This window comes from Priestia aryabhattai B8W22, assembly GCF_000956595.1.
Classification (GTDB): domain Bacteria; phylum Bacillota; class Bacilli; order Bacillales; family Bacillaceae_H; genus Priestia; species Priestia aryabhattai.
In genome coordinates this window covers 56,091-111,962 of sequence record NZ_JYOO01000004.1, presented here as the reverse complement: position 1 = coordinate 111,962, position 55,872 = coordinate 56,091, and the positions used below count along the sequence as shown (strand labels likewise).

General features: G+C 36.9%; 70 protein-coding genes (2 of these 70 running past the window's edge). 48 read left to right on the top strand and 22 right to left on the bottom strand.

The features are described 5' to 3' along the window. The 7 genes from N178_RS04600 to N178_RS04570 all read left to right on the top strand — a co-directional run. Positions 1-609 carry the 3' portion of an ABC transporter ATP-binding protein gene (locus N178_RS04600; protein ID WP_045290851.1) on the top strand. The gene continues 117 nt to the left of window position 1, outside the view, so only the last 609 of its 726 coding nucleotides appear in the window; its start codon lies off the left edge, out of view; its stop codon occupies positions 607-609. Next, the gene (locus tag N178_RS04595; RefSeq protein ID WP_045290849.1) at positions 606-1,433 is read left to right on the top strand and encodes an ABC transporter permease; all 828 of its coding nucleotides are present in this window, start codon (positions 606-608) and stop codon (positions 1,431-1,433) included. The genes N178_RS04600 and N178_RS04595 overlap by 4 nt, the downstream gene beginning before the upstream one ends. A 13-nt stretch (positions 1,434-1,446) precedes the next feature. Next, on the top strand, positions 1,447-2,220 hold the full coding sequence (locus N178_RS04590; protein WP_045290847.1) for an ABC transporter permease: 774 nt from the start codon (positions 1,447-1,449) through the stop codon (positions 2,218-2,220). A 7-nt stretch (positions 2,221-2,227) separates the two neighbouring features. After that, the gene (locus N178_RS04585) at positions 2,228-2,905 is read left to right on the top strand and encodes a response regulator transcription factor (protein WP_045290846.1); all 678 of its coding nucleotides are present in this window, start codon (positions 2,228-2,230) and stop codon (positions 2,903-2,905) included. Continuing rightward, positions 2,893-4,356, top strand: a complete 1,464-nt coding sequence (locus tag N178_RS04580) for a sensor histidine kinase (RefSeq protein ID WP_045290844.1) — start codon at positions 2,893-2,895, stop codon at positions 4,354-4,356. The genes N178_RS04585 and N178_RS04580 overlap by 13 nt, the downstream gene beginning before the upstream one ends. A 655-nt stretch (positions 4,357-5,011) precedes the next feature. Next, positions 5,012-5,734 (top strand): FxLYD domain-containing protein, encoded by a 723-nt coding sequence (locus N178_RS04575; RefSeq protein WP_045290842.1) that lies wholly within the window; start codon positions 5,012-5,014, stop codon positions 5,732-5,734. Positions 5,735-5,797: 63 nt separating this feature from the next. Beyond that, positions 5,798-6,124: an antibiotic biosynthesis monooxygenase family protein gene (locus tag N178_RS04570; protein WP_045290840.1), complete on the top strand. Its 327-nt coding sequence runs from the start codon at positions 5,798-5,800 to the stop codon at positions 6,122-6,124. A gap of 433 nt (positions 6,125-6,557) precedes the next feature. Here the strand turns inward: N178_RS04570 and N178_RS04565 are convergent, their stop codons facing one another. Further along, positions 6,558-6,860, bottom strand: coding sequence for a hypothetical protein (locus N178_RS04565; protein ID WP_045290838.1), 303 nt, complete (start codon positions 6,858-6,860; stop codon positions 6,558-6,560). A 233-nt stretch (positions 6,861-7,093) separates the two neighbouring features. On the opposite strand from N178_RS04565, the gene N178_RS04560 reads away from it, so the two are divergent. Together N178_RS04560 and N178_RS04555 are read left to right on the top strand one after the other, a co-directional pair. Next, positions 7,094-8,152, top strand: coding sequence for a hypothetical protein (locus N178_RS04560; protein WP_045290836.1), 1,059 nt, complete (start codon positions 7,094-7,096; stop codon positions 8,150-8,152). A 47-nt stretch (positions 8,153-8,199) separates the two neighbouring features. After that, a complete protein-coding gene (locus N178_RS04555; RefSeq protein ID WP_045290834.1) occupies positions 8,200-8,565 on the top strand; it encodes a cupin domain-containing protein in 366 nt (121 codons plus the stop codon). Between the two features lie 25 nt (positions 8,566-8,590). On the opposite strand, the gene N178_RS04550 is transcribed toward N178_RS04555, so the two are convergent. Next, a complete protein-coding gene (locus N178_RS04550) occupies positions 8,591-9,364 on the bottom strand; it encodes a Cof-type HAD-IIB family hydrolase (RefSeq protein ID WP_045290832.1) in 774 nt (257 codons plus the stop codon). 14 nt (positions 9,365-9,378) lie between these two features. Further along, complete coding sequence (locus N178_RS26905; RefSeq protein ID WP_169746654.1) at positions 9,379-9,549, bottom strand: hypothetical protein; 171 nt, start codon at positions 9,547-9,549, stop codon at positions 9,379-9,381. A 106-nt stretch (positions 9,550-9,655) separates the two neighbouring features. Between N178_RS26905 and N178_RS04545 the strand changes: the two genes are divergently transcribed. Continuing rightward, positions 9,656-10,153, top strand: a complete 498-nt coding sequence (locus N178_RS04545; RefSeq protein ID WP_045291061.1) for a hypothetical protein — start codon at positions 9,656-9,658, stop codon at positions 10,151-10,153. A 62-nt stretch (positions 10,154-10,215) separates the two neighbouring features. On the opposite strand, the gene N178_RS04540 is transcribed toward N178_RS04545, so the two are convergent. Next, positions 10,216-10,416, bottom strand: coding sequence for a hypothetical protein (locus N178_RS04540; RefSeq protein ID WP_045290830.1), 201 nt, complete (start codon positions 10,414-10,416; stop codon positions 10,216-10,218). A 169-nt stretch (positions 10,417-10,585) separates the two neighbouring features. Here N178_RS04540 and N178_RS04535 point away from each other — a divergent pair, with 169 nt between their 5' ends. Together N178_RS04535 and N178_RS04530 are read left to right on the top strand one after the other, a co-directional pair. Continuing rightward, positions 10,586-10,993, top strand: coding sequence for a DUF1878 family protein (locus tag N178_RS04535; protein ID WP_045290828.1), 408 nt, complete (start codon positions 10,586-10,588; stop codon positions 10,991-10,993). A 57-nt stretch (positions 10,994-11,050) separates the two neighbouring features. Next, positions 11,051-11,308: a hypothetical protein gene (locus N178_RS04530; RefSeq protein ID WP_045290826.1), complete on the top strand. Its 258-nt coding sequence runs from the start codon at positions 11,051-11,053 to the stop codon at positions 11,306-11,308. 93 nt (positions 11,309-11,401) lie between these two features. Here N178_RS04530 and N178_RS04525 read toward each other — a convergent pair whose 3' ends face one another. Both N178_RS04525 and N178_RS04520 read right to left on the bottom strand, forming a co-directional pair. Further along, positions 11,402-11,587, bottom strand: coding sequence for a hypothetical protein (locus tag N178_RS04525; protein WP_045290825.1), 186 nt, complete (start codon positions 11,585-11,587; stop codon positions 11,402-11,404). A gap of 511 nt (positions 11,588-12,098) precedes the next feature. Next, positions 12,099-12,380 (bottom strand): DUF4190 domain-containing protein, encoded by a 282-nt coding sequence (locus tag N178_RS04520; RefSeq protein WP_045290823.1) that lies wholly within the window; start codon positions 12,378-12,380, stop codon positions 12,099-12,101. Between the two features lie 292 nt (positions 12,381-12,672). Between N178_RS04520 and N178_RS04515 the strand changes: the two genes are divergently transcribed. The 7 genes from N178_RS04515 to N178_RS04485 all read left to right on the top strand — a co-directional run bounded on the left by N178_RS04515 (position 12,673) and on the right by N178_RS04485 (position 17,047). After that, a complete protein-coding gene (locus tag N178_RS04515; RefSeq protein ID WP_045290822.1) occupies positions 12,673-12,963 on the top strand; it encodes a hypothetical protein in 291 nt (96 codons plus the stop codon). 21 nt (positions 12,964-12,984) lie between these two features. After that, positions 12,985-13,749 carry a membrane protein insertase YidC gene (gene yidC, locus N178_RS04510; RefSeq protein WP_045290821.1) on the top strand — a complete coding sequence of 255 codons (765 nt, stop codon included), beginning with the start codon at positions 12,985-12,987 and terminating at the stop codon, positions 13,747-13,749. A gap of 56 nt (positions 13,750-13,805) precedes the next feature. Next, entirely contained in the window at positions 13,806-14,045 is a 240-nt protein-coding gene (locus N178_RS04505; protein ID WP_045290819.1) for a hypothetical protein, read from the top strand. A 292-nt stretch (positions 14,046-14,337) separates the two neighbouring features. Further along, on the top strand, positions 14,338-15,189 hold the full coding sequence (locus tag N178_RS04500) for an ABC transporter ATP-binding protein (RefSeq protein WP_045290817.1): 852 nt from the start codon (positions 14,338-14,340) through the stop codon (positions 15,187-15,189). Positions 15,190-15,201: 12 nt separating this feature from the next. After that, complete coding sequence (locus N178_RS04495) at positions 15,202-15,843, top strand: ABC-2 transporter permease (protein ID WP_045290815.1); 642 nt, start codon at positions 15,202-15,204, stop codon at positions 15,841-15,843. Between the two features lie 239 nt (positions 15,844-16,082). Next, entirely contained in the window at positions 16,083-16,388 is a 306-nt protein-coding gene (locus N178_RS04490; RefSeq protein ID WP_045290813.1) for a hypothetical protein, read from the top strand. Between the two features lie 449 nt (positions 16,389-16,837). Further along, positions 16,838-17,047, top strand: coding sequence for a hypothetical protein (locus N178_RS04485; protein ID WP_045290810.1), 210 nt, complete (start codon positions 16,838-16,840; stop codon positions 17,045-17,047). Positions 17,048-17,610: 563 nt separating this feature from the next. On the opposite strand, the gene N178_RS04480 is transcribed toward N178_RS04485, so the two are convergent. Continuing rightward, on the bottom strand, positions 17,611-18,657 hold the full coding sequence (locus tag N178_RS04480; RefSeq protein ID WP_045290808.1) for a 2,3-butanediol dehydrogenase: 1,047 nt from the start codon (positions 18,655-18,657) through the stop codon (positions 17,611-17,613). A 127-nt stretch (positions 18,658-18,784) separates the two neighbouring features. Between N178_RS04480 and N178_RS27775 the strand changes: the two genes are divergently transcribed. The 5 genes from N178_RS27775 (at position 18,785) to N178_RS04470 (ending at position 22,379) form a co-directional block, all read left to right on the top strand. Further along, positions 18,785-19,276: a LysR family transcriptional regulator gene (locus N178_RS27775; protein WP_052942372.1), complete on the top strand. Its 492-nt coding sequence runs from the start codon at positions 18,785-18,787 to the stop codon at positions 19,274-19,276. 8 nt (positions 19,277-19,284) lie between these two features. Further along, positions 19,285-19,683: a type 2 periplasmic-binding domain-containing protein gene (locus N178_RS27770; protein WP_152640835.1), complete on the top strand. Its 399-nt coding sequence runs from the start codon at positions 19,285-19,287 to the stop codon at positions 19,681-19,683. Between the two features lie 212 nt (positions 19,684-19,895). Next, the gene (locus N178_RS27430) at positions 19,896-20,042 is read left to right on the top strand and encodes a hypothetical protein (protein WP_237758403.1); all 147 of its coding nucleotides are present in this window, start codon (positions 19,896-19,898) and stop codon (positions 20,040-20,042) included. Between the two features lie 429 nt (positions 20,043-20,471). Next, positions 20,472-20,609, top strand: a complete 138-nt coding sequence (locus tag N178_RS26900; protein ID WP_169746653.1) for a hypothetical protein — start codon at positions 20,472-20,474, stop codon at positions 20,607-20,609. A gap of 507 nt (positions 20,610-21,116) precedes the next feature. Then, positions 21,117-22,379: a SulP family inorganic anion transporter gene (locus N178_RS04470; protein WP_045290806.1), complete on the top strand. Its 1,263-nt coding sequence runs from the start codon at positions 21,117-21,119 to the stop codon at positions 22,377-22,379. Between the two features lie 89 nt (positions 22,380-22,468). Here N178_RS04470 and N178_RS04465 read toward each other — a convergent pair whose 3' ends face one another. Then, a complete protein-coding gene (locus tag N178_RS04465; protein ID WP_045290803.1) occupies positions 22,469-23,413 on the bottom strand; it encodes a phosphotriesterase family protein in 945 nt (314 codons plus the stop codon). A gap of 215 nt (positions 23,414-23,628) precedes the next feature. After that, positions 23,629-24,135, bottom strand: a complete 507-nt coding sequence (locus tag N178_RS04460) for a CcdC protein domain-containing protein (RefSeq protein ID WP_045290801.1) — start codon at positions 24,133-24,135, stop codon at positions 23,629-23,631. A 255-nt stretch (positions 24,136-24,390) separates the two neighbouring features. Here N178_RS04460 and N178_RS04455 point away from each other — a divergent pair, with 255 nt between their 5' ends. From N178_RS04455 to N178_RS04425, 7 genes are all read left to right on the top strand, one after another. Continuing rightward, on the top strand, positions 24,391-24,837 hold the full coding sequence (locus N178_RS04455; protein ID WP_272946316.1) for a helix-turn-helix domain-containing protein: 447 nt from the start codon (positions 24,391-24,393) through the stop codon (positions 24,835-24,837). Positions 24,838-24,881: 44 nt separating this feature from the next. Continuing rightward, entirely contained in the window at positions 24,882-25,109 is a 228-nt protein-coding gene (locus N178_RS04450) for a hypothetical protein (RefSeq protein WP_045290797.1), read from the top strand. A gap of 158 nt (positions 25,110-25,267) precedes the next feature. Then, positions 25,268-26,008, top strand: a complete 741-nt coding sequence (locus N178_RS25720) for a CPBP family intramembrane glutamic endopeptidase (protein ID WP_045290796.1) — start codon at positions 25,268-25,270, stop codon at positions 26,006-26,008. A gap of 418 nt (positions 26,009-26,426) precedes the next feature. Next, entirely contained in the window at positions 26,427-27,203 is a 777-nt protein-coding gene (locus N178_RS04440; protein WP_045290794.1) for an SDR family NAD(P)-dependent oxidoreductase, read from the top strand. 172 nt (positions 27,204-27,375) lie between these two features. After that, positions 27,376-28,005 carry an NAD(P)-dependent oxidoreductase gene (locus tag N178_RS04435; RefSeq protein WP_152640834.1) on the top strand — a complete coding sequence of 210 codons (630 nt, stop codon included), beginning with the start codon at positions 27,376-27,378 and terminating at the stop codon, positions 28,003-28,005. Between the two features lie 61 nt (positions 28,006-28,066). After that, a complete protein-coding gene (locus N178_RS04430; RefSeq protein ID WP_045290792.1) occupies positions 28,067-28,348 on the top strand; it encodes a hypothetical protein in 282 nt (93 codons plus the stop codon). Positions 28,349-28,384: 36 nt separating this feature from the next. Further along, on the top strand, positions 28,385-28,675 hold the full coding sequence (locus N178_RS04425) for a hypothetical protein (protein ID WP_045290790.1): 291 nt from the start codon (positions 28,385-28,387) through the stop codon (positions 28,673-28,675). A 177-nt stretch (positions 28,676-28,852) separates the two neighbouring features. On the opposite strand, the gene N178_RS04420 is transcribed toward N178_RS04425, so the two are convergent. Together N178_RS04420 and N178_RS04415 are read right to left on the bottom strand one after the other, a co-directional pair. Continuing rightward, a complete protein-coding gene (locus N178_RS04420; protein ID WP_045290788.1) occupies positions 28,853-30,382 on the bottom strand; it encodes an MDR family MFS transporter in 1,530 nt (509 codons plus the stop codon). Between the two features lie 60 nt (positions 30,383-30,442). Beyond that, complete coding sequence (locus tag N178_RS04415) at positions 30,443-31,114, bottom strand: MarR family winged helix-turn-helix transcriptional regulator (RefSeq protein ID WP_045290786.1); 672 nt, start codon at positions 31,112-31,114, stop codon at positions 30,443-30,445. A 539-nt stretch (positions 31,115-31,653) separates the two neighbouring features. On the opposite strand from N178_RS04415, the gene N178_RS04410 reads away from it, so the two are divergent. From N178_RS04410 to N178_RS26895, 4 genes are all read left to right on the top strand, one after another. Further along, the gene (locus N178_RS04410) at positions 31,654-32,868 is read left to right on the top strand and encodes a threonine synthase (protein WP_045290785.1); all 1,215 of its coding nucleotides are present in this window, start codon (positions 31,654-31,656) and stop codon (positions 32,866-32,868) included. 908 nt (positions 32,869-33,776) lie between these two features. Next, on the top strand, positions 33,777-35,180 hold the full coding sequence (locus tag N178_RS04405) for an MFS transporter (protein ID WP_033580232.1): 1,404 nt from the start codon (positions 33,777-33,779) through the stop codon (positions 35,178-35,180). Between the two features lie 290 nt (positions 35,181-35,470). After that, positions 35,471-35,674 (top strand): cold-shock protein, encoded by a 204-nt coding sequence (locus N178_RS04400; RefSeq protein WP_014459099.1) that lies wholly within the window; start codon positions 35,471-35,473, stop codon positions 35,672-35,674. Between the two features lie 297 nt (positions 35,675-35,971). Further along, positions 35,972-36,145, top strand: a complete 174-nt coding sequence (locus N178_RS26895; RefSeq protein WP_169746652.1) for a hypothetical protein — start codon at positions 35,972-35,974, stop codon at positions 36,143-36,145. A gap of 197 nt (positions 36,146-36,342) precedes the next feature. Here N178_RS26895 and N178_RS04395 read toward each other — a convergent pair whose 3' ends face one another. Next, positions 36,343-36,543 carry a cold-shock protein gene (locus N178_RS04395; RefSeq protein ID WP_025908891.1) on the bottom strand — a complete coding sequence of 67 codons (201 nt, stop codon included), beginning with the start codon at positions 36,541-36,543 and terminating at the stop codon, positions 36,343-36,345. A 290-nt stretch (positions 36,544-36,833) separates the two neighbouring features. Between N178_RS04395 and N178_RS04390 the strand changes: the two genes are divergently transcribed. Next, positions 36,834-37,709 (top strand): YitT family protein, encoded by an 876-nt coding sequence (locus N178_RS04390; RefSeq protein WP_013058095.1) that lies wholly within the window; start codon positions 36,834-36,836, stop codon positions 37,707-37,709. 916 nt (positions 37,710-38,625) lie between these two features. Beyond that, the gene (fbp, locus tag N178_RS04380; protein WP_045290780.1) at positions 38,626-40,554 is read left to right on the top strand and encodes a fructose-1,6-bisphosphatase; all 1,929 of its coding nucleotides are present in this window, start codon (positions 38,626-38,628) and stop codon (positions 40,552-40,554) included. A 55-nt stretch (positions 40,555-40,609) separates the two neighbouring features. Here the strand turns inward: fbp and N178_RS04375 are convergent, their stop codons facing one another. Next, positions 40,610-41,317, bottom strand: coding sequence for a M48 family metallopeptidase (locus N178_RS04375; RefSeq protein WP_045290778.1), 708 nt, complete (start codon positions 41,315-41,317; stop codon positions 40,610-40,612). A 1-nt stretch (position 41,318) separates the two neighbouring features. Next, entirely contained in the window at positions 41,319-41,822 is a 504-nt protein-coding gene (locus N178_RS04370) for a YehS family protein (RefSeq protein ID WP_034268493.1), read from the bottom strand. A 422-nt stretch (positions 41,823-42,244) separates the two neighbouring features. Between N178_RS04370 and N178_RS04365 the strand changes: the two genes are divergently transcribed. The 3 genes from N178_RS04365 (at position 42,245) to phaZ (ending at position 44,159) form a co-directional block, all read left to right on the top strand. Next, complete coding sequence (locus tag N178_RS04365; RefSeq protein WP_045291057.1) at positions 42,245-42,775, top strand: ECF transporter S component; 531 nt, start codon at positions 42,245-42,247, stop codon at positions 42,773-42,775. A gap of 89 nt (positions 42,776-42,864) precedes the next feature. Then, a complete protein-coding gene (locus N178_RS04360) occupies positions 42,865-43,056 on the top strand; it encodes a hypothetical protein (protein WP_013058089.1) in 192 nt (63 codons plus the stop codon). Positions 43,057-43,262: 206 nt separating this feature from the next. Next, a complete protein-coding gene (gene phaZ / locus N178_RS04355; RefSeq protein ID WP_045290772.1) occupies positions 43,263-44,159 on the top strand; it encodes an intracellular short-chain-length polyhydroxyalkanoate depolymerase in 897 nt (298 codons plus the stop codon). A gap of 220 nt (positions 44,160-44,379) precedes the next feature. Here phaZ and N178_RS04350 read toward each other — a convergent pair whose 3' ends face one another. Next, entirely contained in the window at positions 44,380-44,946 is a 567-nt protein-coding gene (locus tag N178_RS04350) for a CBO0543 family protein (protein ID WP_045290770.1), read from the bottom strand. Between the two features lie 226 nt (positions 44,947-45,172). Here N178_RS04350 and N178_RS04345 point away from each other — a divergent pair, with 226 nt between their 5' ends. The 4 genes from N178_RS04345 to N178_RS04330 all read left to right on the top strand — a co-directional run bounded on the left by N178_RS04345 (position 45,173) and on the right by N178_RS04330 (position 48,006). Next, positions 45,173-45,442, top strand: a complete 270-nt coding sequence (locus N178_RS04345; RefSeq protein WP_045290768.1) for a hypothetical protein — start codon at positions 45,173-45,175, stop codon at positions 45,440-45,442. 101 nt (positions 45,443-45,543) lie between these two features. Further along, a complete protein-coding gene (locus N178_RS04340) occupies positions 45,544-45,921 on the top strand; it encodes a hypothetical protein (RefSeq protein ID WP_045290766.1) in 378 nt (125 codons plus the stop codon). Between the two features lie 273 nt (positions 45,922-46,194). Further along, on the top strand, positions 46,195-46,818 hold the full coding sequence (locus tag N178_RS04335) for an FMN-binding negative transcriptional regulator (protein ID WP_045290764.1): 624 nt from the start codon (positions 46,195-46,197) through the stop codon (positions 46,816-46,818). Positions 46,819-47,028: 210 nt separating this feature from the next. Then, the gene (locus tag N178_RS04330; protein WP_045290762.1) at positions 47,029-48,006 is read left to right on the top strand and encodes a ring-cleaving dioxygenase; all 978 of its coding nucleotides are present in this window, start codon (positions 47,029-47,031) and stop codon (positions 48,004-48,006) included. Positions 48,007-48,063: 57 nt separating this feature from the next. Here N178_RS04330 and N178_RS27300 read toward each other — a convergent pair whose 3' ends face one another. From N178_RS27300 to N178_RS04310, 4 genes are all read right to left on the bottom strand, one after another. Further along, positions 48,064-48,267, bottom strand: a complete 204-nt coding sequence (locus N178_RS27300; RefSeq protein WP_372454474.1) for a YjcZ family sporulation protein — start codon at positions 48,265-48,267, stop codon at positions 48,064-48,066. 293 nt (positions 48,268-48,560) lie between these two features. Continuing rightward, entirely contained in the window at positions 48,561-49,454 is an 894-nt protein-coding gene (locus N178_RS04320; protein ID WP_045290758.1) for a tyrosinase family protein, read from the bottom strand. A gap of 240 nt (positions 49,455-49,694) precedes the next feature. Further along, entirely contained in the window at positions 49,695-50,207 is a 513-nt protein-coding gene (locus N178_RS04315) for a hypothetical protein (protein ID WP_045290757.1), read from the bottom strand. Positions 50,208-50,211: 4 nt separating this feature from the next. Beyond that, positions 50,212-50,421, bottom strand: a complete 210-nt coding sequence (locus tag N178_RS04310; RefSeq protein ID WP_045291055.1) for a hypothetical protein — start codon at positions 50,419-50,421, stop codon at positions 50,212-50,214. Positions 50,422-50,619: 198 nt separating this feature from the next. Here N178_RS04310 and N178_RS04305 point away from each other — a divergent pair, with 198 nt between their 5' ends. Then, the gene (locus tag N178_RS04305; RefSeq protein ID WP_045290755.1) at positions 50,620-51,159 is read left to right on the top strand and encodes a GNAT family N-acetyltransferase; all 540 of its coding nucleotides are present in this window, start codon (positions 50,620-50,622) and stop codon (positions 51,157-51,159) included. 61 nt (positions 51,160-51,220) lie between these two features. Here the strand turns inward: N178_RS04305 and N178_RS04300 are convergent, their stop codons facing one another. From N178_RS04300 to N178_RS04290, 3 genes are all read right to left on the bottom strand, one after another. Next, positions 51,221-51,856, bottom strand: coding sequence for an FMN-dependent NADH-azoreductase (locus tag N178_RS04300; protein WP_045290752.1), 636 nt, complete (start codon positions 51,854-51,856; stop codon positions 51,221-51,223). Positions 51,857-52,343: 487 nt separating this feature from the next. Next, positions 52,344-52,979 carry an FMN-dependent NADH-azoreductase gene (locus N178_RS04295; protein ID WP_045290750.1) on the bottom strand — a complete coding sequence of 212 codons (636 nt, stop codon included), beginning with the start codon at positions 52,977-52,979 and terminating at the stop codon, positions 52,344-52,346. A gap of 30 nt (positions 52,980-53,009) precedes the next feature. After that, positions 53,010-53,327 (bottom strand): winged helix-turn-helix transcriptional regulator, encoded by a 318-nt coding sequence (locus tag N178_RS04290; RefSeq protein ID WP_013058076.1) that lies wholly within the window; start codon positions 53,325-53,327, stop codon positions 53,010-53,012. 205 nt (positions 53,328-53,532) lie between these two features. Here N178_RS04290 and N178_RS04285 point away from each other — a divergent pair, with 205 nt between their 5' ends. From N178_RS04285 to N178_RS04275, 3 genes are all read left to right on the top strand, one after another. Then, positions 53,533-53,775, top strand: coding sequence for a spore germination protein (locus N178_RS04285; RefSeq protein ID WP_045290747.1), 243 nt, complete (start codon positions 53,533-53,535; stop codon positions 53,773-53,775). A gap of 218 nt (positions 53,776-53,993) precedes the next feature. Then, entirely contained in the window at positions 53,994-55,733 is a 1,740-nt protein-coding gene (locus N178_RS04280) for a glycosyltransferase family 2 protein (RefSeq protein WP_237758401.1), read from the top strand. Positions 55,734-55,860: 127 nt separating this feature from the next. Continuing rightward, positions 55,861-55,872, top strand: the start of a protein-coding gene (locus tag N178_RS04275) for a polysaccharide deacetylase family protein (protein ID WP_045290745.1). 609 nt of this gene lie beyond the right edge of the window; the window shows 12 of its 621 coding nt (coding positions 1-12); the start codon lies at positions 55,861-55,863; the stop codon falls past the right edge of the window.

The following is a 55,872-nucleotide window of genomic DNA, read 5'->3' as shown; positions in this document are numbered from 1 at the left end:
AACGGAGCAGGTAAAACGACGTTAATTCGTTTATTGACGGGGTTGATTAAACCAACCGGAGGAGAAGTTTTTATTAATAATAAACATATTGTTTCGCAAAGAAAAGAAGCGTTGCAAAACGTTGGTGCAATTGTGGAGTCGCCCATCTTTTTTCCTTATATGACGGGAAAAGAAAACCTGACAAATTTAGCTCGACTGCATTCATTTCATACAAAGCAAGAAAGGCAGCAAAAAGTAAAAGAAGTGCTTGATATTGTGGGATTAACCGGCAGAGAAAACGATAAAGTTCGAACGTATTCTCTTGGGATGAAGCAAAGGCTCGGAATTGCTCAAGCGCTTTTAGGCGACCCGGAATTATTAATATTAGATGAGCCGGCCAACGGCTTAGATCCAATGGGCGTACGTGAACTGCGCGAGCTGCTTTTTACGTTAAAACGCGACTATAACAAAACGATTCTGATTTCTAGTCATTTGCTGGATGAATTACAGCGAGTATGTGATCAAATTGTTGTAATGAGAGAAGGAGAGTTAATGTGGGACGGCGCTCTGGACCAGCTAGCATCCGGTAAAAATCTTGAAGATGCGTTTGTAGAGCTGGTGTCACAATGAAGGAGCTGCTAGTAGCGGAGTGGGAAAGACTTTGGAAACGAAAAGTGGCGTGGCTGACCTTTCTATTAGTGCCTGTGGTACTGTTAGTTGCTTCTTCTTACCTCAAAAAACAAAATAGAGCACTCACAGTCGATTTACCGCAGTATACGTTTGCCGGAAACTTTCCTGTCCTGAGCTTAGCTGAAATGTTATTTACCGTTTTTAATGCCATGTTCTTAGTTTTTATTACGCTCGTTGTTACCGGAGAGTACCGATCAGGACAGCTGCGAATGGTCATGATCCGCTCTTATTCATTTAAAGAAATTATCATCGCAAAAGCCATAGTGCTTCTGCTGTTTAATTTACTGTTTTTTATTACGTATTTTTGTATGAGCTATATGATAGGCTTTTTGCTGTTTGAACACCCGCAAAGCTACTTTGTGTTTTATCACAGTCATGCTTTCAACATAAAAGAAGCGCTAGTATATAATCTTTCATTCTATGGATATGCCTATTTAACAACTATTGCGATATGCTGTGTGCTGTTTTTTATCTCTGTTATCAGCAAAACAGCCACTACGGCTGTTGGAATAGGGGTTGCTTTTATACTGATTTCCTTTTCATATCCGAATTTATTAACAGGGTTTAGGCAGTGGATGAGTGAAGAGCTTTTTGGACAGCTGTTTTTTACTTCCGTACCGATGATTCAATGGCAGGGGATTACAGTCATGATGGCAGAAAAACCGCAGTTTGTAGGCTGGAATCTGGGTATCTTAGGTTTTTATATTCTATTTTTTAGCGGTTTAACGTATGTAGCGATTCGAAAAAAAGAATCATTTTTATAAAAGGAGAGAAGCGATGATGACAGGACTTTTTATCAGTGAATTAGAGCGAACGTTTAAACGAAAAAAAACAGCGGCTGTATTGGCCGTGTACGTAGGGTTACTTGCTTTTAGTTGGTTCATTTTCTTTCAAAGGGGGGGCATTTCGTTTTTTGATGCGGCTCATGACGTGAAAATTGACTCTTTAAATTCAGCGCCTTTGTTTCTCCGAGACCTATCCTTTGTGATTACGTTTATTGTCATTCCTATGTTTGTGGCAGATAGCTTCAACGGTGAGTACACATCGGGAGCTCTGCGCATGGTACTAATTCGGCCCCACCAGCGTGTGAAGCTGTTTTTTGTAAAGTGGGCGGTTCAATGTTTACTAGTTTTTCTTATTTTGTGTATTACGTGGGTATGGGGGACGTGCCTTGGAAAAATAGCTATGCCTCATGTGAATGAAACGACGTTTTTAGGGGGACATACATTAGGGACTCTAGGGGCGTTGATGTATTCGCTAAAATTTTACGGCATTTGTTTTTGCATCTTTATAGCGGTTATTAGTATCGGGAGTATCCTGAGCGTTCTTATGCCTAATTCTATTTTATCTTACATCTCAACTATTGGTGCTTTAATTGGAAGTGTGTATGTGTCAGATAAACTAAGCTTCTTTTTCTCCGTAACCGATTCTGTTTTTCATGAACTAAGTAAGTCAAACTCTGAATTTTTAGTAAACCTATTATTTCCAATTTTGATTATTAGTCTTATAATAAACCTATTCGTATGGAAAAAGAAAGAATGGGTAGGGTGAGCTGGAGATGAATCAAACAATTTTACTAGTGGACGACGAAAAAGACATTATTTCATTTATGAAAGATGCGCTGCAAGATGAAGGATATGAGGTGGTGTTTGCTTACGAAGGGCAACAAGCGTTAAAAAAGTTAAAAATAAATCCAGATTTAATTGTGCTGGATGTAATGATGCCAGGCATGGATGGCTTTGCACTTTGTGAAATGATTCGAAAAAGCATATCATGCCCCATTATCTTTTTGAGCGCCAAACAAACGGAGCAGGATCGGGTAAAAGGACTATTAGTCGGTGGAGATGATTATTTAGTTAAGCCTTTTAGCATGAAAGAACTAAAAGCCCGGATTTACGCCCATCTGCGCCGAGAGCAGAGAATTAGCAGCAATTCCTATAACAGGCTTCACTTTGGAGAGTTAACCATTGATTTAAATGGGTATCAAATTTTACATAACAATGAAGTAATTCCGTTTACTTCGAGAGAATTTGAGATCATTCATTTCCTCGCTCTTCATCCAGGTCAGGTGTTTACACGTGAGCAGTTGTACGAAAAAGTGTGGGGCTACGACGCGGAAGGAGATTCATCTACGATTACAGAACATGTGAAAAAAATTAGAGCAAAACTATTAAAATATGACGAAACACCTTATATCTCAACCGTTTGGGGCATTGGCTACAAATGGGTAAAATAAAAAAATGGATGAACCGGGCGACGTTAAAAGCGCAGTTTGTTTTATCTTTTCATTTGATTTTGCTGTATAGCCTGCTTGCGACGCTTTTAACGTGGGGAATCGTTATTGCAGTAAACTGGTTTCTTATGCCTGGAGCACTGAATCCCGCAAATTATTATGAAAAACAAATTCCCGATATTCTTCAGTTCGTCAAAGAAAAAGAAGATGCGCTCCTTTCTAAAGATGCTAAAAACCAAGTAGAAGCGGTGATTCCGCTAAAAGGCATGGATTATCAAATTATAAATAAAGAAGGGCAAATCGTGTATGGGTCCATGTCCACTTCATACATAAAAAATAAACGTGATCTTTATTCTCAGGTCAACACCAATATCCATTCAGGTAAATACATTATAAAAGTTTATCCGCTTTTTAATTCAAAAGACGAAGTAAACGGAGCGATTGCGCTAAGATATCAACTAAATATGGCCTCTACTAATCCTAATATTAAATGGATGGTTGCGCTTGTAACATTTGTATCGCTAGTCAGTCCATTTCTTTATTTTTACTTGTTTGCTTATTTGTTTGGAAGACGATTTAGTAAAAAAATTGAACGGCCTTTTAACGAGCTGATGACCGCAGCCAAAAACATTCAGCATAATAATTTAGATTTTTCGCTGTCCCTGACTCAAGACGCAAAAGAATTAAGTCAGCTCTTACATGCCTTTGAAGAAATGCGAAAAGAATTAAAGCAATCGCTATCTAAACAGTGGCAGCTTGAAGAAGACCGTAAACATATGACGGCTGCGATTGCGCATGATTTACGAACGCCTCTTACAATTATTCACGGTCACACCGAAATTTTAGTAGAAGGAAGCAAAAGAGACCCGGAGAGGCTGAATCGATATTTACATACGATCTACACAAATACACAGCGTTCGATTCAACTATTAAATCAGCTGCAAGAAGTATCTGTGATCGAAAATCCGGGCTTTGCCGTAAAGCGTGAGTCTATTAATATATCCTCATTTATTCATGAGAAAGCAGGCGAGTTTCAGCTTTTATGTCAAAAAAAAGAGATTACATTTGTAGCCTCAATTAGTCAAGAAGAAGCATCAAACCAATTGTACGGAGATCCTCAGCGGATTTCTCAAGTGTTAGATAATATTCTTACAAACTGTATTCGCTACACGCCTGAACGAGGGGAGATAGCGTGGAATACCGTCATTGATCACAACGAAGTAATCTTTGAAATACATGATACGGGTCCTGGGTTCACACTATCGAACAAAGAGCAGCTGTTTAAAAAGTTTTACCGAGAAGATGCGTCAAGAACAAGCGGCCACGGAAACTTGGGGCTAGGCCTTTATATTGCTCAGTCCATTGTGAAAAACCATGGAGGAAGCATCACAGCCGATAATAAGGAGACGGGAGGGGCATTGTTTAAGATTGTTTTTCCAATGGGAAAAAAGTAAACGCATAAAAAAAGAACCCTCAAAAAAGAGAGTTCCAAAAAGGGTAAGTAAGAAAGAAATGTACATGTTCCTTTGGGGGGACTGCATCTGTACAGTGAAAGTTATACCCGGTATACACTTGTTAAAACGTTGAAAAATAAACCAATAATGTGAAAAATAGATACATTGGCTTTTACCATTCATAAAAAAAGACTGCAAAGCGGCTGTATACCGTATTCTGCAGTCTTTCTTTAGTTTATTTGCGTAAAAAGTCTCCCATAAATTCATTCACTTTTTCTGCCTGCTCATGCTGAGGGGCATCGTTCACACTCGTTTTGCAGGAATTTCAGCTCTATGGCCATCTCTTTTTTTGCTTCGTTTTCATCTATGCTTTCATTGTTTGAACGTGCGTGACTGCACCCCATTAACCCCAGCGCTAAAACGATTGTAATGGTTCCTATTGTTATCTTTTGTTATCTTGCTTATGCGCCTCATGTTGAAACTCCATTTCTATTTATTTATTACTTGCATATAAAAACTATATCATATAAATGGAATATTTATCTAATTGTAGTTTTAGTAAATTCTAATTAGGTGTGAAATTCCCTTTAGATAAATCCAAAAAAGTATTATAATGGAATTTGTGAAAAAAATAGTATTAAATGGAGGAATCATCATGAAAGTAAGACTGCTTCTAGGAATACTCTTAGCATTCTTGTTCATTCTAGCTGGATGCAACAAGGAAACGGACAATGCCCAGCATAAGAAAGAGAAAACAAAAGATGAAAAAATAAAAATAGTAGAAGAAAAAAGTTATACACTTACAGATTCGATCACTCATAATCACGTACTGAGCTATTCTGCGGTTATAAAAAATGAAAGTGACAAAACGCTTAATGTAAACGATACAACAATAAAATATGTAAACAAAACTGGAAAAGTCCTTGATCCGCATATTATTCCAAGTGACCCCGAAGTTCATCTTGCTCCCTATGTACTAAAGCCGGGCGAGGAAGGGTACATTTCAGCGGAAGGAATTATTAATAAAGAACCAGATACATATAATGTAAAGGTCAAGATTAATCCGATAAAACCTGCAAGTAATGTACAGAGCTTGAAAATTAAAGGCGACGCAATGAGTCAGGAAAAAGAGAATCACATCCTACATATCAAAGGAACAGCTACAAACAATACCAAAGAATCTACTGAATATATTCTGGTTGGTGGAGCCTTATATGGAAAACACAATGAGTTTATAGGAACTACATTTCAATCGGAAGAGGCGCAGCTGACTCCTGGAAAATCTATTTCTTTTGACGCTACTTCATCGCAAATCCCTGATAAAGAACTAGCGAAAGTGAAAACATATAAAGTAGTAGCTTCTACGTATCAAGAGTAAAAGAGTCTTCACATTAGACTCTTTTTGTTATTAATTAGACTTTATTTAAAGGAGGAAATTAAGATGCCTGGAATTGCTAAAACCCCCGAACCGCCTTATTATGCCGTTATTTTTGCTTCTGAAAGAACAGAAGGCGAGAAGGGTTACGGAATAATGGCAGATAAAATGGTGGAGCTTGCATCTAAACAAAAAGGCTTTTTAGGAATAGAAAGTGCCAGAGATCAAGATTTAGGCATTACCGTTTCATACTGGGATTCCTTAGAATCAATAAGAATGTGGAAAGAAAACTCAGCCCATCGCGCAGCGCAGCACAAAGGAAAAAAAGAATGGTATCAAACGTTTTCGCTTAGAGTGTGCAAAGTGGAAAGACATAGTTTTTTTGAGATGTAGGGCGTATATGGTTAATTGTTTTAAAAAGGGGAGAAGTCTTTTATATTTATAGCCACTGTAGGATTTATAGTCGTTTTTATCACTTTGTGTTCATTAGAAGCAATGCTAAGAACGATCGTCAAACAAAACAATAGAATTATTGAATTACTTAAAAAAAGAATAGAGAATAAGAAAATGCTAATGGGCTCAACGTTTTATAATATTATTTCCTGACTTTAGTTCCGGGAAATGTTTTATTTTAAGAGTGCACAAAAAAAACCTCAGTAGGAGGTCTAGTTATTCCTTGTTAACAAAAACACTTATAACAAGCTGATTTACTGTCGTATGTCATCTAGAGGCTGTATTAAAAGCTAATTATAAAGTAAGGCTATATTTATCGTTTCATCAGGAAAGATGAGCTGAACTTCTTTATTTCTTACTTGTGATCTTTCATTTAATCACCGGATTTTTTTCTGTACGTGAGAAACGTTATTAAATATACAACTGAAATCGTCGTTAGAAACACTAGCGGGGAAATGCCATTGCCATTATAAGAACTTTTCCCTTGAAAAGTCCGATAAATGGACTCTACAACATCTAAAATTAGTACACCAATAACGATCATAAATGAATACGATTGAGCCTTCGTGCTGATAAACTTCTTTCTTTCGTCACCTTTTCGCGAAGATGATGAAATAAAAATCAAAATTCCGCAAACTAACAGGATGAATGAATACACAATTTTAACCCAATCCATTTTACTCCTCCTTATTAATAAATGTAAAAAGTATTTTACATTTATTATTGTAGCATCAGTTCCAAAAATGTCAAAATCTTTTTACATTGTAAATTATTTGTATAAAATAATTGGTGAAAAAAATGATTTTATAACACAATGTCACGCTACAAAGTGACTTAAATCAACTTCATTGGTAAAATGGAAGTAACAGGAATTTTTGTTTTTCACCAACTAAACGTGAGGTGGGTTGTTTGGTTCTTCATAAAAAAATAGTTTCTTTTGTCGCTCTTTTTTTACTGCTGTTAGTCATAAGTTCAAATTACGTGTTGTATCACTCTTCTTTTGGACTTCAGTCTTTGCCTGCTGATCTCAACGGAGTAGTAGTAGGTTCTATTGTAGACTTAAGCCTTGTGGCTCCGCTCTTGTTTTTAGCTTGGCAGCGTAAGTTCAGTCTAAAGTACTTTATTGTATTAATGGCTACAGGCCTTATTACTGCGCGTTTTATCATTCCGAGTGAATACTTGGCTTCTTTTCAGTCGGTTATGTGGCTAGGTGTTGGAATAGAAGGAGTACTCATTTTATTTGAACTTTCACTGCTGTTTATGCTAATTAAAAACGTACCGCCTATTTTGAAAAGAGTCAAATCAAACTCTTTACCGCTTTTATTTTCCTTTTCGCGGGCTGTAAACGAAAAGTTCCCCAAACACGCTTTTATACACATACTTTGTTCAGAAATGCTAATGCTTTACTATGCGTTTGGAACGTGGAAGAAGCAGCCGAGTACTGAAGGGAATACGTTTACTCTGTATAAACGCTCCAGTTTTATTACGTTTCAAATTATGATTATTCACGCAATTGTCATTGAAACATTAGGGCTTCATTGGCTGCTGCACAATACGTCTATGACTCTTTCAATCGTTTTACTGATCCTTAATATTTATAGCATTGTTTTCTTCATAGGAGACATTCAAGCATTAAGGCTTAACCCTTTACGAGTGGAAGATGATCGTCTATACATTTCTTTTGGCTTAGCCAAGCGTATGGAAATCTCTTTTAAAGATATTGAAGAAATAATAGAAGACACTCACATCCTCCAACAAAAAGTACCTAACACCACGATTGAATTTATGGCACGCGATTTTGAAACTGTTCATCCTGATCTTTTACTAATACTAAAGTCTCCAATTGAAGCAACGCTTTTTATGGGAATCAAAAAGAAATACCAGCAGGTCGTCATTCGCGTAGATGATCCTCATAGGTTTAAAAAGCTAGTCAAAGAGCGTTTAGAGAAAAATAAGCAAAATATGTAATCATGGAGTGAACCCGAATTTAACTAAACAAAAAGAGGTTATGAACATTGAAAATCTATACATGCAGCAAAGAACAAGGCAAAAAAGTAGAAAAATATCAGTCGCATTTAGCTACTTACGTAAAAATGGCACAAACAAATGAAGCAGCTACTATCGGTTATATGTATATAGAAGGAGAAGGAACAGTAGGATATCACGAAGCGCCTATACCTCAGTTATTTATCGTAGTCGAAGGTGAAGGATGGGTAACAGGAAAGAATCAAAAACGAATACCTATTAAACGTGGAGAAGCGGCACTGTGGGGAAAAGGAGAATGGCACAGTTCTGGAAGTGAAGAAGGTATGACTGCCATTGTCATTCAATCGGAGGAGCTAAATCCTGAAGCATTTATGGAAAGAAAAAAGCACGCTTAGATAAGTATCTAGGCATGCTTTTTTTCTATAGGACTTTAAATTTTTTAAGGGCAAACTCAATCCCGTCTTCACCCGATTGCTTCGTGACAAAATCTGCGGATTTTTTTAACTTATCAGATCCGTTGCCCATCGCAATTCCAAGGCCGGCTAACTCTATCATATCGATGTCATTTTCTCCGTCTCCGAATGCGATAGCCTCGGATTGATGGATGTTAAAATAGTCTAAGACCTTCAGGATAGCTACCGATTTTGTGATCTCTTCTTGAAGCACACTTACGACATAAGGGTGCCACCTTTTAAATAGTAACTGAGGAAACCGCTGTGCATACTGCTCGGCGGTTCTGTCATCCCCATACAAGCACATTAAATAAATGTCTTCATCATAAATACGCTCATTCATTTGAGGATAATTACTGAGCGATAATGTTTCCTTTAGTGCTTTTAAAATATTATCATCTTTGACACCGTTCATGCTGAGCTCTTTTGTATAAAATGAAAGACCGTGATTTTGCGAGGCTGCGTATTCAAAGACTTCGCGCGCAACGTGCTTATCCATGGACAGCTTATGAATGACTTCTTCATTATGTACAGTAAACGCGCCGTTTGCGGTAATGAACGTATCTATACCTAATTCTTTAATTTCTTTACAGAGAGATAAAGGCCTTCCCGTAGCGGCTACGATTTTTAATCCTTTGTACTTTAAACTTTCTATAATCTCTCGAGTTTTAGCGGAAACAGTCCCGTTTTCGTGATGAGTAAGGGTTCCATCCACGTCAAAAAATACAATTTTATAGCTCATAGTAATCTCCTTGTTTAAACAGCTCGATCTTTTTTAACATTTACAAATAATAGTGCACAGACTAAAATAGCTGCTGCATATAAAAACGCAGAAACAACCGGTTTATGTAAAAAAACAGTATGATTGTATGAAGAGTCATACAAATAAAGAGCGGCTGAAAATAGAAAAGGCAGTAGTTTCTTCATGTTGTCACTCCCTGATTTTATTATACATATTTTTCTTGTATTTGTATGTAATCTTAATAAGAGTAATAGTATTTTACATAAGCAAAGAGAAAGCGAAGTGACGAATATGACGATACATCACTATATAGGGTCTCCCTATGAATTGCCTACAGGAAGTTTTGGCACAAAAGAAACGCTGGTGTCTTTACCCGAATTTTCTCCTTTTAATCGAAATCAAAAGAAAGATAAGCTAATTACAATCTATGAAAAAGAAGAAGATGCGTACGGTATTCGTATCAATCGTTTAACTGACGGGTATAGCGAGATAAAGCATGCATTTACCTTGCCATATATCTATGAATTATCTTGTGATGCACATTCTAAATCAATAAGAGAGTTGTTTACTTATATTGAAGAACACCTTATAGAGGGGTGTTACATTGAATTATATTCTTGCTTGGACGGAGATGAAGCGGAAGAAAAAGATTCAAGTCTAGATATGAGTATTAACTTGAAAACGCTATATTTTGGAAAGTATTATAAATTAGACAAAAAGAAGTATATCTATGAATTAGGGGAAATGTTCAAATTTGAAGACAAACAATTTATAGTGGTGTTGAAATGAGTGGGTTAGCCTGTAACTTTTAGGTAAGAGTTATAGGCTAACCAGTTTAAGCAGACTGATATTTATAAAAAAGGTTTAATATACGGAAGACTCAAACCAAAATAAATAATAAACGACATAAGCAAGTAACAGCCAATAACACTTCTTCTAACTGGTTTAGAAGCTTTTTTTAACCAGCCCCAGTGTTTATCATCATAGTCAAAAATAAAGTAGTCCAAGATAACAGATAAAGTGATAATAGCAGCAATTATTAATAAGCCCATATATATCCTCACTTTCAATTTATGAAATTATTCCCATTTACAATAATATACCTCATTATTCTATTAATTACAAAGTCATACTTTTATAAACGGTTTATTAAATCTACTATATTATGGTAAAATTCACAGAGTATAGTAGTATCATTTTTAAAAGAAAGATGGGAAGAAGTTGGATGTCGTAAAAGAAGTAAAGCTATTAAAATATCAAATGAGTCTCATGAAGCACATGATTAACGCAGAGGAACACCCTTTTTTTATGTTTGCGATTGATCATGAATTTGAAGAAAATCAAGTGAAGGCATTCTTAAAAATACTAGGTGTGTTTAGTTGCCGAATAAAAGGTGAAGAAATTTTCGAATGGTATCAAAATGATCAGCTGTTCTCTCAATTTAACCTTTCGTTAGATAAACTATATGCGTCAGAACCACCTACGCTAGAAGAATTAAAAATGTATGTGACTAAAATTTTTTATCAGGAATTTGAACTAGAATATTTATTGTGCAGTTTGAAGAAGCAGTTTATTCAAACCGAAGTTTGCGAAATTTTCCTGCAGCGTTTAAAAACAGATTTGAAATAAATGATTTAAGAGGATTTCAAATCTGCAGAGTTTAAAGGGAAAGGAAGTTTAATTGAAATGGAACGAATTATCAACTTTTGGTCATTTGTGTGTACGTTACTGTGCGTCGTGTTCTTTTTTATCGCTTTTAATCACCCAGCGTTATTTAATATAAATTTTTGTTTGGCAATGATTCTATTTTTCGTCGGCATTGCAGGGTTCTTTGGAATAAACAATTGGGCATCGGCTCTAAGAAGTATTCTAACGGTGGTAATTAGTGCTGGATTAATTCTAGTAACAGGATTTATTATCTTCATCGGCAATCTTTTTTCATAGCAGATACATAAGAGATACTAAAAAAGATTTTCATTTAGAGAACCTTTAGTAAGCACGCTGCAGAAACAATTAAAATAGTAAGCTGACTTAACGTTACTCCTCATCCTTTGGTGTAGCAGCTCCATTCTCGTATATCTTTTCGATAATTTTATACGTAACACCAGTTAAAACAGACAGGATTAGCACCTTTCCTATAAGGTTAAGACCATAGTTATATTTTAGATAGTCTAGTAGTACGGCATATACAAATACGCAGATGCCTAATATGACATGTTTCATAAAAAACTCCTTTGTTATTGACTTAATTTGTCTATATTTTAACGTATAGAAGAGGGCTAAATCGTTAGCCCTCTTTTAAGTAAGCTTGTTAAGTGACCAGCTGTTTTTTAACTCATTTATTTGCATTCAAAAGAATAGTCATTGGTAATTGAATTATGTATTTCTACTATGGCTTCTCCGCCGTTATCATAACATTTTGAGGTGAACGTTTTTATTTCTGTACTATTAAAATAGCTAGAACAGTTAATCAACACAGAGATTACTAGTAATAAAGTAAGTAAAACAATTACTATTTCTTTTATTTTGGATTCAACGATAGGTTTAATTTTTTATTCTCCTTTGCAAGTTACATTAAAAGATATAGGGGTAATAACAATGAGTCATAGTTAACGCTTGAATTTCAAGAGCTTGATTTTCGGATAGTCGAAAATCAAGCTTTTATTCTTTCATATAGAAATTTAAATAATCCTATCTACACCCCGATTTTCTTGCATTTTTTAATTGACCTGTTTTATTCATAGTCAACTGTCGTTCCTGCAAACATAAACGTAATAATTCCCAATACAAAGAACAGCTGAGAAATCACGCCTACTATACTGCAAATCAGCCCAGCAATCGCGAGTCCTTTACCGCTTTGATTGGTAGCAGCTATTTGATTTGATGCTTTTTTGTAGAAGATAATTCCAATAATACCTGTAATAAACCCGATGATTGGAATAAAAATAGATACGATACCTAGAGTTAGAGAAACAATAGAGTTGGTGTTTACTTGAAGTTTTGTGTTAGTTTCCAACGAATTCACTCCCTATGAATGATATTTTTTGATTATACCATAAAAAGGAATAATATCCTTTTTACTAGTGAAAGTAGAAATTTTTAGAATTATATGTGTTTCTGTATATTTTCTATGCGTCGTTTTATTAAACGTAGGATGATATGTACAAAAAGAAACTTATTCTTTGACGTTCCTATAAGGAAATCGGCTTTGTAGAGTATATTTACTGAGATAGCAGATTCTGCGCCATAAAATTAATTAACCTAAATTAAGGAAAATATGATACAATAATCCATAAGGATGTGAATAAATGGAATTGTTTATACCGGATGCTTTTCTGTATGTATCATTTGCGATTATGACGGCATTTTTTGTACATGCTGCTATTAAACTAGCTACATTTCAAACAATACATAAGCATGTTTGTCTGCAGCAAAAAGACATGTATCTTATACAAAACGTAAATCTTTTATGCGCTCAGAATCTCATATGCTGCGTGTATTACAAATTTAAGTTTATACATTCTGTTCACAGACAAGAAGCAATAGGTGAACAAGATGATGAAGGTCCGCATTCGCCAGTATTTTTTTCGTTTGACTAAAAAAATACTGGAGGAATACAGATGTTAAAATATAAAAAAATAATTTTGCTGATTGGCGTTTCTATTTGTCTACTTGCCGGCTGTGATTCAGCAAACGTGATTCAAAGTTCGCACACTCACTTTTTTGATCACTATTTTATTTACCCTTTTTCGCTGCTCATTTTGTTTATAGGAAATACGTGGCTTCATCAAAGTGTTGGTTTTTCGATTATGCTTGTGACGGTTGGCGTACGTATGTTGCTGGCTCCTTTAAACGTTCTTCAATATAAAAATCAGCTGAGCAATAAACGTATACAGCCTCAGCTTCAACAGCTGAAAGATAAGTACAAAGATAAAGATCCTGAGAGTCAGCAGCAATATCAGCGTGAAATGATGGAACTGCTTAAAGAAAATGGAGCCACTCCTCTTATGGGCTGCCTTCCTTTACTTGTCCAGCTTCCGGTCTTTTCAATTATGTACTACGCGATTAGACGAATAGATGAAATTAGCGCATCATCTTTTTTATGGCTTGACTTAGGACATGCGGATCCGTATTTTATTCTTCCAATCGCCGCAGCATTAGCTACGTATTTGCAGACAAGAGTCACGCAAAAGGATGTAGCAGGAATGAATCGATCGCACGCAGTGTTATCTCAAATTCTTTCGCCTGTCATGGTGCTTTCATTTGGGATATTTTCACCGTCTGGTCTCGTTTTATACTGGATGACAGGCAGTTTGTTTATGATTTTTCAGTCTCTTGTATTAAAGAAGGTTTTTCAAGAAAAGGCAGTGCTTGAAGCAAAATGAATAAATTAAAAGGTTGCTCTGCTAGGAGCAGCCTTTTATTGAAAGGAGGGGGTACGGTGAAAAAATATATTCTTTCATTCGGCATAACAATTGGCACCATAGCAATTTTATTTTTTATCGGCAATACATTTCATATTTCGTTACTGTCAGTTCGGTGGATTTATGTAAATGAACCGGAAAATTTTCAAATAGAAACAAAAGGCGGTTTAATACCGGTAGCCGTTGGACTTATTCTTGGCTTTATAACAGACTACGTATTAAGTGAAAAAGAAAAAAAGCAGCGTCATCCATTATAGTGAAGGAAAAGGATCTTTTATGGGAGATCCTTTTTTTATTTGTGATTTGGGTAAAAAGGTAAGTCAAGAATAGTACAGGTAGATGTTGTCATACATATTACGGTCATAAAAACCAAACGAAAGGGCAGCAAACCTTGAGGCTGTCATCGACTTTTTGTAGTTTCCTAGCTATAATTGGTAGTGAATAGTCATTTTTGTAAATAAAAGGTGATTTTGTGCGTTATCAAAGCAACTAAATGAGTTGGATTCTAGGGTTGTGCCTAACTACTAATAGAGAAAGTGAAGTGAGTACATGACAAATCTTTTAGAAGTTAGAAACATGGCAAAAACGTTTGGCCAAAATGAAGTTTTAAAAGATGTTTCTTTTAGTGTACCCCCTGGATCGATTGTTGGATTTATTGGTGATAACGGAGCGGGGAAATCTACGACGTTTAAAGCAGTGTTAGGACTGATTTCGAGAGATAGCGGTACTGTCGAAATATTTGGTGAAGACAATTTAAATAAAGATGCGACGATTAAAGAAGATATTGGAGTCGTGTTTGACGCGATTAATCTGCCGGTTTCTTTAACAATCAAACAGCTAAACAACGTTTTTAAGAAGCTATTTAATTCTTGGGAAGAAGCTGATTTTCACCGATTGATTCATTCTTTTTCGTTACCGGAAGATAAAAAAATACATATGTTTTCACGCGGCATGTCGATGAAATTATCTCTAGCTGTAGCGCTGTCTCACCGTGCTAAATTATTGCTGTTAGATGAAGCAACAGGAGGACTGGATCCCTCGTCTAGAGAGCAAATATTAGATGAATTAAAAGCATTTGTCAGCGATGGCAACAGCGGAATATTGCTTTCGTCGCACATTATGAGCGACGTCGAAAAAATCACGAGCCACCTTGTTGTGATTAAAAACGGTGAGATTTTATTAAATGAAGAAAAAGAGAAAGTTTTTCAGGAGTATGCAATTGCCGTTATGAATGAAGAACAGCTGAACGTACTTCCAGAAGACATAGTAGTAGCAAAAAGAACGTATGATAAATCTTTCCGTGTACTCGTATCCGATAAGCATCAACTGCCAGAAGGAACTGTAACTGAAGCGATGTCGATGGAAGAACTAAGCGTGCTTTTAACAAGGAGTGAACCGTAAAAGAGAGGTCTATTGTTAACGAACTACTACCTCATTCAACGAAGCTTTTTGACGTACACAGCGCTTGCCATAGTTATTTCTGCGGTCATTTTTTATTTTGCGAACCCTTCATTTTACCGTATTATAGCGATGTTAATTATTTTATTGATGGCAATGCCAGCGCTTGAAGTGATCAAACTAGAAAGTAAAACCGGCTATGACAAATACGTGCTTACTCTTCCGATTAGCCGAAAAAATGTGGTGCAAAGTCACTATGTTTTTTACTTTTTAATTGTCGTCAGCGGAACCATCCTATCTTATGCGGTTTTTTCTATGTATTCGATCATTTCCAAAAGTGCAGTAGAGGATATAGTAAATATCGTTTCGTTTGGTACATTTATCGTACTTTTTGCTGGTGCACTTGCTTATCCGCTTCTTTACGTATTCGGAGCAGAGAAATCTGACGGCATTGTACTTGGAGGGGGAATGGGTGGCTTTTTCGTTGCCATTGCTTTACAGGGAGCTGTTGGGTACTTAGTCGAGATATTAGTGGCATCAAGCTTACCGATCGCTTCTTCTTTGCATGTTCCTATCTTGTATACCCTCTTTGGAATGGTGATGTATATTACTTCTTACTTTATTGGGCTGTCTATCTACCAAAAGAGAGAATTTTAGTATGAATTGATTTTGAAGTAAAGACTACAAAGCGTTCCTCAAGGCTATTTATCAATAAATAATTCAAACAAAAAAACAGCCACAACATTTGATAAACTAAGCAAACAAGATCTCAAAAATATAAAGGATATCATTGGCGATAAAGCTTAAGTGATGAGCACTTTTAAAAAGTTAATTGTGTCCTCTAAGCACATGTATTATAGTAAAAGATGCAGTTTTAAAATGTGAAAGGAGATTATATGGGGAATTTGTTTAAACGGGCTTCAAACGTATCAAAAACCGCTTTTATTGCTACACTGATTTTGTATATCATTATTGTAGCATCTTTTATTCCGTCAATTGTATTTGCTGGAGCTTTCTTTGCTATAGTAATTAAAATAGCAGCAGCACTTTTAATCTTAGCAACAATCCTAGGAATGATTTATTCGTTCTTCATTAAAGGCGGCCAAAAATTTCTTTTTTTACTGTTACATGCCGCTTCTTTATTGATTGTTTTGTTTAGTATCTCTGCTTTTATGCTTGCTAAAAGCGCTGAGTTGACATAGTGAAGAGAAATTACATATGCAAAAAGGCAGGAGAAATCCTGCCTTTTTTATTTTTGTATGATTTCAAGAGGGGGCGTATATTCTGGAGAGGCGCCGCTCACTATTTGGCTAAACTTGTTTAGCAAGAAGAAAAGAAGGAAAAGTAAGAAAAAAGGAGATGTGATAATTTGGAAAAAATCATAATTATGGCAGCGAGTATGGGTTTTCTTTTCTCTTTTTTATTTTTACCCTGTTATAAGTGAAAGCAAGGGGAAACCTTTGAGTGAAAGCCCAACCTATATGGTGAAAGGGCTAGCCGTAATCGTTCTTTTAGCCAGCGCTATAACGGGAAGTCATTTTACCTAAACAGGATTGTGCTATTACTCGGTGCATCTCTTAATTGCTGACAAATAAATCATATGCTGCCACGATCAAGCTAGGTGGGGTGAAAAAGAGGGGAGGCTAATACAATGAAATGGTATAGGCACGCGCTCATTCCTTTAGCTATAGGCTTTTTGAGCTTCGTCTGTTTTGTCATTTATAGTAAGGCAGCGACAAATCCGAGTCTTCAGATGAACCAGGCGCTGTTTATTTCGATTGGTATATGTATTGGAGCAGTTCCAGTATCCTTTTTTGTAGAGTATCAAAAGAACAAAGACAATAAAAAGTTTTATAGCTAAGTTATTTGCCGAATGCCCCTTAGCTCTTATTTTTATTGAAATGGATGTGATAATCTGTTTATTCTTGTGAGGATTGGTATTTTTGCCTTCGTTATTTTACTGCACATTGCCTTTCGAGAACTGGTTTTGTATGCCCATGAAAAACAAAAAACTTCCCCAAAAGAAGGACGAAGGATATTAAGAAGGATATTAATAGGAGGAGTTTTGGTTATTTTGATTATCCTGTTATCCATCTTAAACTTTTTAAAGTATTACTACGGTGCTTAAAAAGAGCAGACATGTGTATTTTATATCTGTGTGATCCTCATCAATTAACCTATTGGTACGTCAACGCTAAACTAGGCAACTTTTTGTAGTCCATGGGATTCAGGTAACCAAGCGTCTCATGGATTCAAATGTAATTAGATCAATGGACATCGTTATGTAGTTTACTTGTTAATTCTTCTAAACTGTCAAACTATGTTAGGGGAATTTTACACATATCTCGGCTGGACCCGATTAAAGAAATAAAAAGCCACTAATTGCTATTAGTGGCTTAGAGAAATCCTCATTCTTGATGATTCTTATTGCTGTTCCGATTTAACCAAAATTTTAACTTGGTTTTTTTCTTTAATCAGGCTTTCAAACCCTTCTTCAATTACATCGTCTAGGGCTATCTTTTTGGTTACTAACTTTTCGGCTGAGAAGTAGCCTTTTTGCATAAGAGACAATACTGCTGGGAACACGTTACGATAGCCAATGATTCCTTTAACAGTTCGTTCTTTAATTACAATATCATTCGGTAGAATTTCTGCTCCTTTTTCCCATATGCTAACGATAATAGTTTCTCCGCCAATTCCTGTAGATTGGATTGCTTGACGTAATACAATAGGTACACCTGTTACTTCAAATGATACATCTACGCCACCGTCAGTTAATCTAGCTATTTCGGCTACCGTATCTTCAACTTCAGCAGGATTAATGATGATTGCTCCTAATTCTTCTGCTTTTGCTTGTCTTTCTGGGGATAATTCAACTGCATAAATATCGGTTGCACCTGCTGCTTTCAACGCTTCAATGACAAGAAGTCCAATAGGTCCACATCCAAATACAGCAACTTTGTCTCCTGCTTTCACTTTACTTGAACGTACTGCATAAAGAGCTACTGCCGCTGGTTCTACTAAAGCACCTTGTTCATAAGATAAATCGTCTGGAAGTTTGAATAAAAGTTCTTCGTCTACTGCAACATATTCACTAAGACCTCCACCGCCTCCGGCTAAACCTAAGAATCCCATTTGTTCATCTAGGTTATAAGCACCTTGGTGTCCATGTGTAGCAAAGATTGGCTCAACTACCACACGATCACCAACTTTATAATGGGTGACACCTTCTCCAACTTCTACTACTTCACCTGAGAATTCATGTCCAAGCGTTACTGGAGCAACCTCATTAGTGAGAGGGTGCGGTCTATCAACTGGAATAAAGATGGGACCACCTAAGTATTCATGTAAATCACTACCGCAAATTCCACACCATTTAACTTTCATTTTTACCTGACCAGCCTGTACAACCGGTTCATTTATTTCTTCAAGACGAATATCTTTTTGATTATGCCATCTTAGCGCCTTCATATACTACATCTCCTTGTGTCATTTCTTTTACTATACCTATAAGTATACAACTAGATATACTTATGGTAAATTTAGTTAATATTAATGATTGTTAAGCAATACTTAACTAAAAGAAAAAGAGGGCATTATGAATATTGAACAATTAAAATATATGGTGGAAATAGGTAAAACTGGTTCATTAAAAGAAGCAGCTGATAACCTGCATATTACGTTACCTGCACTAAGCCAATCTATAAAAAATTTAGAGAAAGAACTAAATATAATCATTTTTCATCGTTCTAGAAGAGGATCTATTCCAACTGAAGAAGGTCATAGGTTAATTGAAAAGGCCAACTCTGCTTTATTGAAAATTCAAGAATTTATGGATGAAGCAGAAGCGTATACAAATACCATGAATGGTGAAATAAAGATTGCAACCTACCCAGGACCAATGGAGCTCCTCGTTCACTTAATAACAGAAATTAAAAGAGAATATCCGAACATAAAGGCTTCTGTCTATGAAAATAGCACCGAGTACATTATAGATAAAGTTCTAGATGGGGAGGTAGATGTAGGGTTTATTACTTATACAGAAAAAGAAGAAAAAAGTATCGGAACTTGGTATTTAAAAAGTTATTAGATGGTCATATGGTAGCTGCAGTAAATAAGAAGTCGCCATTAGCCAAACAAACACTCATTACTGAAGAGATGTTAATTAACCAGCCCATTGTTTTATATAACGACAAATATATTCAGGAATTTATGAAAGGTTTTAGCTCACTGCCATGTGATATCTTGTTTACTACCAATAATGTAGATACCATTCGTAATACGTTGGAAAATAATACGGCAATAAATATAGGATTTGACTATGCGTTTAGAACAGATGCCGGCTTATCTAGAAGTGATCAATATGTAGTCGTTAACTTTGCTCCTCCGCATTATAAAACTTATTCTTTTGGGTACTTTTATAATGCCAATAATGGGCTTTCTAGAATAATAAGAGAATTCTTAAAGCGGATTCATAGAACTATAGTAAGTAAATAATGAATTATAAAGAGTGAAGGTTAAAAAAGAATTATTTCAGAAAGAGGGAAATGTGTGAAGCGTCATTTAACCTTGCTTTTATCGTTATGTAGTAGTTTGCTTGTTTTTTTATTGTCACTGTTTCAATGGGATTTAGATAATCGTATAGGGAAATACGTAAGTCCGTATATATGGTTATTCTTTGTCATTCCTTTCTAACGCTGTGGACAGGAATGTATCTGTTTAGCAGTGGAAAGTGGCTGCCTTTGGCTATTCAAGTGATAACCGTTATGCTGTGGTTCTTTATTCCGTTTGAGCAGCTTAATTTAGACATAAACTTTAAACTCCACCAGCAGCTAAAATACAAAGTGGCGCCTTGAAACCCGAATAAGCCAACTACCCATGGCTTATTCCTTTACCCAATGAACCCGACAACTCATCGCTTGTTGATTTACCTAAAGAGTATGCGAGCGTATCTAGAGGTCGAGATGATGTCGCAGTAGAAACCAAAGGAAAGGGGACATCCGTACTTTTCTTTACAAACCTTGGAATCTTAGGTCATTTCTCAGGCTTTGTTTATGACCCAAAAAACCGTAAACCTTCATCAGGCGATTTTGGTCTGAAGTTTGATGAAATAGAAAAGGTACAAAGAAATTGGTATTATATCTCTTATTAGTAAAAAAACGAGCCTGGGACAAACGTATGTTAGCTCAAGTGAAAAACGGACCCTTGATCAACATGTTTGATGGGTGGTTCGTTTTTTTTGTTAGGATGAACGTAGGTTTCACCTGTTTAGATTTTTCTAGCAGTTGATTGAAGAGCAAGGCGAAGACTCCTGCGGGAAGAGCGGGACAGATGAGACCCCGCAGGAGCGCAAGCGACGAGGAGGCTCAGCGCCCGCCCGCGGAAAGCGAAGCCTTGCACGGAAATCAACTGCGGTGTTATAAGCGGTTCAGCTCATGTATTGTATCTCATCTGTTCGTCTTTAGGTTTCCGATAACTTGTTTTATGGTATGTCAACACTAAGCGAAACAATTTTTTTAACGTGTTCAAATTTGTGATTAACGGGACTCATGCAACCGAGCGTCCTGTAAATTCGAATGTAATTAAACCGATGGAGGTAGTCCTGTCGTCTACTTGACCTTAAAAATCTGTGCAGCCGGACCACATAGACTCTATAGTTACGATAGGGTCTAGTTATCCTGCTTTATTTATAAGTAAGAAACGCAGTTTATCTGAAAAATAACTAAAAGAATAAAAAGTAAGAATTTTTAAGGAAATTTTAATAACTGTCTAAGAAACTTCTAATTTCTCCTTTATTTTTTTGTAAGCTGTCTCCTTTAAGATAGAAGTAATCGAGTAGCCCACCTTATTTTGAGAAAGCTCAATAAGGTTGTATGACGAAAATACGAATGGGTAACCTCACTACTTAAAATGGAGGCTGATGTACACTTATGAATCTAGAGGTTTTTCGAAATTATTCCTTACAGCATTTGAAGAAAGATATACTATCGGGTATTGTTGTTGGCATTATAGCTATACCTTTAGGGTTAGGATTTGCGATAGCTTCTGGAATATCGCCTGTTACAGGACTTTATACAACGATTGTAGCGGGCTTGCTAATTGCTATTTTAGGTGGATGTAGGTTTCAAATCGCGGGACCTACGGGTGCGTTTGTTCCTGTTTTATTAGGGATTGTGTTGCAATATGGCTATGAAAATTTATTAATTGCCGGCTTTATGTCCGGAATTCTCCTCATTATCTTTGCGCTCTGTAAAGTAGGAGCTTTAATCAAGTATTTTCCGTCCTCTATTATTGTAGGATTTCAGTCGGGAATTGCGCTGATTATCTTTAGCGGGCAGATTCCAAACTTCCTTGGGCTGCACGCGATTGAAAAATATCAGTATTTTCATTTGAATATAAAAGAGATCTTTGGTAATTTACACTTCATCAACATCTATAGTATTGCTACAGCAGGGTTGTGCTTAGCTACGATTTTAATTGTGCTTTACTTTTCACCTAAGTCACTGGGAATGTCCTATTTACTTGGAATTGTTGTATCCACCGGCTTGGCATCTTTTTTCTTTGCAAATCAGTTTGAAACCATTGGTTCCATTTACGGAGAGATACCTCGTCACTTTCCGGCGCCAGCGTTTCCAGATATAACAGTGGAGAGGGTTGTCACTCTTTTACCTTCTGCATTTGTCATTGCTATACTTGTAGGGTTACAGTCTTTGCTGACAGCTCGCGTTGCGGATGAAATGACAAAATCAAAGCACAGCAGCAAAAAAGAACTGATTGGCCAGGGAATTGTCAACATGGTAACGCCGATGTTTTCAGGTATTCCCGCGGCAGGAGAGATCGCAAGAACCGTTACCAATATTAAAAACGGCGCTTCATCTCCAATTGCAGGAATCACGCATGCTATCTTTGTGTTGATTGTGCTGCTAGTGCTTGCTCCGTATGCTTCATACGTGGCGCTTGCCAGTCTCGCGCCAGTTTTGATGGTCGTAGCGTGGAACATCAGTAAAAAAGAACAGTTTGCAAAGGTAATAAAAGAAAAATCGTTTCATTCATTGGTTTTACTTACGACATTTTCATTAACGGTGTTTACAAACCTGACAATCGGGATCGCCGTTGGATTATGCCTGTCGGGTGCAAACTTTATGGTGAAAAAGAGTCAAGAAAAACAAAAGCTATTAAGAAAAATTGGTTAATATAAGCATATAAAATAATACGCGTAAAAAACCCCCACGGTAGGCTTAGACAGTGGGGGTTTTAGTAGTAATAAAAAAGGATGTCCCAATTACTTTCCTTCAAACCAACAGCGGGCGTTATCAAAAAGCATGTGCTGAATCTGCTGTTCGGTTACGCCTTTTCTTTTTAATTCCGGCACTACTTCTTCTAATACAAAGCTCATTGACCATTTTGGAAAACGTTCTTCAATTACGCCTTCTGGAAACCAGTCCATTGTACAGCAGTAGTCTTGTGATAGAAACATGCGGTTTGAATAGCCTTGTTTAGCCAATTCAATGACCGTTTCATTTCTATTTTCAGTTGAACATTCTCTTGTCAGGCCGTAGCGGTCCATACCGATAAAGGCATCTTGCTTTAATATGTTTGAAATATACTCGAGGTTATCCGTATCTCCCGTATGTCCAATCAGAATTTGATTTGGATTAGCGCCTTCATCGAGTAAGATGTCCAGCTGCTTTAAGCCTGTGCCGCTTGCAGGATGTGAATGAGTCATAATTGGCACGCCCGTTTTTTTATGAGCTCGTGCTACGGCACGCATTACTTTTTCTACATCAGCCGTTACGCCAGGTGCATCCGTGGCGCATTTTAGAAAACCTGCTTTGATTGACGTGTTTTGAATGCCGACTTCAATGTCTCGAACAAACAGGTCTGCCATATAGTCAATGCTACGCGTTTGAAAGTGGGTAGGGATGTAGTTATACGTATAAATTCCTGTGGCTGCGATGATTTGAGTATCCGTTTCACGGGCAATTTTTTCAATGAAACGAATATCTCGCCCTTGTTCCATCACCGTCGGATCACAGATCGTGTTGACTCCGAGCTTCTTCGCACGATTTACTTGTTCTACTGCTTTTGCAACTTCTTGTTCCTCATCATATAAATGAGGAAACTGGGCGTGAACAGATTCAGAACGCACGCGCATATGTTCATGGATTAGTGTTAGCCCTAGTTCGGACGTATCGACTGGGCCTGTTACCGAATTGATAAATGTCATGTTACGATTCCTTTCATCATATACCTGTAAATCAAACAGCGGGTGATTAGGTACAGTTTTACTATAATCTCTTTTTATAGATAGACTTCTGTTATAAAAAACACATATTGCATTATACAATATATATGTTGTCTTACACAACAGGCGTAACTTTTACTCACTATGACAAAAAATCCTTCTTTCCAAACAGGAAGAAGGACTAGTTATATTGATCATTACCCAGCATTTACGCTGTAATTATCACCATTTAGTTTACGGAATTTTAAATAGCTGCCAACTCTCCAAATAACAATATATATAAAGGCTAGCGTCATTGTTAAGACCGCGAAGTCTATCGAGTCTAATCCTTTGAAGTACTGGCTCAAAGCCATTCTTATAAAAATAATGGCGATAATTACATATTTAAAATTTTTGTTTGGCTTTGAATAAATAAAGCCATCTTCTCTTACTTCATAGTCTGTTTGGCTAAGCATAATGAGCCCGAATATCACACCTAATACACCAGCAATCATCATCTCCCAGTAGGGTGGTAAGTGAAATGATTGGCCCGGTATGTGCATCAGTTGACTTAGACTAAGTGAAAATGCAATCAATATGAAAAAAATAGGTGCTAGTATACCAAGTCCATTCTTTTTAATGGGCTTGTTTTTCTTTTTCATCTTTCTCCAAATAATAAATCCGATAAGAGCGACAACAAATAGATAAATAAGCAGCATTTCCATCGTCAGTTTGCCTCCTTTTTCATTTCTATGTTCGTACAATCCACTATTTAGTATAAACACTAAAGGGCTGTAGATAAAAGTGCATTCTTTCATTTTTTACACATGAGAATTCTCACTATTTTTTAGTGGTATCGTTTTATGGTTTATATGTCTCATTACTGTTTCTTTCTTTTTTACCACAATATGTTAGAATTGTAGAAAACGAGAAAACGTAGTGCAAACAAATTTTGTTTACACGCTGCCATAGTTATAGAGGTGAATGAGTTGAGGTTAGGAAATCAATTAAAAAAATTAAGAGAAGAACAAAAGATGTCAGAAGAAGAGGTTGCTGAGCAGCTGAGTGTATCGGTACAGCACATACATAAATGGGAAGATAATCAGAGCTACCCTGATATCCAACAACTTTTAAACTTAAGCGACATCTATGGAACAACTATTAATGAGTTTATTAAAAATGATGTTGCATTACAAAACAGAATAAACATTCAGGAAGAAGAAAAAGAAGACGACGATAAGCTACTTCACCCAGGCTTTTATATCGGAATTGGCCTCATGTTTTTTGGTAATTTTCTGAGTCTCATCATCGGCAATCTTATGATTATGATGGTGACAAACATCGTTGGAATGTTAATTATCTGTTTTTATAAAGAAATATTAAAGCTTTTGAAAGGTGTCAAAAAAGATTTTTATGAACAGAAATAAAAAGCAATGTTATGTAATAACACAAAAACGATGAGGTGTACAAGGTGAAAGAGTTAAATTTAAATTTTATGACCATCTCTTTTTTATGTTTAGTCAGCTATTACTTATTTCGAGTGGGAGTATACGCTTTAGCGAGAAAGTATGTAGCTAAAACGTCCGAGGGAAGTGCTTTGAATTGGGCTGTAAATGTACTTGTGAGAGGCGGTAAAAAAATGAAGTTTGGTGACTACGTCACATGGGTAGGGTTTTGTGCATTTTTGTACCTTGTGTAATCACAGTAAAAAAGGAGGAACGATCTTCTTATTTTAAAAGGAAGAAGCGTTGCCTCACATGATCTTTGAGCTCGAATGATAAAAAGGTGAAAACATATAAAATCCTTAAAACGAATATAGGTTATCAATGAAGCCTAAAGCAGAAAGGTAGTGTAGTGATGATCAAGTCAAAGCTTTTATGGAAAGTTATTGGCCTAGAAATCTTAGTTATCTTTTGGTTTGTGGTAAACGGTGCATACGTGAGCATGACGCATCCTACTGCACATTATCTTCAGTTTTTAGGAGTTGTCCCTTTAGCAATAGGAATAGCTTTTTATCTAACAAAAACAAAAAAGTGGCAGCATTTTTTCTCCTTTCAACAAAACATGTCCTTTAGAACAAGAATCCTCGTTCTTTCTCCGCTTCTTTTGTATTTGCTTATTATCCTCATCGGGAACAAAGGTGTATACGGAAGTTCCACTGTTGATCTTGTTCTTATTTTGCTTACCCAAACTCTAGTCATAGCATTTGTAGAAGAGATGGTATTTAGAGGGTTTATGCTGAATTTGCTGTTAGCAAAAAGCTATAAAGTGGCGATTCTTCTATCATCGTTTCTATTTGCCTTTACGCACAGTTTGAATATGCTAAGCGGTCAATCGGTAGCAAATACAATTTTTCAAATTTTATTTGCATTTATTATTGGGTTGGTACTGGCTTTGCTAATCGTTTACGGTCAATCGATTGGAATTACGATTGTATTCCACGGCTTAAATAATTTTCTCCAGTTTACAAGCCCTGTTGAAGCTAACGATTCTTTACTTATTAATTACGCGCTGCTTCTATTTTTAAGCGGATATGCCTTCTATTTATGGAATCGAAAATCTGCTTTATCTGTTTCTCAACATCAGATTAGTAGCTAGTCAAAAGAGACTGCAACAACAGTATTTTAGTTAAAGAAAAATCTGAACGATGAATGGAGATTCTTGATGGAGAATCAAACTTGTTCGGATTTTTTGTTGTTGTGATGAACGTAGGTTTCGTTTATGTGGGTGGGTGCTTCTAGCAGTTGATTGGAGGGCAAGGCGAAGACCCCTGCGGGCTCACCGGCCGCCCGCGGAAAGTGAAGCCTTGCACCGAAATCAACAGCGGGCAAGTGACCTATACTAGCTCCTTTGTCCAATTTGCGCGTCTTTAGATTGAATTGCTTTAGTTGTTTCTCACTATCTTTTTAGTATTTCGAAGCAGGGATTAATTTACCCAAAGCTGAATAACTTCTATGGCTAGTGTGACTAAATTTAATTTGTTGAGATCTTATTAAACGCAAAAGGGGAGAAATAGATGTTTGAAGAAAAAGTAGGGATTATTACGGGTGGAACGTCGGGGATTGGTTTAGCAACAGCGGAATTACTCGCAAAAGAGGGCATGCATGTTGTGATTGCTTCTAGAAATAGTGAAAAAGGAGAAGAAGCTCTTTCTAGATTAAGAAAGTGGTCTCCTCGATCTCTTTTTATCAAAACGGATGTAACAAATAGTCAAGATGTCAAAAACCTTGTTAGCCAAACATACTCTACATTTGGGAAAATTGATGTGGGCTTTAATAATGCGGCTAACACGGAGGCTTCCTCTAGTGCTACGCATGAATTCAAAGAAGAAGACTTTGACCATTTAATAAACGTTACGTTAAAAAGTGTATGGCTTTGTATGAAGTATCAGCTGCAGGTTATGACCAAACAAAACAGCGGGGTCATTGTGAATACATCCTCAATGGACGCTATTTTATGTTCAGCGGGGACTGGCGTGTATGCGGCTGGGAAAAGCGGTGTGATTGCTTTAACAAAGTCAGTTGCTCAGGAATATGGCCATCAAAATATAAGAATTAACTCTCTGTGTCCAGGTGCATTTCGGACGTCTATGCTAGAAGAAAAGTTTTTAGCTCTATCTTCAGAGGAAAAAGAAAAGCTCAATGAATCCTATCAAAAATTAAACGCGCTAGGCAGAATTGGTGATCCGCTTGAAGCGGCAAAAGCAGTAAAATGGCTTCTTTCGGACGACGCATCGTTTGTTACGGGTCAAAATATTATTGTAGACGGCGGGATTGGGTTTAGGTTTGAGTAAGAGTAAGTGATAACAAACAAAAATCTTTTACTCTCTGGAGTTAGGGCTCTTTTTTTAAACGGATCTTAACACATTCTAGCTTCATAGAGTTTATTTCATGCTTAAATACATGAATGGTATAATATGGTTATTAACTAAACTTTGTTGCTATGTATATGGGGGAATGATTGATATGAAAAATACGATTGCGATTATTGGAGGGACCGGAAGAGCAGGTAGATTTTTAGTAAAAACAGCTAAAGAAGAAGGCTATCGCGTTCGTATGCTAGTTAGAACTCCAAAAAAATCGTTACTTGAAGATCCAAACATAACTTTAATTGAAGGAGATGCTAGAGATCCAGATGTCATTCTTTCCTTACTAAGTGGATGCCACGCCGTTATCAATACATTCGGTCAGCCTAACAAAGCTGTACCTTTATATAGCGAAATTACAGCATTAGTTATTCAGACTATGAAAGAGCTTGAAATAAAGAGATATGTTGGAGTAACTGGGGGATCTTTAGATATAGAAGGAGATAAAAAATCAATTCTTAATAAGGTAGGAGCTAGTGTATTTCGTATTCTGTACTCTGAAATGATGGAAGATAAAAGAAAAGAATTGCAGCTTCTTCGAAAAAGCAAACTAGATTGGACGCTTATACGCCTTCCTTTTGTTGAAGAAAACAAAAAATCTCAAGCCATAAAAGAGGATGAATTTGATATGCCAGGGTTTAAAATATCTTCTCGGGATATTGCGAGATTTATGATTGAGCAGATACATAATCCATCTTACATAGGTAAAACTCCGTTCATTGCTAATTAGAGAATAGCTGACAGGTCGAATATGTTCAAACGATATAACAAGATGTTTCAAGGAGGTATGTATGTCTTTCATACTTAATAATTGCATGGCTATTAGTATCATATTTGTGGTAATCCTTTTTGTAAGTATTGTGTTTAACAATAGAATAGCCGCGCTGGTTATTTCCTTCGTTACGGTGTTATTCGGTTCATTTTTACTTCTTTACGCTTTTGCCAAAATAAGCGGATTTGATGCGATAGACATCCAGATAAAAGGGATAATAATTATCGGAGAAGGTTTAATTTTACTCGTTATTACAAGCATATTTATTGCGGTGCAAGAGACAAAAAAGAAAACGGTGTAACGTGAAAACTAAACGGATGCTGGAGGTGGGGATGATATGGCACTTGGAGTTGCATTACTTGTTTTAGTATTAGGTCTGATGTTTGCAAGCGGACTAAGCCAAGGAAAAACAACTAAAAGAAAATGTATAGTGTGGGGAACAACAACTATATTAATCATAGCTCCGTTCTTTTCATGGGCCGTTTCAATTTTGTTTGCAATTAGCCAGGAAGAAGGTTTTGCAGGAGCTGCATTAATGATGTTATTGTTTCCGTTTTTCTTTTTAATAGGACTGGTTACGCTGTTAATAGGAGTCTTTAAGAAAGAGAGTGCGAACAAATCTATTTAAGAAAAAAGAAAGAACAATCAAGAGTACAGCTGATGGTAATATGACTCCGAAATAACTAAAGTAAAATCTTTAATCTATTAATAAAAAAAGCCAATTCGAGTTAAATTCGAATTGGCTTTTTCATTTTTTGGAACGATTGTTGTACAAATACACTTTTGACTAAAGTATCAATCTCTTTTATTCCTCTTCTGGTTTTGAAGATAGCACTTCTTTTTTTAGAAAGAAGCATAAAATAAAGGAAATGATTGTAAGCACAAATGCGTAAGTATAGATATGTTGAAATGATTCAATAAATAAAACTTTGATTTTTATAAATAATTCTGGAGTAAGACCGTTTGGAATTCCTCCTGCTGCCAGGCTATTCATATTATCTGCCATGCTTTTTGGCAATTCATCACCTAAACTACTTAGCTTTGAAGTAAGCGTGGAAGATAATAGCGTACCAAACATACTTACTCCCACAGTTGCGCCAATAGACTGAAACAATGGAACGGTTGCTAATGCAATTCCTTTGTGTTCTTTTTCTACAGATTCTTGAACAATTAAGTTATCTCCGCCAAACATGACCCCTAAGCCAAGCCCCGTGATAAAAAAGAAAATGATGACCTGCAAGGTAGTGGTATTAATATTTAATTTAGAAAATAAATAAAAGCCGATAACAGGCATAATGAAAGAAAGTACAAACAATTCGCGGTACCGAACTTTTGTTAATAGAAACCCAGAAACGATTGAAGTTGCAACAGCACCTACCATCATGGGCAAAGTTAAATACCCAGATTCCGTAGGGGTAAGGCCTAATACGTTCTGTGCAAAGTAAGGGAAAGATGAGAATGATCCCATTAATCCACAGCCTACAGTAAAAACAAGCAGTGATAATACTAAAATATTACGATTTTTAAATAGATGCAGCGGTACGATAGGTTCAACCACTTTTGATTCTATCCAAATGAAAAGTCCAATTAAAAGTACGCCTACACATAGTAGCGAAATGATGAATGGAGAGCTCCACGCATATCCTTCGTTCTCGACTAAAACAGGCGTAATTAATAATGAAATGATCGCAGCTACCAGAAGAATGGCTCCAGCCCAATCAATCGTTACTTTTTTTCTTTCATGTGTTTCTTTTAAGCCACTTGCTAAAAAAATGACTGCTATTAATCCTACTGGAATATTTACGAAGAAAATCCAGTGCCAGCTTGCTTGATCTACAAAAAAGCCTCCCATTAACGGTCCTAAAAGCATAGGGATAAACATAACTGGACCCATAAACGCTTGAACTTTTGCTCGTTGTTCAACAGGGAACAAATCACTCGAAATCGTCATGGCTAGCGGCATGAGTCCACCCGCGCCAAGTCCTTGAATTCCTCGTCCGATTAAAAGCATAATCATGGAATGAGAAAGCCCGCATATAATAGAGCCGCCAATAAAGAAGGCCATAGAAGCGAAGTAGACTTTTTTCCGACTGAATAAATCAGCTAATTTTCCTAGTAGAGGCATAAAAGCCGATAGCGCTAGCATATAAATGCCTGCAACCCATCCATACATAGATAGTCCGCCAAGATCACGTATAATCGTTGGCATGGCCGTATTTACAACCGTTTCATCAAGCTCGGAAAAAATGATTCCAATCATCAATCCAGCCATTACCAATACTTTATTGTTTTTATTATTTAAAACTTGTTCTCCAACATTTGAGATGTTTTCCATATTGCATTTCCTCTCATGAAATTAGTAGAAATAGTCACTAAACACTAAACAGCATGTGAATTATTTCTCGTTATTATCTCTATTAGTTTCTCGTGGAGGTCGATTGCTGAATCCTGGTGTTCTAGATTCAGCGCCGTGTCCCCAAGGTCCGCGTCCAAGACCTCTTGGTCCGTGCTCCGGATCACCACCAAAGAATCTATGGTGAGGTTCAAATCCTCGCAGATCATTAGGACGTCGAAATTCTTTGCCTTCATCATCATCTTGTTTTAACATTTCTTCGTCTAAGTAAGTATTTAACTTCTGCATTAAATGTGAAAGAGTATCTTGCTCTTCTTCTGAAAGAACATTAAAGATACCTGAGCTATTGTTTTGTTCCTCCGTAGCCTCGATAGCCTCTAGTCCGGATGCTGTTAACTCAACGGAGAGTACTCGTCGATCTTTCTCGGATGGTGTACGAACAATGTAACCTTTTCTTTCTAACTTACTAAGTAATTCACCTATGGATTGAGGCCTCATGTCCAGTAAGTACGACAGCTCTTTTTGTGTAGTTTTGGGCTGCAATTTTAGTAATTTTAATATCCGTCCTTGCCCTCGGTGCTGATCACCTAATGCTCCAGGATCTCTTCTGCTGACAAAGTAGTATCGCTGATATCTTGCTAGCTGTCTCTGGAACCTGAAAAATTGATCAATTAAATCTTGCTCGTGTAAATATTCGTTATCTCTTTCACCCATGATAAAAGCCTCCTTGCTAATTTAACGTTAGACTTATCTGCACAAAAAAATTTATCCTCTTAATAAGATAGGAAGGACGTGTTTTTTAAAAAAAGATAAGGTACCTTAATAAATAATAAAGGTACCTTACTAAAATGTCAATATCTTATAAAAAAGGTACTTTGACAAAGTTAAACATATGTATAAAAGCTGAATAGTTGAAGAAAGGTCTTGCTAAGTAAATTTTGTTTTGAATAGCAGTAAACGTTTCTGTGGTGAAATTCGAAGAGCAGTTACTACTTCTTAAATGATTATTCCTATAACTAAAGTGTGAATTACATTTCTTTCCGCATTTTTATTTAAATTCAATGATGTTGACTTAAAAAAAAGAATATAAACAAAGTGAGAAAAAGGATAAAAATCCTAATGTAATAGGGATTTATTAATTTTTAATATTCAAAAAATTATGAGTAAATCATACCTTACAATTCTGATAAAAATAATATAAATTATAATGTATATAGGGTAGTATGTTTACAGAATTTAAAGGAGTGTGTATGATGCCGTTTAGTTATGTTTCTCACTTATATTGTCCTAAATGCAAAAAAGAATATAGTCCAAAAGAAAAACATCAATTATGTGAATGTGGATCACCTTTATTAGTAGCGTATGATTTAGAGAGATTGAAAGATAACCTGACTCCAGAAGCTGTTCAAAGCAGAGAACCAAATTTATGGAGATATCATGAGCTGCTTCCAGTAGAAGATCCGGAAAACGTCATTTCCTTAGGCGAAGGGATGACTCCGCTTATAAAAATGTCTAAGCTAGGTAAAGAAATGGATATTCCAAACTTATATATGAAAGATGAAGGTATTATTCCAACGGGATCATTTAAAGCTAGAGGCGCCGCTGTAGGGGTGTCAAAAGCAAAAGAACTGGGCGTTGAACAGTTAGCGATGCCTACAAATGGGAACGCCGGAGCTGCTTGGTCGCTGTATTCGTCACGTGCTGACATAAAAGCAACCGTTGTAATGCCAAAAGATGCGCCTGTTATTACACGAAATGAGTGTGCTGTCGCTGGAGCTGACCTTTACTTAGTAGATGGACTCATCAGCGATGCGGGTAAAATTGTCGGTGAGGCTATTAAAGCCTGGGGACTTTATGACGCTTCTACACTTAAAGAGCCGTACCGAATCGAAGGTAAAAAAACAATGGGTCTAGAACTTGCTGAACAATTTTCTTGGAATCTTCCTGATGTGATTTTATATCCAACAGGAGGAGGCGTTGGTTTAATAGGAATCTACAAAGCGTTAAATGAATTAAAAGAGCTTGGCTGGATTAAAGGTGATCTCCCTCGTTTAGTTGCAGTACAAGCTGAAAACTGTGCGCCTATTGTAAAAGCATGGAATGAAAGAAAACAAGAATCTGAATTTTGGCCGGATTCTTCAACCATTGCCTTTGGTATCAACGTACCAAAAGCGATCGGGGACTTCTTAGTTTTAGAAGGAGTCTACAATACAAATGGATGTGCGATTGCGGTGGACGAAGATAAGATTGTGGAGGAACAAGAAAAGGTTGCACAGCTTGAAGGTGCGTTCATTTGTCCGGAAGGTGCTGCTACATTCTTAGCTGCGCGCCGTTTGCGAGAAGAAGGATGGATCGAAGAAAACGAAACGGTTGTTGCTTTAAATACAGGACTTGGAGTTAAATATCCAAACACGGTAGACATCGAAGTCCCTGTTTTAGAGCGAAATGGCAGCCTTACTAAAAAATAAAGCAAGTAAAAAAATAGATCTTCTTCTAAGCGGAGGTCTATTTTTTTATTTTATCGCAAATAAAACGCTTATCTTATGTAAAAAAATGTAATAAATGTGAATCTTTATATTCAAAACTATACGGGTGTATTTAGGTTTAAAGTTCGTCTTATGGGGTATCTAAGAGAAGAAAGAGAGTATCTTTCTATTTGGAAAAACAGCGTGGTGAGGGAGTGGAGCTGGCATATTACGCAAGTTGAAGAATATGACAAAAGTAGCACTGTAAGCCAGCGTGCTCTTACAGTAGAAAACTTACTCGAAGCCACGAACGATTATACGGAGAAAGGAGTTGAATGTTTATCCCTCGAACCCCAGCCAACTCTTAAAGTTTTATTCTATAGACCGAATCATCCAGTGCTGCACTTGTTAAAACGAGCTTTATATTTATTTTTAAGGCTACATAATTTTTGTAATAGAAACAGTGTATCTATTACAAAATAAAGCTTATATCTAATGGGTTGTAAAATAATTGTCAGATAACCTGAGTGGTAATTTGTACCAATAACATTGTAAACCAGATGCGCTATCTTTAACGACAAGTTGCTATTTCAGCGACTGTAATTCCATCGAAAGCGATCCCTATTTTAGACGGAAATCGTTTTTTAATAGCAACCGATTGTACGTTGAAATAAAAAAAGTTTATTTTGGTTTTAATTCATTTATTTATTAGCGTTCTTTCCTTAGCTTTTTTTGGCTTCAAACCCTTTAGCCATAACCTTTTTAAATATTTAACATCACATGAATAGTTTTCGTTTTTTACTTAAAAATAAGAAGTGTTCCAACACATTTACATGTGAAATACAGTGAGTCAAATTTGACTTTACTACTCAGTCTTGTATAATCGTATACCGCGGAGGTGACGTAATGAAATGAAGTTTAATAAGAAAAAAATTAACGTCGTAGATATTGACAAAGCTAAAAAAAGCGTCTTTGCTACAGGAGTAGGAAACGCGATGGAATGGTTTGACTTTGGCTTGTATTCATATTTAGCCGTGATTATTAGTCAAAACTTTTTTAGCGCAGTTGAAAATGATCAGCTCAAATTAGTGTTCACATTTGCCACATTTGCGATTGCCTTTTTAATGCGTCCATTAGGCGGTGTTATATTCGGTAAAATCGGGGACAAGTTAGGAAGGAAAGTCGTTTTAACCACCACCATTATTTTAATGGCCTTTTCCACATTACTCATTGGGTTGTTACCTACATATGATCAAATCGGTATATGGGCACCCATCCTTTTATTAATTGCACGAATCATCCAAGGTTTTTCAACTGGTGGTGAATATGCTGGTGCGATGGTGTATATTGCAGAATCGTCTCCAGACAATAAGCGAAATGTGCTTGGAAGTGGACTAGAAATCGGTACACTTGTTGGTTATATTCTTGCTTCACTGCTAGCTAGCTTACTGTTTTTTGTTCTTTCGGATAAACAGATGGCCTCATGGGGCTGGAGAATTCCCTTCTTATTAGGATTGCCTTTAGGACTTATTGGTTTTTATTTACGAAGAAGTTTAGGGGAAACACCTATTTTTGAAAATGAACTTTCCAACGAAGACGAAGTTGAAGAAGAAAGCTTCCTCTCTATTTTAAAAAATCACAAAAAAGATGTGTTTGTTTGTTTCGTAGCAGTGGCTTTCTTTAACATTACAAACTATATGCTATTATCGTACATGCCTTCTTATTTAAATGAAATTATTGGTTTATCCAACACAGTTGGTACGGTATTAATTACGGCAGTGATGATTTTAATGGTGCCGCTTGCTCTTATGTTTGGAAAACTGAGCGACAAAATCGGAAACAAGAAAGTTTTCTTAATCGGTTTAGGCGGATTGAGCTTACTGTCAGCCTTTTCGTTCTATTTAATCAACTTAAATGGTTTAGTTTTTATTTCAATCGGTATTCTTATTCTAGGTGTTTTACTTGCTACGTATGAAGGAACAATGCCTGGAACGCTGCCAACGATGTTCTACACAGATATTCGCTACCGAACATTAGCGATTACGTTTAATGTTTCAGTTTCTATCTTTGGTGGAACGACGCCATTAGTTGCGACATGGTTAGTTCACGCAACGGGCAATCACTTGGCTCCAGCGTTCTATTTAACGATTGTGAGCATCATCGGATTTTTCGTAATCTTGTTCCTGTTCGCGAACACGGCAGGAAAATCACTGAAAGGTTCATACCCTACAGTTGCTTCTAAGTCTGAGTACAATGAAGCGGTTGAAAATCCAAAAGACTCATTATGGTGGCACACGGAGCAAACAGAAAAATAAAGCAAATAAAAAGCAGCTGCTCCATTAACTGCTGTGCAAAATATGAACACGTAAAAAGAGCCTTCTCTTTGTATAGCATAGAGAAGGCTCTTTTTACCATTCAAAGACTTATTTCATTCCCTGTATTTGCTATCTGCGGTTCCGTATGTTACGATTAAGTTAATTATTTTTGTTCGGTATAAGATTGAGAGAAGAGAAATCTCTTCTATAGAATTTTTTATCTTAAGATAGTATGGTTGGACAAGGGTAGTAATACAAGCGTGGAGTATTCCACACCAGGAGGCACTATTATGGAACAAGGTACAGTGAAATGGTTTAATGCAGACAAAGGCTTCGGCTTTATCGAAGTTGAAGGCGGAGACGATGTATTCGTACATTTCAGCTCTATTCAAGGTGAAGGCTTTAAATCGTTAGAAGAAGGTCAAAAAGTAACGTTTGACATTGAACAAGGTCAACGCGGAGCACAAGCTGCTAACGTTCATAAAGTAGCGTAATTAATCCAAAGTAAAAAAGACTCCACACAGGGGTCTTTTTACTTTGAATTTTAATAATTTAAAAAGAAATGATTTTAAAAAGGTTACTTTAAACATAAGTATAGACATTGGAGACAGAAAGCTAGTAAAGATAGGTATACGTAAGGTATCAAAAAACTAACTTTCGCTGGAGTAGCCGTTGGAAAAGGTTGCTGACTATCAGAATGCTCATAAAGTAAAATATAAAATGCACATTATATTTCCCGATAAATAAAGTTAAAAATTTAATTGTTTTTGATATGAGAGAGGATGAAGGATATGAGTATAAGCTTATTTGCTAATGGAGAAACAGTAAGTATAAAAGCATCTAATGAAATAGTGATCATTGTAAAAAGTCATTATGTGAAAAACATGAAAAGATATTCTTATACAGTTGATAAATATCCAAGTACATTTTTCTTTGAAGAAGAGTTAATGAAACACGAATCATAATTATTCATGAAGAAATATTGATTTATAGTTTGGATTACGCCAATACTATGCTATACTGAGTTTACCATTTGTATTACCGATTACTATTTTTGTATTAATAAGCCCTATTCCTCAAGGAGTAGGGTTTTATTATTGTATTTTCAAAGTAATGAAAAAGACAGACTCCATGGAGTCTGTCTTTTTATATTTATGATGGATTACGCTTTTTGAACGTTAGTAGCTTGAGGGCCGCGTTGACCTTGTTCTACTTCAAATGTAACTGCTTGACCTTCGTCTAAAGATTTGAAGCCTTCGCTTTGGATTGCTGAGAAATGTACAAATACATCGTCTCCGTTTTCGCGTTCGATGAATCCAAAACCTTTTTCTGCGTTAAACCATTTTACTTTACCTTGTTCCATAATTGTTGCCTCCTAGTGTGACACGCACACATTGTGTTACTATCCTTGCCCAAATCTATAGACGAAAGTTATTTAACTTATCAATCTTTACCGAACAAAAATAATTCTTCTTAAACTTAACAGAAATGAGGACTTATTGCAAGGGTAGAGTCTGTACAGCTAGAAGTTCTCCTTTGTCTATGTTTGCACTATGTGAGCTAAAAAACGATACGTAAGCCTCCTCAGTTCAAATAAAGAGAATGTTTGTGGTACACTTAAATAGTAAAAAACATTTAAAAGCGGGGAATTATATGAACACAACTAAAAAACACCACAGGCCTAAGCGGCTAAAAATTGCTTTCCGAGCACTAATGGTCATTATCGGAGGAATTATTGCAGCTTACGGCCTAGAAACTGTCTTAATTCCAAACCACGTTTCAGATGGAGGAGTAACAGGCATTAGTATCGTTGCTTCGAACCTATTTGGCTTACCACTTGGAGTTCTCATTGCCGTTATTAACATTCCTTTTGTATGGTTAGGGTATCAACAAATCGGGAAAAGTTTTGCTATATTTTCCATCCTCGGAATCGTCTCACTAGCTGTCGGGACAAGCCTCATGCATCACACCCCAGCGATTATTGAAGGAGATACACTACTCGTAACCGTTGTCGGCGGTATTATCCTTGGTTTTGGAATGGGAATCGCACTGCGTAATGGCGGCGCGCTAGATGGAATCGATATGCTAGCTGTACTGCTTTCTCGAAAACTGCCGTTTGGAACAAGTGATCTTATTTTGTTCTTAAATGCATTTGTATTTATTTTTGTTTCATTAGTATTTGGTTTGCAAGGCGCGATTCTTTCTGCAATTGCATACTTTATTGCATCCAAAGTTATTCACATCGTAGAGGTAGGGTTAAGCGGATCGAAAACCTTCCAAATTATCACTTCTCAGCCTGCGTTAATGGTAGAAACAATACGTGATCGTTTAGGTCGAAGCGCTACATATAAAGAAGCTTACGGCGGATACTCCCATGAGAAATTCAAGGAAATCACATGTGTAATCAACCGTTTGGAAGAAAGCAAAATGAAAGAAATTATCAATGAAATTGACCCGACGGCTTTTGTTACGGTATATGACGTAGCCGAAGTTAAAGGCGGTAATTTCCGAAAGAATAATATCCACTAAGTACACCAATCACTACATTTGTACAAACACTCTACCATATCCTCTTTTACTGAGGTGTGTAGAGTTAAGAAAAGCAGCGTGATGTCTTGCATCCGCTGCTTTTTTTGTATCGTAACATCCACTTGCGAGAAGCCGCCTGTTGGATAGCTAATTTGCTTAGCCGAGGTTTTTAAAAACCAGATACTTTGAAAAAGTGAAACGGTCAGAATGAAGCCGGATAGGGTACCTGCAGACATTAGCGTAATGATTTTTCCTTTATGTTTCTTCTTTAAAGATTTGACAACAGCGCTTCATATTATAATAGAAGCAATTGTTACTGAAAAAAGCCACATACAACTTCTTCCTTCGTTAAACAGCAGACTCAGGTAGCCTACGTGTCCCATATGTATTTGTATGAACTTTCTTCTCGTGCTTTATCTAACAAAGCCAATAGAAAAAATCTCTGAACGTAGAAGAACAGAGATTCAACAGAATGATGATTCTTATATAATACAAAGGATGACTTTTCCTGTCTCAGAAAGAAAGGTCATCTTTATCGTACCATCACCAAGGATTTGACGCTGTGCGTTTTCTCACAGCGAGGGAAGAAAAGATCTGTTATTGTTTAGAGGTCGGAGTAAACTTTCTTAATTATGTGCGCTTCTTTCATATGTATCGAACCTGCTGATCTTAGTCAGCAGGTTTTTTTATGTTATCAGCTAGCTGTCATCTTCAAGGGGACAAGAGCTGTTAATCTTTATAGACAAATAGACTTTATACCATTTTACCCATACGTAAAATAGGTTAAAATAAAGAGGTGAGGCATGGAGAGAAAAGAGTTAAATAAGAGGTGCGTAACATTATAATCACCATTTATCTTATAGGGTTATAGCGGTGATTATACTAAATGGTGAACGTTGAAAGGGGATACATAGTTTTGAACACAAAATATCTAGATTTACTTGCACAAAAGTATGATACGGAAGAAAAAGTGGTAACCGAAATTATTAACCTTGAAGCTATTCTTCATCTGCCAAAGGGGACCGAACATTTTGTCAGTGATTTACACGGCGAGTACCAAGCTTTTCAGCACGTGCTGCGAAATGGTTCAGGGAATGTAAAAGAGAAAATCAAAGATCTTTTTAAAAATGTATTATCTGACCAAGAAATCAATGAATTTGCGACATTAGTGTATTATCCTGAAGAAAAATTGCCGTTGATTAAAGCGCAGTTTCGAAACAAAAAAGAACTGTATGAATGGTATAAAGAAATCATTGATCGTATGCTGAATCTCATTTCATACGCTTCTTCTAAATATACGCGTTCTAAACTGCGTAAAGCATTGCCGGAGCAATTTGTGTACATTATTGAAGAGCTGCTATATAAAACGGATGAATTTACAAATAAAGAACAGTACTATACAAAAATTGTTCAGCAGATTATTTCTCTTGGGCAAGCCGATAAGCTTATTATAGGGCTTGCTTATACGACGCAAAGATTGGTTGTGGACCATCTGCACGTAGTAGGAGATATTTATGATCGTGGACCTGAACCGGATAAAATTATGGATACGCTGATTAACTATCACTCCGTTGATATTCAGTGGGGAAATCACGATGTACTATGGCTAGGCGCTTTTGCGGGTTCGAAAGTTTGTCTTGCCAATATTATTCGTATCTGCGCGAGATACGACAATCTAGATATTATTGAAGACGTATATGGCATTAACCTGAGACCGCTGCTTAACTTGGCGGAGAAATACTATGATGATAATCCTGCTTTTAGACCAAAAGTAAGCTCGAGTGACAAACTATCGGATCATGAACGACTACAAATTACGAAAATTCATCAGGCTATTGCGATGATTCAGTTCAAGCTTGAAAGTCCGATTATAAAAAGACGTCCTTTCTTTAATATGTCGGAAAGGCTGCTGCTTGAAAAAATTGATTATGATAAAAATGAAATTACGATATACGGAAACACGTATCAGCTAGAAAACAGCTGCTTTGCAACGGTGGATCCGGCGCAGCCTGATCAGCTATTAGAAGAAGAAGAGCAGGTAATGGAAAGACTGCTGCTTTCCGTGCAGCATTCGGAAAAGCTGGCGAGACATATGAAGTTTCTTATGAAAAAAGGCAGCCTTTATTTGAAATACAACGGAAACTTATTAATACACGGCTGCATTCCTTTAGATGAAGAAGGAAACATGGAAAAAATGACGATAGAAGATAAAACGTATGCAGGCCGTAACTTGCTTGATGTTTTTGAACATTATTTACAAGAGGCTTTTGCACATCCTGAAGAAACGGATGATTTGGCCACAGATATGGTCTGGTACCTATGGACAGGAGAATATTCATCACTCTTTGGGAAACGCGCAATGACGACGTTTGAACGATATTTTATCAGTGATAAAACAACGCATAAAGAGAAGAAGAATCCATACTACTATTTACGGGAAAATGAGGAAGTCTGCCAAAACATCCTCGCAGAATTTAATCTGAATCCTGATCACGGTCATATTATTAATGGTCATACGCCTGTCAAAGAAATTGAAGGAGAAAACCCGGTCAAAGCAAATGGAAAGATGATTGTTATTGACGGCGGTTTTTCAAAAGCGTATCAGTCCACAACAGGGATCGCTGGATATACATTATTATATAACTCTTACGGCATGCAGCTAGTCGCTCACAAACACTTTAATTCAAAAGAAGAGATTTTATTAGAAGGAACGGACGTCTTATCCGTAAAGCGATTAGTTGACAAAGAACTAGAAAGAAAAATGGTTTTAGAAACAAACGTCGGAGAAGAATTGTTAAAAGAAATTTCTATTTTAAAAGATTTAAGAAAGTATCGCTATAGTTAAAGACAAAAAAAGAGCAGTATGCCCCTGGGCTTCTGCTCTTTTTTGTTTAGCGGTACTACACCGTCATTTCCCAGCTCGACATTTCCAGCCAGTGCTCTTGTTCACGATAGTCGGGCATGATTTTTCCGACAAGACGCCAAAAGGACCGATCATGATTCATGTGAACCATGTGGCACATTTCATGAACGACTACGTAATCAATGACGTGCTGCGGTGCCATTGCCAGCCGCCAGTTAAAGGTTAGCTGACGCTTAGAATCACACGTGCCCCACGCTTTTTTGCTATCCGAAATCGAGATGGATCGCGGCTTTGTTTTAAAATGTTTTTGATAGGAGGAGATACTCTTGGTTACTAGCGCTTTACATTGCTGATAGTAAAAGCGTTTGAGCGCTTGTTTTATCGCTTCATCGTCGTGCTGATTGACATAAACCTGAAGCGTGTCCGCTTCAAACACTACAGAATCCTTTGTAATGGTCGAATCGTGATGAATCTGTATCGGATAGTTTTTTCCTACATACAAAAAGCTTTCTCCGTGTTCATAGACTTTTTTCTTTGGTCCATGCGTTCTATCTTTCATTTCGCTTATTTTTTGATGAATCAATGCCCAGTTGTTCTCTAATAACATACGTACTTGTTCAGTAGACGTTCCTTTAGGAGCCAGGACTTCGACCGTTCCGTATCCGTCTACTTTGATCGCAAAAGAACTTCGGTTTTTATATCGTATTTCATAATGGATACTCTGATTTGAAAAAGTGTGTATCATTTTATCCTCTATATTGTACGGTTAAGCCTCTTAGGAATTTTCGAGCAAAATTCTCTTTGCACGGTTTGTAATTTTTGTGGCCTTTTTTTCGTAATAAAGCACCTAATTCTGCTTTAGATACACGTATGCCACCGTCATCAAATACTTCTAACATCTCTTCACTTGTTAGGGACAAAGCAATTTTCACTTTCTTTAATAAGACGTTATACATATTTTGATTGCTCTGAACCGGCGCTGGAGGTGCTTGCCCTGGTTTAGGGTCTTGTTTTCCTCTTTTAAAGGTAATAAAACCGTTTAAAAAAGAATCTAACATACTGTTCGTGCACGGTATATGATCGTCCGCATGAACTGCATCCTCGTCTTCTTCATCCGGTGTTCTCGTAAGGATTTTTAATACGTCTTCTTTTGTTACATCTTCTCCGCCAAGATTAAAGATCTCTACCATTTCTGTATTTTTTAAATCCAAGGCATATCGTAATCTAATTAAAATATCGTTATTATCCATTCTTGCTCCTCCTATAACTTGCTTGCTGTATGTAAAAATTATGACTGCCACAATCTGAACGGACTTAGTCAATATCAGTACAATTATAGTAACAGGTTCCACTGGAATTCTAGGTTATTCCATTCATTTCTACAAACATATAACTTCTCATATTTATCAGCCTTCGTCAACTCTTGAAAAAAAACGATTTGCTCATATTATGTCCGAACAGACTCTTTACCATAACAAAAATTAGGCGCCGCAGTCTGCTAAAAGAAGCAGAGGTAGCTTTATGTTTTTAAGAATGGATAGGACAATTTTTGAAGTTGGAGGATCCCTGTGTGCTCCTAGAATGATATACCTTACTAAATAAATAGTTTTACATATTTATTAAGTGTCCAATTAGGAGTATGATAGTAGTAAAAAAAGAAAGAGGTCAACAAATGAATTCAACATACTCACCAAGAGAATCAACCAAAATCAAAGCTTTATCCATGCATGCGCTTTTTATCGCACTAACGTTTGTAGCTACCATGTTTATCAACATCAAGCTTCCCATCATGGGTAACGGAGGCCTTATTCACTTAGGCAACGTTCCTCTCTTTATAGCGGCCTTTCTTTACGGCAAAAAAACAGGAGCCATCGCAGGGGCTTTTGGAATGGGGTTATTCGATCTCATTTCCGGCTGGACAGCATGGGCACCGTTTACGTTTATTATCGTAGGGACAATGGGCTTTTTAGCAGGTCTTATCTCCGAAAAAGCACCGGGTAAAAGAGCACTTGTGAACACACTGGCAGTTGTTGCTGCGCTGATTGTAAAAATCGTGGGCTACTATTTTGCCGAAGTGATTCTTTACGGTAACTGGATCCTTCCGCTTGGCTCTATACCGGGCAATGTGATGCAAGTTGTGATAGCAGGTATCATCGTGGTTCCGCTTGTAGGGCGCTTAAAGAACAGAGCGGTACAAATTTAATTCGTCAATCGTAAGCCGTTTTACCATTATCCTATCCTTAAGTGATATACTTGATAGATATTCATCAAGTGAAAGGAGCGGAAAACACCATGAAATATCTAAAATCACAGATGAAGCAGCTCATTAAGGACAACCAGGAACTGCAAGGTAAGCTGAATGGACTGATGAAAGAGCACAGCCTTGAAAAAAACTTTGCTCTTAAAGCTCTTTACCATGCAGAAGTGGCTGAAGGCGGAAAATATCAGCTTGCCTATCAAGCACTGGACGCACCGAAAAAGTAATGGCCTTGTTGCTCATTCGTATATTTCTTCATTATAAAAAGGCAGCCGAATCGCGTATTTGGCTGCTTTTTTTAGCAAATAGAATGACATAGAATTATTTTGGCTTTTGCACAACTTCTTTCAAACTGCTTAAATCTTGATAAATAGGGTATTAAAAAATAAATGCTAGGATCGTTCTAATTATATAAGAAAAGAGGAAAATAGCGATGACCGTATCTGCTTTAGAACAAGCAAAAGTAGAATTACCGAATGGAGAAACAGTAAATTATCGAATGAAAAAAGGCGGAAAAGAGGTGCTTTTGTTAATTCACGGAAACATGAATTCTTCCCTTAACTGGGACGTATTAATGAACAAACTTCCAGAACACATCACAGCTTATGCCATCGACTTAAGAGGGTTTGGAGACTCCACTTATCATACACCTATCCACACAATCAAAGACTTATCAGATGATGTCAAACTGTTTGCGGATGCTTTAAAGTTGTCTGCTTTTACAATAAGCGGGTGGTCATTAGGAGGAGCAGTTGCTATGCAATATGTGATTGATCATCCGAATGATGCCAAAAATTTAATTCTATTAAGCTCCGTCAACATCAAAGGCTATCCCATTCCAAGAAGAACGTTTCTAGAACTGCCTATTCCTAACAATTTTATACAAACCAAAGAAGAAGTAAAAGAAGCATTTAGAATGGTAGAAAACGCGAAAGAAACAAAAAACACATGGTTTTTAAAAATGATGCTGCGTCAATTTTTATATACAAAAAATAAGCCGTCTGCTGATCAATTTGAAAAGTATTTAGAAGGAACGATCAAGCAGCGCAACTTAATTGATATCAATTACGCACTCATGAGATTTAATATTTCAAACGATTTTAATGGTGTTGTTCAAGGGACAGGAGAGGTGGAAAAAATCACGATTCCTACTATGGTTATTCAAGGAGATGAAGATAAGATGGTTTCGACAAGAGATGCATCTGACATCGCGAAAGGCATAGGGGAAAATGCAACGTTAAAAATTATGAAAGGTGTAGGCCACTGCCCGCTGTTAGATGATTTAAGCAGTTTAATGGACTTATACAACGCTAATTTAAGCAGGGCTTAGGAAAAACGAGATTTTCTTTCCTAACAAAAGTTTTATTATTGCTAGATGCAGCATGTTCTAAATCCACACAAGCAAAAGGGGCTATCTGCAAAAGAGGTACTGTGAGATGAAAAAAGCGTGTTATCTTTTGAGGAAGCAGACAGCGAGCAAATAAAGCCACTACAAAAAACGTAAGGTCTTTTTAAAGAGGCTTACGTTTTTTTACATGCACTCAACGTATTCAATTGTGTTTTTCAAAATAAAGAAAAAGGTTGGTAATCCATTTTGATAGCACTATCACACCGAGATAAAATACAAATAAATGACCGTAAGTAGCCCATTCATGCAGCTGGAAAAAGCCAATCCCAGTTAATAACGGTTTGAAAATAAAAGCAAAAAACAAACAAAGAGCCGTTGCGTATAAATAGTAATTTTTATGATGGTTAATTGTCCATTGATAAAGAAGCATAAAAGAGACAGGAATAAGCGAAGCATCTAGGCTAAAGCTTACGGGTATGATTGTGTTGATTTGGTAAGGATACGTCCACAGCCCGTTATAAACTCCAGCGGTATCACTATAGTGAAACCAAACGTGCACGTTAAATCCATAAAACCCTAAGTGAAAGGCTTTTTTTCGATCAATTAAAAAATAGAGAATGACTAAAGGTAAAATAAAAGCACTCAAGGTAATCCAAAACTGCCAAGAGCCTGGAGTGGAGTAGTGGTGCCAATATTCAGCCCACGTTTTGGCTAGGTTTTCCTGGATGCTATGTATTTTTTTAAGATATTCCTGTTGGTTTGGTGTCAATGTAATCCATCCTTTTTAAGTAAGAAAAATTTCGTTACTTTTAAAATACCCTTTTCTTAAGGTTTGGATACCTTTTCCTATTGAGTTGTTATTATCTTTCCGATGAGAAATTGTGTTTTTAACACGTTACGTGTAAAGTATGTAGTATTTCATTTTTTTATATGCACTCCTCGCCTTTTCGCTATGCTAAAATAGTAGCTATAAAAAAGGGAGAAGCAGGGAGTGTATGAAGAGTCATATTTTAAACGTAGTGATAGCGGTTGTTTCTATGATGGTCAGTTTAATAATTCTTTCTTTATCTCGATCATTATCCGATGAATCAATGAAGCGGATTCGGATTAAAGGGCTTCTTATCCCGATGTATTGGATAGCTAAAGGATACTTTAACGTATCGTGTGAACGATTTGTGCGCAAATGGTTATATGTATTCGGGATTGTCTTGATGCTCTCATCGATTTGGCTACTTGGAGTTGCCCTTTATCAGCTCACCATTTAAAAAGCAGTTACAGCGACTGCTTTTTTCCATTTTCATGAAACTTCCAGCGCGGTTTTTACGTATAAAAGGTATCAATAAAATAGTAGAAAAAGGAGTGCAGAATGAAATATTTTGACGAAGCAAAAGAACTATGGGTAAACTATGTCCCGAGAAATGGGCAGTCGGATATTGTAGAAGGAGAGGTTATCCGAGCTATTGAAAAGCTCCGCTGTGAAGCTCAAGGAAACGGAAATGCCAATTGGGACAGCGGGTTTGAGATGCTGGTGTTATATATATTAGACGTATTAAATGACCCTACCGTATTCAGCGCAGCTATGCTAGCCGAAATAAAAGCCGATGTTCACACCTTGTTCACTTCGGCAGAAGATCCGTATTTAGAAGACGACGTATACGATCGCTTGACGGATTGCGTCATTGAGTGGCATATAGCCAAAGGCGGACCTATCAAACGAGAAAAAAATCCTCAATTGTATAGATAAGCGAGAAAAAGGAGCTGTTTTAAACGGGCTCTTCTTTTTTTGATCCCCAACGCTTTGCTTAACCAACAACTATCTAATTGCATCATGTGCTAAATAAATACATATTAAAAATCAGCGGTTTACATCACAGCAGTGTAGCATAAGCTTCTTAAAAAATCGATTCATAAACGATTAAATGTTTGCTGACCTCCATAAAAAGTTTATAACTGACGCTGTTGCAAACACCTGTATTATTATATTCTTTACTAAATAAAAGATAAAGGAGAAGTGCCGATGTATATTCCAAAGTATTTTAAAGTAAATGATGAACAAATCATGTATGATTTTATTGAAGACAATGGATTCGCCACTTTGTTTTCATATCATAATGAAAAGCCTTATGCTACTCATTTGCCCTTGATGTTAGATCGGAAAGAAAAAGCTTTATACGGGCATTTTGCTCGTCCGAATCAGCAATGGAAAGATGCTGAAAATCAAGAAATTTTAATTGTGTTTCAAGGGCCTCACTGCTATATTTCACCGTCTTGGTATGAAACGAATCAAGCTGTACCAACATGGAATTATGAAGCTGTTCACGTGTATGGAACCATGAAAATGATTGAAGAACCAACAGAACTGCTTGGGCTGCTGAGTAAGATGGTAGAAAAATATGAAAGCCCGAGTAGTACATATACACTAAATGACGTTGATCCTGCTTATATGAATGGTTTAAGCAAAGGAATCGTTGGATTTAAAATTGATATCAGCAAAATGGAAGGCAAACAAAAGATAAGTCAAAATCATTCAGCAGAGAGACAGCAGCTAGTTATAGAAAAATTAGAGCAGACGTCGCGTGAAAATGAAACAAAAATTGCGGAGCTGATGAAGCAAAATGTGCAGCGCGTGCTTAAGAAGTAACCGCTGTTGGAAAAGATCAGCAGTTTGTTGAAGGGAAGATAAAGAGAAACTAACTATGTGTTTAGTTTCTCTTTTATGTTCACAACATTTTCTTGTTATTGACAAACAGGCTGTATATCCTTTAAAATTATCTTTAATTAAAGATAATCAAATTAAAGATAATTTTAGCGTAAGTTAAAAATTTATACATTATGAAAAGAGGCGGAGCAGATGGAATTGTTAGGGTTGCATCATGTATCTATTTTGACGGGGAAAGCTGAGAAAAACTATCAGTTTTTCACTAAAGTTTTAGGCATGCGATTAGTAAAAAAAACGGTGAATCAAGATAACACTCAGTCTTACCACTTATTTTATGCAGATGGAGAAGGGACCCCAGGAACGGAAGTAACGTTTTTTGATATTCCAGGGCTTGCAAGAACGCATCAAGGTGCATCTGACATTTCGACTGTGTCGCTTCGCGTTAAAAGTACGGATTCTCTACACTTTTGGAAAGAACGCTTCGAGCAGCACGGAGTGGAATATGAAGAAATAGCTAAACGAGCTAATCGTGATACATTAGCATTTAAAGATTATGAAGGTACACGTTTGCTTCTTGTCGCGGACAACGGTGAAAAAGGGGTAAGAGCAGGCGTGCCGTGGAAGCGCGAAGACATTCCGTTAGAACATGCGATCATCGGCTTAGGACCGGTCACGCTAACGGTGGGCACGGCAGAACCAACAGTTGATGTACTAACAAACATTATGGGATTTCGCTACGTGGGTTCTTATCCATCTTTTGCAGAAAATCAAAAGGATATTTTGGTTTATGCAACGGGTGAAGGCGGAAGCGGAGCCGAAGTTCATATTGAAAGGAGACCCGATTTGCCGAAAGTTCGCTTAGGGCGCGGTGGCGTTCATCACGTTGCCTTCCGTGTGCCAAATGAAGAAGAATACAATAAGTGGGCAACTCGATTAAATGAAAACAGTCTGCCGAATTCCGGTAAAGTAGAACGATACTATTTCAAAGCACTTTATTTCAGAGAACCAAACGGCATTTTATTTGAATTATCAACGGACACACCTGGATTTGCGACCGATGAACCGCTTGAAACGATGGGTCAAACACTAGCGCTGCCCCCATTTTTAGAGCCGAAGCGCAAAGAAATTGAAGAGAAGCTGAGACCGCTAGATTTGGACGAAACGCTATAAGGTTTGCAGCGACTAAGACATGAAAAAACTCCAGTATTTATACTGGAGTTTTTTAGGTTAACAATCATCGTGATGGAAACCGAAACCACATGCACCAATAATAATGAGTAAAATAAACAGTACGATGATAATGGCAAAACCATTGCCTCTGTGGCAAGGAACGCTATATCCACATTCCATATATCCATAGTCCGGCATTGTGTAGCCGCAGTGTGGAATCATATGGTCATAAGCAGGAGCAGTGTAGGCGTGGTGAGCCATAGCAGGTGAGAACGGCATATTTTCATTAGAACTAAAAGGTGCGTTTACGTTATTATGCATTTTAATCTCTTCCCTTCATTTATAAAACTTTTATAAAGCTTTGATAACTTATTCATATGTTTCAAGGTCCTCATATGAAGCTTATTCACAGCCCAATTATGGTTGATTAACTATATTTTATGGTGAATGGAAATGTAGCAGTGAGTTTTACAATGCTTGTGGCCTTATAAGTTATGTCAGAAGGGAAGGGGGGGTACCTGTTTTTGATTGTATACCGCTGTTTCTAGAACTGGTTATGAGGAACGTTTTGATTTTCTTAATTCTATATCGTATACGTACCCAAGCTTTCGATGGTTCATAACGTCTTCAGGGGTTGTATTCCAAGGATACATCGGATCTCTAAAATTTTGACCGAACGGCCCATTTTTCATCGGCTGATAGTTTTGATTGCGATGAACAATTTGCCATACAGCCCAAATACGATCTACATTTGCGTGGTGTAAAAAGAAGACAGGATCATTCGGAGCAGTAGGTACAACACCCATCTGTCCGCCAACCCAACGGTGTACGCGGTTGTGAAGCTGTGGCCCGTTAATAAATCCTTCAAGCTGATTACGAAAGCTGTTTTGGCTCGTCATATTCCAAGGTGGCGTATCATATTGCGTTATTTTTAAAGCATTAAGAACATCATCTCGAGTAGGGAGTGTAGGTGCTTCTTTCGTTGCGCCAAAATTACGTTTTAGCCCTCCAGAAGGATTTCCTTGCTCATCGACCGTCGTCCAGCGTCCGGCTGCAAAAGGACCGGTATCGACGATAAAATCTTTTTTGGGGTTTCCGTTTCCTCCCATAAAATCTGCGCTCCAAATTTGTGATTGTGATGGATCCTGCAGCTGTGCATCCGTTTCCCATTCCCAATAAGGAAGGGTTACTTCTGAATCGATCGACTGAAGGTCACGTTCGAATCGCAAAAGGTATTCACGATGCCACGGCAAAAAAGCAGAACTCATATGTGCTGCATTTCGATCGCTGCCCGGAGGAGTATGAAATTTACCTGCTGCACCATGCCAGGCTATATAGCGGTCATATATTCCTTTTTTCTTTAGTATTAGCACGGCACGAATAAAATCTCTTTTTTCCGCGTCTGTAAGAGACAATACGTTTTTTCTAACTTTGTACTTGTTACTCATTTTTTAACCTCTTTCTTAAAAAAGAAGCAAGGGGCTGTTCCTTTTTTATATTTAGAATATGTCCAAGAGGTAAAAGTGCTACTGTCATATCTCTAAAATTCCACAGTCTAAAGTTGGGTTTTTTACATATCAAATAGACTTTCAATCTATTATTGACTTTTTTAGAGCTGTAGATAATGAGAAGAGGTATAATAAAAAAAGCAGGCGTGGGCCTGCTTTCTTTCCTTATATATATTAGGGTTAATTACCTATTGGATACATGGTCGTTACGCTGTAGTCGTAGTCTTTGCCTCTGTAGTCGGTATACACAACTCTAACTTCTTGATTTAAAGAACTAATATACTTTTCTTTGACGTAATTGCCAGATTTATTATTGGTACCGTCTTCGCCTTCGTTGATGACTTCTTCGGCAATAGACATCGCTTGTTTTTCACTTAAGTATTTGCTGAATTGGCTTTTACCATGGTAATTGTCTGTGCCAGGCTTTTGCATATGCGCGACAATGTGGCAATATCCGTATTTATCATTTCCTTCTTGTAAGACAAGTTCTTTGCCGGTAAATAACCTGTCGCTTTGAGTCTCAGCTGAACATTCGTTGCTTGATGTAGTGTCCGAAGTGCTACTCGATGTGCCGCTTGAATTTTCATGCTGCTGAATGAGGGAAATAGGCGAATTGTTGGTAAATACAGCGATGAGGGCAATAACAAGTGCTACAATGGTGTATACTATTTTGCTGTTTTTAAAAAAATCCATTCCTTTATGCGTCTCCTTTTTGAATCAACGTTAAAATCAAATCGACTTTCTTTTCTAGCTGATCAATTAAGTTTTGTTTTACTTGTTCTGATTGTAATAAAGCGCTTCTTAGTTCGTCCATATCTTTTTGCATATACGCACGGTTTTCTTTTTCTTGCTGCAGCTCTTTTTGAAGAGCTTGTACCGTCAATAGCAATTCTTTATTTTGGTTCATTTCTGCGTTCACCGCCTCTGTGTTGATAAAAAGCAACTTATACCCACTATATAAAATACCACTATCCCCGCTGTAAATCGACTATTTGGATAGGAAATGAGTCCTCCTAGGTGAGGTTTTAGCAGGATATTGCTAGTTGAGAGGAGAATAGTATGGTTTACCGTAGATATATGAGCTACGCAGAAAAGAGGGAAGAAAATGTTTCCGGAATTAGAGACAAAACGGCTGATATTAAGAAAAATTGTAGAAGACGATGCGCGCGAGATTTTAAGCTGCTTTTCTGATGGAGACGTGCTGCGCTATTACGGTCAAAAACCTTTAGAAACGATTGATCAAGTGAAAGAAATCATTAAGAATTTTTCCAAAGGCTACGAAGAAAAGCAATTGATAAAGTGGGGGATTCAGCTAAAAGGAAACGAAAAGCTGATTGGTACAGTAGGGTTTCAAGAGTGGTCTTCTGAGCATAAAAAAGCAAACGTAAGCTATGCTCTTTTTCCGGAGTATTGGAGCGAAGGATACGCAACAGAAGCCGTTCATGAAGCGATCGTTTATGGCTTTAACGAACTTCAATACAATCGCATAGGAGCGATTGTATTTACGCAAAATAGCGGATCGATCGCCTTGTTAAACAAAGTAGGATTTAAAAAAGAAGGAACGTTAAGAGAGTACCTATATCAAAACAGCATCCCGTTTGATACATGTGTTTATTCGCTGCTGCGCGGAGAAGCAAAGATATAATTGTAAGCATAAAAAAAAGGAACACGGGAAGATGTTCCTTTTTTTATGCTTATATTTGTTATTAGAACGTACGTGCAGCTTCTTTAGCGCGAGCAATACCGTCTTCTTTGATTTCTTGTGCTTTATCTGGCATTGCAGCCTGTCCTTCTACGAATAGACTTCCGATAGAAGGAACCCCGAAGAAGTTCATCATAATGCGCATATAGCGGTGCCCCATTTCTAGTTCACCAGCAGGGCCGCGAGAGTAAATACCGCCGTTTGCTTGAATATGGTACGCTTTTTTATCTGTTAATAGACCTACAGAACCTTCTGCTGTATATTTAAATGATTTTCCAGCTACTGCTACAGCATCTAAGTATGCTTTCATCACTGGTGGGAATGAGAAGTTCCACATTGGTGTAACAAATACATATTTGTCCGCTTGAGCAAATTGGTCACTTAACTCGTTTAAGCGAGCAACTTTGCGCTGTTCTTCAGAAGTAAGCGCATCAAATTCTACGCCGCTTCCAAGTTTGCCCCATCCGCTAAATACATCGCCGTCGATGTGAGGGATATGCTCTTGATATAAATTAACGTGAACAATCTCATCCGTTGGGTTTACTTCTTTATACTCATTAATAAATGCATCTCCCGCAGCCATACTGAATGATTGCGTAGCATCGTTAGGGTTTGCTGTAATATATAATACTTTTGCCATAATTCTTTTCACCTTTCTGTCTTCAATATATAAATGTTGTTTCATGAATTAAAGATAATATGTTCCAAAACATCTACTACGTTATTAATAGTAACTTACGTAACAAATTTAGTCAAAGGTTTTTTATTGGGTTTTATCATGTTCACAAATATTTTTAAGAGTATTACGTTTTTAGTTTTTATGGATAAACCCTTTGAAGATAAGGGTTTTTTCAGTTTAAAGCGTGATTTTAAACTTTATTCATTTAGAGGTACTGTCTTTTTTGAATGTAGATAAGTAAAAAACGAAAAAGAAAAATCATGTATTTTTGTTGCATTCGTTATTAATAGTAACAAAAAATAACAGCATTTAATCGTTTAGTTAAAATATATTTTTAGCGCAAAACGAGCCAGAAAGAGAGGAATATTTCAAGGGAAATATAATGGAGGGAAGAGGAAAGAAAAGAAAAAGACCCCGGTCAGCTTCGAGGTCTTTTTTTCTATTGAATTTAAAACGTTTTGGCTATTGAATGCGCTTTTTGGAGTGCTTTTTCTTTAATTTGCGGAATTTGATCCGGGAATTTTACTTGCCCTTCAATAATAATGCTTTCAAACGCTTCAATACCAAAGAAGTCCATCATGATTTCTAAATAGCGGTGTCCCATTTCCCTTGCCATTTCAGGGCCTTCTGAATACACGTCTCCGCGGGACTGAATGTGAATTGCTTTTTTTCCTTTAAGCAATCCCTGAGCGCCTTCTTTTGTATATGTAAAGGTTTTACCTGACACGGTAATCGCATCAATGTACGTTTTCATAATCGCAGGAACGGAAAAATTCCACATTGGCGTGACAAAAATATATTTGTCAGCGAGTACGAACTGTCCGCCTAGTTCGGCTAACCGTCCGACTTTTAATCGTTCATCCGTCGATAAATCCTGGATGGAAGAGTGGGAACGAAGCTTTTTCCATCCGTTAAATACGTCTGCATCTAAGTATGGAATATCTGCTTGATATAAATCTAAATGAACCACATCATCTTCTGGATGTGTTTGCTTATACACGTCAATAAATTCTTTCCCTACAGCCATACTAAGCGATTCGCCTTCAGCTAAAGGGTGTGCAGTAATATAGAGAACATTTGCCATGATGCTCATCCTTTCTATGGAGTAGTTTTATTAATCTTGGACCCAGCTTTCTGCCCACTGGCTAATCGGCCCTAATATTTTACCTAACTCTGTTCCTTTTTGAGTCAGCGAATATTCAGAACGAATAGGGCGGTCCGGAATGACATTTCGGACAACGATTCCGTGGTCTTCAAGCTCTTTAATCCGTTCTGTCAACAGCCTTCTGCTTAAGGCTGGTATACTTTCATTTAATTCACTAAAGCGTTTAGGACCGCTCATAAGCACATAAATGATTAATCCTGTCCACTTCTTGCCAATCAGTTCGAAACTTTTTTCTACTTTAGGTTGAATATCTTTTGGTTCGTCCATATTACGTATCCTCCTTCAAACAATATGGATGAAAAATAACTTATGCATTTATTGTAACAGAAAAAGCGTAAAAACATGTGGAAACTTTGGGTGAAGCAGGGCGAAATGAATAAATTCGCTAGCACCTTGCTTTTAAAACTTTTCACACATAGGCTTGTCACAGCATACGATGTACGAATTCAGTTTAAGAAAAGGTGGTATGGTCATGGCAGGAGTTATTAACATCTGTAACACAAGAATTAATGGTATGGCAAGGAACGGATCGATGAATTTTGGAGAAGTTCTTCACAACGGACACACAGCGGATGTTAAATCTGTTGGAATCAACTCAACCTATGGAGACATTTCAGCTGCTTGTGCGCGAATGACAAATACGAACCTGGATCCGGATATATTTGATCAAACAGATTTAGCGAATATAGATAACGCATATGGCAATCAGATATAAAGAGTGAGCTGCTTATAACACATAAAGTTGTAAGCAGCTTTTTTATGTTGATGAGTAAGAGGTTTATTTATGAGAAGAGAATGTTTGGTTAATAAAAATAATGATAGAGCGACCTGATAAAAATTCGGGAATCTATTATATACGCCTTTTCTAAAAAAATTTATATATTGTACAAGCACCTTGGCACTTATTGAATAGTATATAGGGGAAAAGAAAGGATGATTAAAATAGACTCTTATGAATACTACTACAACCCTGAAGATGGAAAGTATTATATTAGAAAGAGAAAAAATAGTACACATTCCTTAAAAAAGCTCAAAGACAAACTTAATAAGTCCAAGGATAAAAAGGATAGAAAAGATAAAACAAGTAAAGGGAATAAAGGGAATAGGTCCGGCGATGCAGCTAATAAAGTGAATAAATCACACGACAAAGCAGATGCAACGAACAAAACGAATAAATCACGCGACAGAGCTCATACAGCGAATGAAACGAATAAATCTCAGGACAGAGCTAATACAGTGAATGAAATGAATCAATTCCACGATAGAGCTGATACAGTGAATGAAATGAATCAATTCCACGATAGAGCTGATACAGCGAATGAAATGAATCAATTCCACGATAGAGCTGATACAGCAAATGAAACGAATAAATCCCAGGACAGAGCTAACACAGTGAATGAAACGAATAAATTAGATGAAAAAATGAGTAAAGCTGATATAACAGACCATTCATTATATAGAATGAGCATAAAAAATAATCACAACCATCCTATTAAAGTTAGCATCGTTATGCCTACGTATAATAAATATCATCAAACCTCTCTTTCGCTTTACGGGTTATCAAAACAAACGTTCTCTCACGCTGAGTATGAAGTCATTCTAGTAGATGACGCTTCTTCTGATAACACTTCTGGTATTTTAAAAGAAGTGGATGTCCCGTTCAAATTTAAATATATTCAAATGAAACAAAATAAAGGGCGTTCCTCAGTACGTAATATAGGAATTAATCATGCTGAAGGAGATCTTTTAATCTTTTTAGATGGAGAAATGCTAGCTCCTCCTTCTTTTATTGAAAATCATTATAAACATCATATGCACGAATCAAATCTTGTGGTTACAGGTGCCATGCATTATGAGGGAGTCTACACGTTTATTATGCCAGACTATAACGAAGATCAAATGGCTCATTTAAAAGAACTAGTAAATAACGATGCTGAGTATAGAAGATTGTATGAAAACTATGAGCAGACGAGGCAGCATTCAAATGGTCCTTTCCCTCTTGTAACAAAAGAAGATATTGATACAAACCGTTTTCAACGTTTATCCTTTCCTAATCGTTATTTCCTTAACAGCGGGTTAAAACATTTCGGAGAGCGGCTTGAAGGATTTACGCTGCCTTATATTGCATTTTTAAGTGGAAACGTATCAGTAAGAAAAGCGAACTTAAAAAAATCCGGCCTTTTTGATGAGACGTTTGTCGGCTATGGGGCCGAAGACTGGGAGCTTGGGTATCGATTGTATAAAAATGGCGTACAGTTTGTTTTAGATCCCTCTACAGTTGCTTATCATCAAGAACATGGAATATCGAAGCGGAAAGTGAAAGAGCAATGGGGTAACCACTATCGTTTTGTGAAAAAGCATCCAAATATAGACGTTCTTATTCTATCTCTTGAATGGAAAGAGCTTCCGTTTATGCATCTGCATCAAACTTTAGTTGAATATAACCAGCTGGAGGAACGTTTTCCTGACGAATATAATGAACTGAAACATGCTTTTCGCACCATGCTTTTTAGAATTATTGAATATCTAAATAATGGACAGCCTGTGACGAAACTTTACGACCTTCCTGAAGGATCGGAGGAAAGAATAAAAATTCATCAGCAGTTCGGAACACTGCGTCCTCACGGATTTGACTACTTGGCGAGTTCTTTTGAACAAATCTATTACCTTTAGTAATTAACACTTTCAAAGAAAATATAGTATCGTCTCGTGAAAATCGTTCCGCTGCAAAAACCCCTCAACTTAGGCAAAAAAATTGAGGGGTTTATTTCTATATCTATTTTATATAAGGGGAGAAAACATGAATCAAAAT

Coding starts and splice junctions, on each gene's coding strand:
- N178_RS04595 (WP_045290849.1), top strand. CDS start 606: ATGAAGGAGCTGCTAGTAGCGGAGTGGGAAAGACTTTGGAAACGAAAA.
- N178_RS04415 (WP_045290786.1), bottom strand. CDS start 31,114: ATGGGTGAAAGAGATAACGAATATTTACACGAGCAAGATTTAATTGAT.
- N178_RS04580 (WP_045290844.1), top strand. CDS start 2,893: ATGGGTAAAATAAAAAAATGGATGAACCGGGCGACGTTAAAAGCGCAG.
- N178_RS04515 (WP_045290822.1), top strand. CDS start 12,673: ATGGAATTGTTTATACCGGATGCTTTTCTGTATGTATCATTTGCGATT.
- N178_RS04300 (WP_045290752.1), bottom strand. CDS start 51,856: ATGGCAAAAGTATTATATATTACAGCAAACCCTAACGATGCTACGCAA.
- N178_RS26905 (WP_169746654.1), bottom strand. CDS start 9,549: ATGAAGAAACTACTGCCTTTTCTATTTTCAGCCGCTCTTTATTTGTAT.
- N178_RS04460 (WP_045290801.1), bottom strand. CDS start 24,135: ATGGAAATGCTGCTTATTTATCTATTTGTTGTCGCTCTTATCGGATTT.
- N178_RS04395 (WP_025908891.1), bottom strand. CDS start 36,543: ATGGAACAAGGTAAAGTAAAATGGTTTAACGCAGAAAAAGGTTTTGGA.
- N178_RS04295 (WP_045290750.1), bottom strand. CDS start 52,979: ATGGCAAATGTTCTCTATATTACTGCACACCCTTTAGCTGAAGGCGAA.
- N178_RS04340 (WP_045290766.1), top strand. CDS start 45,544: ATGAAATATTTTGACGAAGCAAAAGAACTATGGGTAAACTATGTCCCG.
- N178_RS04390 (WP_013058095.1), top strand. CDS start 36,834: ATGAACACAACTAAAAAACACCACAGGCCTAAGCGGCTAAAAATTGCT.
- N178_RS04400 (WP_014459099.1), top strand. CDS start 35,471: ATGGAACAAGGTACAGTGAAATGGTTTAATGCAGACAAAGGCTTCGGC.
- N178_RS04470 (WP_045290806.1), top strand. CDS start 21,117: ATGAATCTAGAGGTTTTTCGAAATTATTCCTTACAGCATTTGAAGAAA.
- N178_RS04290 (WP_013058076.1), bottom strand. CDS start 53,327: ATGGACGAACCAAAAGATATTCAACCTAAAGTAGAAAAAAGTTTCGAA.
- N178_RS04375 (WP_045290778.1), bottom strand. CDS start 41,317: ATGATACACACTTTTTCAAATCAGAGTATCCATTATGAAATACGATAT.
- N178_RS27770 (WP_152640835.1), top strand. CDS start 19,285: ATGGTAGCTGCAGTAAATAAGAAGTCGCCATTAGCCAAACAAACACTC.
- N178_RS04490 (WP_045290813.1), top strand. CDS start 16,083: ATGGGGAATTTGTTTAAACGGGCTTCAAACGTATCAAAAACCGCTTTT.
- N178_RS04430 (WP_045290792.1), top strand. CDS start 28,067: ATGTCTTTCATACTTAATAATTGCATGGCTATTAGTATCATATTTGTG.
- N178_RS04440 (WP_045290794.1), top strand. CDS start 26,427: ATGTTTGAAGAAAAAGTAGGGATTATTACGGGTGGAACGTCGGGGATT.
- N178_RS27775 (WP_052942372.1), top strand. CDS start 18,785: ATGAATATTGAACAATTAAAATATATGGTGGAAATAGGTAAAACTGGT.
- N178_RS04550 (WP_045290832.1), bottom strand. CDS start 9,364: ATGAGCTATAAAATTGTATTTTTTGACGTGGATGGAACCCTTACTCAT.
- N178_RS26895 (WP_169746652.1), top strand. CDS start 35,972: ATGAGTATAAGCTTATTTGCTAATGGAGAAACAGTAAGTATAAAAGCA.
- N178_RS04570 (WP_045290840.1), top strand. CDS start 5,798: ATGCCTGGAATTGCTAAAACCCCCGAACCGCCTTATTATGCCGTTATT.
- N178_RS04365 (WP_045291057.1), top strand. CDS start 42,245: ATGAATTCAACATACTCACCAAGAGAATCAACCAAAATCAAAGCTTTA.
- N178_RS04345 (WP_045290768.1), top strand. CDS start 45,173: ATGAAGAGTCATATTTTAAACGTAGTGATAGCGGTTGTTTCTATGATG.
- N178_RS04425 (WP_045290790.1), top strand. CDS start 28,385: ATGGCACTTGGAGTTGCATTACTTGTTTTAGTATTAGGTCTGATGTTT.
- N178_RS04360 (WP_013058089.1), top strand. CDS start 42,865: ATGAAATATCTAAAATCACAGATGAAGCAGCTCATTAAGGACAACCAG.
- N178_RS04335 (WP_045290764.1), top strand. CDS start 46,195: ATGTATATTCCAAAGTATTTTAAAGTAAATGATGAACAAATCATGTAT.
- N178_RS04525 (WP_045290825.1), bottom strand. CDS start 11,587: ATGAAACATGTCATATTAGGCATCTGCGTATTTGTATATGCCGTACTA.
- N178_RS04420 (WP_045290788.1), bottom strand. CDS start 30,382: ATGGAAAACATCTCAAATGTTGGAGAACAAGTTTTAAATAATAAAAAC.
- N178_RS27300 (WP_372454474.1), bottom strand. CDS start 48,267: ATGGCTCACCACGCCTACACTGCTCCTGCTTATGACCATATGATTCCA.
- N178_RS04410 (WP_045290785.1), top strand. CDS start 31,654: ATGCCGTTTAGTTATGTTTCTCACTTATATTGTCCTAAATGCAAAAAA.
- N178_RS27430 (WP_237758403.1), top strand. CDS start 19,896: ATGTATCTGTTTAGCAGTGGAAAGTGGCTGCCTTTGGCTATTCAAGTG.
- N178_RS04480 (WP_045290808.1), bottom strand. CDS start 18,657: ATGAAGGCGCTAAGATGGCATAATCAAAAAGATATTCGTCTTGAAGAA.
- N178_RS04285 (WP_045290747.1), top strand. CDS start 53,533: ATGGCAGGAGTTATTAACATCTGTAACACAAGAATTAATGGTATGGCA.
- N178_RS04485 (WP_045290810.1), top strand. CDS start 16,838: ATGAAATGGTATAGGCACGCGCTCATTCCTTTAGCTATAGGCTTTTTG.
- N178_RS04310 (WP_045291055.1), bottom strand. CDS start 50,421: ATGAACCAAAATAAAGAATTGCTATTGACGGTACAAGCTCTTCAAAAA.
- N178_RS04315 (WP_045290757.1), bottom strand. CDS start 50,207: ATGGATTTTTTTAAAAACAGCAAAATAGTATACACCATTGTAGCACTT.
- N178_RS04540 (WP_045290830.1), bottom strand. CDS start 10,416: ATGGGCTTATTAATAATTGCTGCTATTATCACTTTATCTGTTATCTTG.
- N178_RS04545 (WP_045291061.1), top strand. CDS start 9,656: ATGACGATACATCACTATATAGGGTCTCCCTATGAATTGCCTACAGGA.
- N178_RS04465 (WP_045290803.1), bottom strand. CDS start 23,413: ATGACATTTATCAATTCGGTAACAGGCCCAGTCGATACGTCCGAACTA.
- phaZ (WP_045290772.1), top strand. CDS start 43,263: ATGACCGTATCTGCTTTAGAACAAGCAAAAGTAGAATTACCGAATGGA.
- N178_RS04585 (WP_045290846.1), top strand. CDS start 2,228: ATGAATCAAACAATTTTACTAGTGGACGACGAAAAAGACATTATTTCA.
- N178_RS04320 (WP_045290758.1), bottom strand. CDS start 49,454: ATGAGTAACAAGTACAAAGTTAGAAAAAACGTATTGTCTCTTACAGAC.
- N178_RS04435 (WP_152640834.1), top strand. CDS start 27,376: ATGAAAAATACGATTGCGATTATTGGAGGGACCGGAAGAGCAGGTAGA.
- N178_RS04500 (WP_045290817.1), top strand. CDS start 14,338: ATGACAAATCTTTTAGAAGTTAGAAACATGGCAAAAACGTTTGGCCAA.
- N178_RS04280 (WP_237758401.1), top strand. CDS start 53,994: ATGATTAAAATAGACTCTTATGAATACTACTACAACCCTGAAGATGGA.
- N178_RS04305 (WP_045290755.1), top strand. CDS start 50,620: ATGTTTCCGGAATTAGAGACAAAACGGCTGATATTAAGAAAAATTGTA.
- N178_RS04590 (WP_045290847.1), top strand. CDS start 1,447: ATGATGACAGGACTTTTTATCAGTGAATTAGAGCGAACGTTTAAACGA.
- N178_RS04370 (WP_034268493.1), bottom strand. CDS start 41,822: ATGGATAATAACGATATTTTAATTAGATTACGATATGCCTTGGATTTA.
- N178_RS04530 (WP_045290826.1), top strand. CDS start 11,051: ATGGAACGAATTATCAACTTTTGGTCATTTGTGTGTACGTTACTGTGC.
- N178_RS04405 (WP_033580232.1), top strand. CDS start 33,777: ATGAAGTTTAATAAGAAAAAAATTAACGTCGTAGATATTGACAAAGCT.
- N178_RS04330 (WP_045290762.1), top strand. CDS start 47,029: ATGGAATTGTTAGGGTTGCATCATGTATCTATTTTGACGGGGAAAGCT.
- N178_RS04565 (WP_045290838.1), bottom strand. CDS start 6,860: ATGGATTGGGTTAAAATTGTGTATTCATTCATCCTGTTAGTTTGCGGA.
- N178_RS25720 (WP_045290796.1), top strand. CDS start 25,268: ATGATCAAGTCAAAGCTTTTATGGAAAGTTATTGGCCTAGAAATCTTA.
- N178_RS04575 (WP_045290842.1), top strand. CDS start 5,012: ATGAAAGTAAGACTGCTTCTAGGAATACTCTTAGCATTCTTGTTCATT.
- yidC (WP_045290821.1), top strand. CDS start 12,985: ATGTTAAAATATAAAAAAATAATTTTGCTGATTGGCGTTTCTATTTGT.